At 41.6% G+C, this 56,922-nt stretch carries 65 protein-coding genes and 2 pseudogenes (1 of these 67 only partly in view); 11 read left to right on the forward strand and 56 right to left on the reverse strand.

Annotated features, from left to right (window positions below):
• Positions 1-206: 206 nt before the first annotated feature.
• The 5 genes from CI597_RS13225 to CI597_RS13245 form a co-directional block, all read right to left on the reverse strand.
• Entirely contained in the window at positions 207-1,004 is a 798-nt protein-coding gene (locus CI597_RS13225; protein ID WP_158221719.1) for a MurR/RpiR family transcriptional regulator, read from the reverse strand.
• A gap of 104 nt (positions 1,005-1,108) precedes the next feature.
• Positions 1,109-2,668, reverse strand: coding sequence for a PTS transporter subunit EIIC (locus CI597_RS13230; RefSeq protein ID WP_024727166.1), 1,560 nt, complete (start codon positions 2,666-2,668; stop codon positions 1,109-1,111).
• 11 nt (positions 2,669-2,679) lie between these two features.
• Positions 2,680-4,023: a 6-phospho-alpha-glucosidase gene (locus CI597_RS13235; RefSeq protein ID WP_095142961.1), complete on the reverse strand. Its 1,344-nt coding sequence runs from the start codon at positions 4,021-4,023 to the stop codon at positions 2,680-2,682.
• Between the two features lie 253 nt (positions 4,024-4,276).
• Positions 4,277-4,717, reverse strand: coding sequence for a cupin domain-containing protein (locus CI597_RS13240; protein ID WP_024727164.1), 441 nt, complete (start codon positions 4,715-4,717; stop codon positions 4,277-4,279).
• Positions 4,718-4,737: 20 nt separating this feature from the next.
• Positions 4,738-5,490 (reverse strand): carboxymuconolactone decarboxylase family protein, encoded by a 753-nt coding sequence (locus CI597_RS13245; RefSeq protein ID WP_095142962.1) that lies wholly within the window; start codon positions 5,488-5,490, stop codon positions 4,738-4,740.
• Between the two features lie 122 nt (positions 5,491-5,612).
• Here CI597_RS13245 and CI597_RS13250 point away from each other — a divergent pair, with 122 nt between their 5' ends.
• The gene (locus tag CI597_RS13250; protein ID WP_024727162.1) at positions 5,613-6,509 is read left to right on the forward strand and encodes a LysR family transcriptional regulator; all 897 of its coding nucleotides are present in this window, start codon (positions 5,613-5,615) and stop codon (positions 6,507-6,509) included.
• Between the two features lie 384 nt (positions 6,510-6,893).
• On the opposite strand, the gene CI597_RS13255 is transcribed toward CI597_RS13250, so the two are convergent.
• The 12 genes and pseudogenes from CI597_RS13255 to CI597_RS13315 all read right to left on the reverse strand — a co-directional run bounded on the left by CI597_RS13255 (position 6,894) and on the right by CI597_RS13315 (position 18,507).
• Entirely contained in the window at positions 6,894-7,259 is a 366-nt protein-coding gene (locus tag CI597_RS13255) for a hypothetical protein (protein ID WP_024727161.1), read from the reverse strand.
• A 9-nt stretch (positions 7,260-7,268) separates the two neighbouring features.
• Entirely contained in the window at positions 7,269-7,592 is a 324-nt protein-coding gene (locus CI597_RS13260; protein ID WP_095142963.1) for a hypothetical protein, read from the reverse strand.
• Between the two features lie 55 nt (positions 7,593-7,647).
• A pseudogene (locus tag CI597_RS13265) lies at positions 7,648-7,779 on the reverse strand (D-lactate dehydrogenase VanH-D); the annotation flags it as partial.
• A gap of 36 nt (positions 7,780-7,815) precedes the next feature.
• Positions 7,816-8,883, reverse strand: a complete 1,068-nt coding sequence (vanY-D, locus tag CI597_RS13270; protein WP_095142964.1) for a transpeptidase-like D-Ala-D-Ala carboxypeptidase VanY-D — start codon at positions 8,881-8,883, stop codon at positions 7,816-7,818.
• Positions 8,884-9,009: 126 nt separating this feature from the next.
• Entirely contained in the window at positions 9,010-10,155 is a 1,146-nt protein-coding gene (gene vanS / locus CI597_RS13275) for a vancomycin resistance histidine kinase VanS (RefSeq protein WP_095142965.1), read from the reverse strand.
• Complete coding sequence (gene vanR-D, locus CI597_RS13280; RefSeq protein WP_024727157.1) at positions 10,145-10,843, reverse strand: vancomycin resistance response regulator transcription factor VanR-D; 699 nt, start codon at positions 10,841-10,843, stop codon at positions 10,145-10,147. Before vanR-D ends, vanS begins: the two co-directional genes overlap by 11 nt.
• Before the next feature lie 97 nt (positions 10,844-10,940).
• The gene (locus CI597_RS13285; RefSeq protein ID WP_024727156.1) at positions 10,941-11,405 is read right to left on the reverse strand and encodes a VOC family protein; all 465 of its coding nucleotides are present in this window, start codon (positions 11,403-11,405) and stop codon (positions 10,941-10,943) included.
• A gap of 20 nt (positions 11,406-11,425) precedes the next feature.
• The gene (locus tag CI597_RS13290; protein WP_024727155.1) at positions 11,426-11,974 is read right to left on the reverse strand and encodes a DUF3795 domain-containing protein; all 549 of its coding nucleotides are present in this window, start codon (positions 11,972-11,974) and stop codon (positions 11,426-11,428) included.
• Positions 11,975-12,929: 955 nt separating this feature from the next.
• Positions 12,930-13,316, reverse strand: a complete 387-nt coding sequence (locus tag CI597_RS13300) for a BlaI/MecI/CopY family transcriptional regulator (protein WP_024727154.1) — start codon at positions 13,314-13,316, stop codon at positions 12,930-12,932.
• A 177-nt stretch (positions 13,317-13,493) separates the two neighbouring features.
• Positions 13,494-14,264, reverse strand: coding sequence for a Cof-type HAD-IIB family hydrolase (locus CI597_RS13305; protein ID WP_095142966.1), 771 nt, complete (start codon positions 14,262-14,264; stop codon positions 13,494-13,496).
• A gap of 82 nt (positions 14,265-14,346) precedes the next feature.
• Positions 14,347-16,758 (reverse strand): leucine--tRNA ligase, encoded by a 2,412-nt coding sequence (gene leuS / locus CI597_RS13310; RefSeq protein WP_024727152.1) that lies wholly within the window; start codon positions 16,756-16,758, stop codon positions 14,347-14,349.
• A gap of 171 nt (positions 16,759-16,929) precedes the next feature.
• Positions 16,930-18,507 carry a L,D-transpeptidase gene (locus tag CI597_RS13315; RefSeq protein WP_235824633.1) on the reverse strand — a complete coding sequence of 526 codons (1,578 nt, stop codon included), beginning with the start codon at positions 18,505-18,507 and terminating at the stop codon, positions 16,930-16,932.
• An 86-nt stretch (positions 18,508-18,593) separates the two neighbouring features.
• Here CI597_RS13315 and CI597_RS13320 point away from each other — a divergent pair, with 86 nt between their 5' ends.
• The gene (locus tag CI597_RS13320; protein ID WP_006566643.1) at positions 18,594-18,962 is read left to right on the forward strand and encodes a VOC family protein; all 369 of its coding nucleotides are present in this window, start codon (positions 18,594-18,596) and stop codon (positions 18,960-18,962) included.
• A gap of 82 nt (positions 18,963-19,044) precedes the next feature.
• Here the strand turns inward: CI597_RS13320 and CI597_RS13325 are convergent, their stop codons facing one another.
• The 9 genes from CI597_RS13325 to CI597_RS13355 form a co-directional block, all read right to left on the reverse strand.
• Positions 19,045-20,424, reverse strand: a complete 1,380-nt coding sequence (locus tag CI597_RS13325; protein ID WP_024727150.1) for an aminopeptidase — start codon at positions 20,422-20,424, stop codon at positions 19,045-19,047.
• A gap of 33 nt (positions 20,425-20,457) precedes the next feature.
• Entirely contained in the window at positions 20,458-20,808 is a 351-nt protein-coding gene (locus CI597_RS13330; protein ID WP_024727149.1) for an arsenate reductase family protein, read from the reverse strand.
• A 109-nt stretch (positions 20,809-20,917) separates the two neighbouring features.
• Positions 20,918-22,069, reverse strand: coding sequence for a D-alanyl-D-alanine carboxypeptidase family protein (locus CI597_RS13335; protein ID WP_024727148.1), 1,152 nt, complete (start codon positions 22,067-22,069; stop codon positions 20,918-20,920).
• A 506-nt stretch (positions 22,070-22,575) separates the two neighbouring features.
• Positions 22,576-22,731, reverse strand: coding sequence for a hypothetical protein (locus tag CI597_RS18685; protein ID WP_235824634.1), 156 nt, complete (start codon positions 22,729-22,731; stop codon positions 22,576-22,578).
• Between the two features lie 15 nt (positions 22,732-22,746).
• Positions 22,747-23,184, reverse strand: a complete 438-nt coding sequence (locus tag CI597_RS19045; protein WP_328514491.1) for a GGDEF domain-containing protein — start codon at positions 23,182-23,184, stop codon at positions 22,747-22,749.
• A 40-nt stretch (positions 23,185-23,224) separates the two neighbouring features.
• A complete protein-coding gene (locus CI597_RS19525; RefSeq protein WP_235824635.1) occupies positions 23,225-23,365 on the reverse strand; it encodes a hypothetical protein in 141 nt (46 codons plus the stop codon).
• Between the two features lie 122 nt (positions 23,366-23,487).
• Complete coding sequence (locus CI597_RS18700) at positions 23,488-23,763, reverse strand: hypothetical protein (RefSeq protein WP_024727146.1); 276 nt, start codon at positions 23,761-23,763, stop codon at positions 23,488-23,490.
• Between the two features lie 97 nt (positions 23,764-23,860).
• Positions 23,861-24,409, reverse strand: coding sequence for a tRNA (mnm(5)s(2)U34)-methyltransferase (locus CI597_RS13350; RefSeq protein WP_081723805.1), 549 nt, complete (start codon positions 24,407-24,409; stop codon positions 23,861-23,863).
• Positions 24,410-24,513: 104 nt separating this feature from the next.
• A complete protein-coding gene (locus CI597_RS13355; RefSeq protein ID WP_024727144.1) occupies positions 24,514-25,896 on the reverse strand; it encodes a L,D-transpeptidase family protein in 1,383 nt (460 codons plus the stop codon).
• Between the two features lie 154 nt (positions 25,897-26,050).
• Between CI597_RS13355 and CI597_RS13360 the strand changes: the two genes are divergently transcribed.
• From CI597_RS13360 to CI597_RS13370, 3 genes are all read left to right on the forward strand, one after another.
• Entirely contained in the window at positions 26,051-27,391 is a 1,341-nt protein-coding gene (locus CI597_RS13360) for a butyryl-CoA:acetate CoA-transferase (RefSeq protein ID WP_024727143.1), read from the forward strand.
• Positions 27,392-27,478: 87 nt separating this feature from the next.
• Positions 27,479-28,423 carry an L-lactate dehydrogenase gene (locus CI597_RS13365; protein WP_024727142.1) on the forward strand — a complete coding sequence of 315 codons (945 nt, stop codon included), beginning with the start codon at positions 27,479-27,481 and terminating at the stop codon, positions 28,421-28,423.
• Positions 28,424-28,561: 138 nt separating this feature from the next.
• The gene (locus CI597_RS13370) at positions 28,562-28,927 is read left to right on the forward strand and encodes a hypothetical protein (RefSeq protein ID WP_024727141.1); all 366 of its coding nucleotides are present in this window, start codon (positions 28,562-28,564) and stop codon (positions 28,925-28,927) included.
• A 185-nt stretch (positions 28,928-29,112) separates the two neighbouring features.
• Here CI597_RS13370 and CI597_RS19530 read toward each other — a convergent pair whose 3' ends face one another.
• The 5 genes and pseudogenes from CI597_RS19530 to CI597_RS13385 form a co-directional block, all read right to left on the reverse strand.
• A complete protein-coding gene (locus tag CI597_RS19530; RefSeq protein WP_235824636.1) occupies positions 29,113-29,256 on the reverse strand; it encodes a hypothetical protein in 144 nt (47 codons plus the stop codon).
• An 81-nt stretch (positions 29,257-29,337) separates the two neighbouring features.
• Complete coding sequence (locus tag CI597_RS19535; RefSeq protein ID WP_328514492.1) at positions 29,338-29,469, reverse strand: hypothetical protein; 132 nt, start codon at positions 29,467-29,469, stop codon at positions 29,338-29,340.
• A 101-nt stretch (positions 29,470-29,570) separates the two neighbouring features.
• Positions 29,571-30,275, reverse strand: coding sequence for a reverse transcriptase domain-containing protein (locus CI597_RS18965; protein WP_051405191.1), 705 nt, complete (start codon positions 30,273-30,275; stop codon positions 29,571-29,573).
• Positions 30,276-30,819: 544 nt separating this feature from the next.
• A complete protein-coding gene (locus CI597_RS13380) occupies positions 30,820-31,515 on the reverse strand; it encodes a M15 family metallopeptidase (RefSeq protein ID WP_024727140.1) in 696 nt (231 codons plus the stop codon).
• Between the two features lie 14 nt (positions 31,516-31,529).
• A pseudogene (locus CI597_RS13385) lies at positions 31,530-31,964 on the reverse strand (glycosyl hydrolase family 18 protein); the annotation flags it as partial.
• A gap of 127 nt (positions 31,965-32,091) precedes the next feature.
• Here CI597_RS13385 and CI597_RS13390 point away from each other — a divergent pair.
• Both CI597_RS13390 and CI597_RS13395 read left to right on the forward strand, forming a co-directional pair.
• Positions 32,092-32,343, forward strand: coding sequence for a DUF4160 domain-containing protein (locus tag CI597_RS13390; protein WP_024727138.1), 252 nt, complete (start codon positions 32,092-32,094; stop codon positions 32,341-32,343).
• A gap of 29 nt (positions 32,344-32,372) precedes the next feature.
• Positions 32,373-32,816 (forward strand): DUF2442 domain-containing protein, encoded by a 444-nt coding sequence (locus tag CI597_RS13395; RefSeq protein WP_024727137.1) that lies wholly within the window; start codon positions 32,373-32,375, stop codon positions 32,814-32,816.
• A 55-nt stretch (positions 32,817-32,871) separates the two neighbouring features.
• On the opposite strand, the gene CI597_RS18715 is transcribed toward CI597_RS13395, so the two are convergent.
• From CI597_RS18715 to CI597_RS18720, 6 genes are all read right to left on the reverse strand, one after another.
• On the reverse strand, positions 32,872-33,732 hold the full coding sequence (locus CI597_RS18715; RefSeq protein WP_024727136.1) for a hypothetical protein: 861 nt from the start codon (positions 33,730-33,732) through the stop codon (positions 32,872-32,874).
• A gap of 609 nt (positions 33,733-34,341) precedes the next feature.
• On the reverse strand, positions 34,342-34,932 hold the full coding sequence (locus tag CI597_RS13410; protein WP_024727134.1) for a ParA family protein: 591 nt from the start codon (positions 34,930-34,932) through the stop codon (positions 34,342-34,344).
• On the reverse strand, positions 34,893-35,630 hold the full coding sequence (locus tag CI597_RS13415; protein ID WP_024727133.1) for a DUF4373 domain-containing protein: 738 nt from the start codon (positions 35,628-35,630) through the stop codon (positions 34,893-34,895). Before CI597_RS13415 ends, CI597_RS13410 begins: the two co-directional genes overlap by 40 nt.
• On the reverse strand, positions 35,627-35,848 hold the full coding sequence (locus CI597_RS13420; RefSeq protein WP_024727132.1) for a hypothetical protein: 222 nt from the start codon (positions 35,846-35,848) through the stop codon (positions 35,627-35,629). Before CI597_RS13420 ends, CI597_RS13415 begins: the two co-directional genes overlap by 4 nt.
• 170 nt (positions 35,849-36,018) lie before the next feature.
• The gene (locus CI597_RS18175; protein WP_186992538.1) at positions 36,019-36,183 is read right to left on the reverse strand and encodes a hypothetical protein; all 165 of its coding nucleotides are present in this window, start codon (positions 36,181-36,183) and stop codon (positions 36,019-36,021) included.
• A gap of 106 nt (positions 36,184-36,289) precedes the next feature.
• Positions 36,290-36,433, reverse strand: a complete 144-nt coding sequence (locus tag CI597_RS18720; protein WP_158221721.1) for a hypothetical protein — start codon at positions 36,431-36,433, stop codon at positions 36,290-36,292.
• A gap of 127 nt (positions 36,434-36,560) precedes the next feature.
• Between CI597_RS18720 and CI597_RS18725 the strand changes: the two genes are divergently transcribed.
• From CI597_RS18725 to CI597_RS13435, 3 genes are all read left to right on the forward strand, one after another.
• Positions 36,561-36,941, forward strand: coding sequence for a helix-turn-helix domain-containing protein (locus CI597_RS18725; RefSeq protein WP_024727131.1), 381 nt, complete (start codon positions 36,561-36,563; stop codon positions 36,939-36,941).
• A gap of 593 nt (positions 36,942-37,534) precedes the next feature.
• A complete protein-coding gene (locus tag CI597_RS13430; protein WP_024727130.1) occupies positions 37,535-38,251 on the forward strand; it encodes a hypothetical protein in 717 nt (238 codons plus the stop codon).
• Positions 38,252-38,444: 193 nt separating this feature from the next.
• Positions 38,445-40,049 (forward strand): recombinase family protein, encoded by a 1,605-nt coding sequence (locus CI597_RS13435; protein ID WP_024727129.1) that lies wholly within the window; start codon positions 38,445-38,447, stop codon positions 40,047-40,049.
• A 39-nt stretch (positions 40,050-40,088) separates the two neighbouring features.
• Here the strand turns inward: CI597_RS13435 and CI597_RS13440 are convergent, their stop codons facing one another.
• From CI597_RS13440 to CI597_RS13480, 9 genes are all read right to left on the reverse strand, one after another.
• A complete protein-coding gene (locus tag CI597_RS13440) occupies positions 40,089-40,943 on the reverse strand; it encodes a LysM peptidoglycan-binding domain-containing protein (RefSeq protein WP_034549186.1) in 855 nt (284 codons plus the stop codon).
• A 3-nt stretch (positions 40,944-40,946) separates the two neighbouring features.
• Positions 40,947-41,384: a YjdF family protein gene (locus CI597_RS13445; RefSeq protein WP_024727128.1), complete on the reverse strand. Its 438-nt coding sequence runs from the start codon at positions 41,382-41,384 to the stop codon at positions 40,947-40,949.
• 356 nt (positions 41,385-41,740) lie between these two features.
• A complete protein-coding gene (locus CI597_RS13450) occupies positions 41,741-42,811 on the reverse strand; it encodes a tRNA-dihydrouridine synthase (protein ID WP_024727127.1) in 1,071 nt (356 codons plus the stop codon).
• Between the two features lie 32 nt (positions 42,812-42,843).
• On the reverse strand, positions 42,844-43,332 hold the full coding sequence (locus CI597_RS18730; protein WP_235824637.1) for a diguanylate cyclase domain-containing protein: 489 nt from the start codon (positions 43,330-43,332) through the stop codon (positions 42,844-42,846).
• A gap of 381 nt (positions 43,333-43,713) precedes the next feature.
• Entirely contained in the window at positions 43,714-44,370 is a 657-nt protein-coding gene (locus tag CI597_RS13460; RefSeq protein ID WP_235824638.1) for a M23 family metallopeptidase, read from the reverse strand.
• Between the two features lie 205 nt (positions 44,371-44,575).
• A complete protein-coding gene (locus tag CI597_RS19265) occupies positions 44,576-44,830 on the reverse strand; it encodes a hypothetical protein (RefSeq protein ID WP_024727125.1) in 255 nt (84 codons plus the stop codon).
• Positions 44,831-45,091: 261 nt separating this feature from the next.
• Entirely contained in the window at positions 45,092-45,856 is a 765-nt protein-coding gene (locus CI597_RS13470) for an arginase family protein (protein WP_024727124.1), read from the reverse strand.
• 10 nt (positions 45,857-45,866) lie between these two features.
• Positions 45,867-46,142 carry a hypothetical protein gene (locus CI597_RS13475; RefSeq protein WP_024727123.1) on the reverse strand — a complete coding sequence of 92 codons (276 nt, stop codon included), beginning with the start codon at positions 46,140-46,142 and terminating at the stop codon, positions 45,867-45,869.
• A gap of 178 nt (positions 46,143-46,320) precedes the next feature.
• Positions 46,321-46,716, reverse strand: a complete 396-nt coding sequence (locus CI597_RS13480) for a DUF3783 domain-containing protein (RefSeq protein ID WP_024727122.1) — start codon at positions 46,714-46,716, stop codon at positions 46,321-46,323.
• Positions 46,717-46,835: 119 nt separating this feature from the next.
• On the opposite strand from CI597_RS13480, the gene CI597_RS13485 reads away from it, so the two are divergent.
• Positions 46,836-47,156, forward strand: a complete 321-nt coding sequence (locus tag CI597_RS13485; protein ID WP_024727121.1) for a DUF1622 domain-containing protein — start codon at positions 46,836-46,838, stop codon at positions 47,154-47,156.
• Here CI597_RS13485 and CI597_RS13490 read toward each other — a convergent pair.
• The 10 genes from CI597_RS13490 to CI597_RS13540 all read right to left on the reverse strand — a co-directional run.
• Positions 47,153-48,331 (reverse strand): PLP-dependent aminotransferase family protein, encoded by a 1,179-nt coding sequence (locus CI597_RS13490; protein ID WP_024727120.1) that lies wholly within the window; start codon positions 48,329-48,331, stop codon positions 47,153-47,155. The genes CI597_RS13485 and CI597_RS13490 overlap by 4 nt on opposite strands.
• 131 nt (positions 48,332-48,462) lie before the next feature.
• Positions 48,463-49,479: a nucleoid-associated protein gene (locus CI597_RS13495; protein ID WP_034549182.1), complete on the reverse strand. Its 1,017-nt coding sequence runs from the start codon at positions 49,477-49,479 to the stop codon at positions 48,463-48,465.
• A 178-nt stretch (positions 49,480-49,657) separates the two neighbouring features.
• A complete protein-coding gene (locus CI597_RS13500; RefSeq protein WP_235824639.1) occupies positions 49,658-50,128 on the reverse strand; it encodes a hypothetical protein in 471 nt (156 codons plus the stop codon).
• A 361-nt stretch (positions 50,129-50,489) separates the two neighbouring features.
• Positions 50,490-51,527: an electron transfer flavoprotein subunit alpha/FixB family protein gene (locus tag CI597_RS13510; RefSeq protein ID WP_024727118.1), complete on the reverse strand. Its 1,038-nt coding sequence runs from the start codon at positions 51,525-51,527 to the stop codon at positions 50,490-50,492.
• Between the two features lie 26 nt (positions 51,528-51,553).
• Positions 51,554-52,336, reverse strand: coding sequence for an electron transfer flavoprotein subunit beta/FixA family protein (locus tag CI597_RS13515; RefSeq protein WP_006565763.1), 783 nt, complete (start codon positions 52,334-52,336; stop codon positions 51,554-51,556).
• Between the two features lie 15 nt (positions 52,337-52,351).
• Positions 52,352-53,503 (reverse strand): acyl-CoA dehydrogenase, encoded by a 1,152-nt coding sequence (locus CI597_RS13520; protein WP_024727117.1) that lies wholly within the window; start codon positions 53,501-53,503, stop codon positions 52,352-52,354.
• Positions 53,504-53,522: 19 nt separating this feature from the next.
• Positions 53,523-54,362: a 3-hydroxybutyryl-CoA dehydrogenase gene (locus CI597_RS13525; protein WP_024727116.1), complete on the reverse strand. Its 840-nt coding sequence runs from the start codon at positions 54,360-54,362 to the stop codon at positions 53,523-53,525.
• Between the two features lie 45 nt (positions 54,363-54,407).
• Positions 54,408-55,184 (reverse strand): enoyl-CoA hydratase-related protein, encoded by a 777-nt coding sequence (locus tag CI597_RS13530; protein ID WP_024727115.1) that lies wholly within the window; start codon positions 55,182-55,184, stop codon positions 54,408-54,410.
• Positions 55,185-55,209: 25 nt separating this feature from the next.
• Positions 55,210-56,391 carry an acetyl-CoA C-acetyltransferase gene (locus tag CI597_RS13535; RefSeq protein WP_024727114.1) on the reverse strand — a complete coding sequence of 394 codons (1,182 nt, stop codon included), beginning with the start codon at positions 56,389-56,391 and terminating at the stop codon, positions 55,210-55,212.
• A 364-nt stretch (positions 56,392-56,755) separates the two neighbouring features.
• Positions 56,756-56,922 carry the 3' portion of a DUF2000 domain-containing protein gene (locus CI597_RS13540; protein WP_081723803.1) on the reverse strand. The gene runs 94 nt beyond the window's last position, so the window shows 167 of its 261 coding nt (coding positions 95-261); its start codon lies beyond the right edge, outside the window — the gene reads right to left on this strand; the stop codon is at positions 56,756-56,758.

Here is a 56,922-nt window from a genome sequence, read left to right on the forward strand (position 1 = left end):
AAGGGAAAATTTCCGAATCGCAATTAGCTTCTTAGCTTTTTAAAACAATAATCTTTTTTGCGCTGCCATTAGACAGCTTATTAAAGTGCGCCTTTTATTGGCTGTCCTCTACTTTCTTTCACAGTATCCCCTCTCTTTGAAAAAGGGTAGTTATCTGTTTTTAGACAATCACCCATAAGAACATTGCTATTCTGTTATATTTAAGATTATAGATATACATAATAAATATATAATATATCTACAATGCTATTTAGTGCATGATCTTGAATAATTGATGTTTGAAACTCCTCCATTTTTAAAGTACTTACTAATAACCTAATTTCTCTAAAAGAATTCTTAATTTCATTTTGTGATGTAATCCAAATTATCTTTATATTCTTTTGTTTTAAAAGTTTATTTATTTGCTTTATATGTCGTGTTGTTCCAGAAAATGATACAATTATTGCAATATCATCCTCACTCATACTTTCTATTGCAAGTATCTGGCTTTTTAAAGTTGGAAAAGAATAAGCAGTCTTATTTAACCTTGTAAATTTTTCGCTGAAATTTTTAGCAACAATATTAGAAAAAGAGCTACCAAAGACATAAATCCCCTTAGCTTCTTCAATCCAATGAACAGCTTTAATCAGCTTCTTTTCATCAATAAGTTCTTTTGTTTCTACAAATGACTTATTAAGCGCCTTAAAATACCCATTCAATATAGAATTACTATTCCTATTTTCATTACCACTTTTAACACTTTTATTGCTTATTTCATCCTGAAGAAACTCATTATAAACAATAACATCCTCTTTTAACTCCTTAAAATTTGAATTATTAACCCTTTTACAAAACCTTGTTATTGTAGAAGGTGAGGTGTTACATGCTTTTGCAATATCAAATATAGTCATGTCAGGGATTATTTCATGGTTATGTAAAATATACTGTGCTATATAGCTATCTATAGAAGAATACTCCGTTATTTCTTCTACACATCTTTTTATGTTAGAAAAAAATGAATACATACTTTCCTCCATTTATCTTGACATAGGACCATTCTATAACTATTAAATATATATTATATTACAAAAATATAGGGTAGCATAAACTACCCTATATCTTTATGTAATTATTCAATACCTAAATATTCTCTCATTTCAGTTTTATAAACAGAAGCTTTATTACCATAAATAAATTGTACACCTTGAGCAACCTTAACTATTCCATTAGCAGATAATTCATTTTTGAAATACTCATCTTTTTCTATTACTGAGGTGTCTTTTAGTGTTAAACGTAATCTAGTAAAGCATGCTTCTACTTTTAAAATATTATCTTTGCCACCAACGGCTTCTACTATTTTAGGAATTAAATTTCCTGTATTACTTTCATTTACTGCATTTTCTTCTACATCTACAACTTCTCTTCCAGGGGTTTTTAAATTGAATTTAATAATTACAAATTTGAATACGTAATAGTAGATTACAAAATAAACTATTCCAAGTATAGGTAACCAATACCAGTTAGATCCCTTATCAGCATTTAATATTCCATTGAATATCCATGATAATAATGGTCCTCCAAAGGCTGATGGTCCTGCTACATTAAATTGAACTATATATGTTAATACATAAGCTATTCCTGACAATAAAGCATGAACTCCAAATAGCATAGGTGCTACGAAAAGGAAACTATACTCTAGTGGTTCAGTAATTCCCATAAGTGCACAAGGTATAACTGCCGCTATCATAAGAGAGGCTACTTTCTTTCTATTTTCCTTCTTTGCAGTCTTATATATTGCAAGTGCCGCACCAGTTAAACCAAACATAGCAAATAATACTTTACCATTCATTACATAACGACTTATATTAATGTCAAACATAGCACCAGGAGTATTTAATATTGCATTATATATATTTACAGCTCCCTCTACTGTTTGACCTCCAATTTCCATTGCACCACCAAGAGATGTGAAGAAGAATGGAAGATATATAAAGTGATGTAAACCAAAAGGTAATAACATACGCTCTGCAAATCCGTATACAAATGCTCCAAACACACCAGTTGAATTAATAAATCCAGAAGATAACTCTAAAGCATTTTGTATAGGAGGGAATATAAATGATAATCCAATACCTGCAAAGCTAGAAACTATAATTGTAATTGCAGGTATAAAACGTGTCCCATTAAAGATACCCAATACTGGAGGTAATTGTATCTTATAATATTTATTATGAAGATAACTTACTATAAGACCAATTATTATACCACCAAACACACCAGTATCTAAAGTAGTTACACCTAAAATTGCTTTTTGACCAGTAATTAAATTGCTTGTATCTATAACACCTCTGGCAATTAAGAAACTTCCCATTATTGTATTCATTGTCATATATCCTAAGAAACCTGATAATGCTGCTGTAGCTTTTTCAGACTTAGCATATCCATACGCAATACATATAGCAAAAATAATTGAAATATTATTATTTACAACGTTACCTGCATCCTTCATTAATTGGAATATAAGAGAAAAGAAACTATTCCCTAAAAAAGGTGCAACTTCAACTAAGCTAGCGTTTGTAAATGCACTACCAACACCAACAAGAATACCTGAAATAGGTAAAAGTAGAACAGGCGCCATTAGAACTTTACCTAGTTTTTGAAATGAGCTAAATATTTTTTTCTTATCCATGAAAATCCTCCTTATCTTTCGTTCTTTAATTTTAATGTTGGCCAATAATCACCGTTTGCATCAATTAAGTCATCTAAGATTTTTCTTGCAACTGTTGTAGATGGTACTGTTTTGTTTATAGCTATAGCTTGTAATGCTTTATCATAAGAATTTTCAAAATAAGCATCTACAGCTAATTTTTCTGAAGCTAATTGATTTTCCATCATTCCTTTGTGGAAGGTTGGTATTGCTGGAATTGACACTGGCTCTGGCCCCCATGAACGTATATATGCTGGTACTTCTACCATGGCATCTGCTGGCATATTAGGGATAGCTCCATTATTTTCTACAATTACTAAGAAACGTTCTCCCTTATTGTATGCAATAGATGAGGCTGCATCAACTATAAAGTCGCCAAATACTGTGAACTCTTGTAATGGACTCTTATAGTTTTCTGGTGACTCTAAATATTTCTTGTGTTCTGCAAACATTTCTTGTTCACGTTCTTCAATAACCATATCAGCTCTTGTACGATTTATATCCATTTTTGCTACCATCTCTGAAGAATATAAATAGTATTGAAGATAGCTGTTTGGTAAGAAGTCAGGATAATCCTTAACTATCTCTGCATATTGCTTCCATGTCTTTTGCCAATCCTTATCTTTATGATGCTTATCACTACAAGCTGTCATACCAGAAGTTAATATCATTTCTCTTAATTCTGGTAAACGGTCCTTCCCATCTTTATCATATAAAGCTGTAAACCACCCAAAGTGATTTAATCCAAAATAACATGGGTCTAATGATTGCCAGCTATCTAAGCCTAACATCTTAGAATAAGATAAAAGAATTGCTGTTGGCATATCGCATATATTTAATATTCTTTCATTATTGAACTCTCTTCTTGTAGCCTCTGCAACAACTGCTGCTGGGTTTGAATAATTTAAAATCCAACAATTTGGAGAATACTTTTTTGCCATTTTTATGATATGAATTATAGCTGGAATTGAACGCATTCCATAAGAAATTGATCCTCCAGGACCACAAGTTTCTTGTCCAACTACTCCATATTTTAATGGAATCTTTTCATCTGAACTTCTTAACTTTAATCCACCTTGACGAATTTGAGCAAATACAAAGTCTATATCTGTATAAGCCTCTTCTTCATTTGTTGTAACTACAACCTCAAGACCTGGATAAGTTTCATTAATGAATTGCTTCATGATATCATATACTAAATGTAATCTTTTTTCATCGATATCAAATAAAGCTAATTTTCTTAAAAGAAATTCATCCTTCTTTTGTAATAAACTTTGAATTATTCCTGGTGTGTGTGTGCTTCCTGCACCTACTATAACTACTGCATTTTTCTTCATATCCATACCTCTTTTCTGTAAATGTTTTCTTTGGGTGTCTATAATATATCACCTTACAGAAAAAAAATTTAAAAATTTCATTTTATGAAATTTTTTAGTATGAAAATGTAATAATCTGGTCAACAATATTATAAAATCCACTTATTAAAAGAGAAAGTACGCTGGGAAGAAGAAAAAAAGCGTAGAATCGTCGTGATTCTACGCTCTTCTGGCTGTTCTACTCATACTTTTTATTGTATAAAACTGTTTTTTGTCAAGATAATTCCCCATATTCTTCATCAGAAACCGGCTCGCGCCATTCATTCCTGCAGTCAGTTCCAGGCACCTCCAATGCTATGTGGCTGAACCACGAATCTTTCTTTGCGCCGTGCCAATGTTTCACTTCCGGCCTTATATTGATGACGGTTCCGGGTGTCAGGCTTACCGCATCCTTTCCTTCCTCCTGATACCACCCTTCACCGGCGGTACAGATCAGCATCTGTCCGCCGCCTGTCTCTGCGTGGTGGATATGCCAGTTATTGCGGCATCCCGGCTCGAATGTTACATTGGCTGTAAAGATTCCGCCCTTCTCCTGGGAGTTGTTCAGTACATTTAAAAAAGATGCTCCGCTGAAATACTGCGCAAATCCTTCGTTAGGCTCTCCCTGCCCAAATACATTGATTTCGTCAAATTCCTTTTTCTCTATCATCTTCATTGATATCAATCTCCTTTTTCCTATTTCTTTGCCGCTGCATTCACACAGCTTAATGCGTTCAAACTCCTTGGGTATCCAATATACGGCAGGCACTGAGAAATAATCCTGATTAAAAACTCCTTGCCATTGCCAATCCTCATATTGGCCGCCGCATGGCTGGTAAGCTGAGGCTCACATCCGCCCTGTGCTGCCAGAAAACAGAATGTGATCATCTCCCTTTGTTTGTAGTCAAGCCCGTTTCTCGTGTAATAATCCCCAAAGCAGTTTTCAGCCAGCCATTGATTGATGTGCCTGCTCTCCCGAGGACCGGACTGCCAGAAATCCTGCATTCCTTCTCCGAAGATCTCCACTTGTACCTGTGTTCCTGTCTCCCTGCGGTTCTCCACAGTGTTGCCTGCCTGTCCTTCCAGCGGAAGTGATACCCCTTTTTCTGTCAGCACTTCATTGGTAATCTTTAAAAATGGAAGGACTCTACCCATTCCTAAATAAGCTGCTGCCTGATATACAATTTCTTTCACTTCAACAGGTGTAACCCCTAAATCCATGGCCGCAGGCAGTAATTCTCTGAATGCTTCTTTTCCCTGACAGCCTAAAAGAGCTGCCAAAATTGCCATAAATCCGATCTTGTCATCAAGTTTCACCTGATTGACCACCTCATCAAATACAAAATGATTAAAACGCTCCATAAACTCCGGATCTGTTTCTATAAGCTCAGACTCGCATCCCTGAAATATTTTTTCCTTGTATTTTTTTGAAAATTCTGTCATTGCCATCATTCTCCCTCGCTTTCCCTATCCATCTTTCCTTCATTATATTTGCCATAAGCTTGACCTGGAATCTCCAGTACGTTACGATAGTATAAACTAAATGTTTATACTATGATTGGAGGTGCCCTATGTATAACAGTCTCTTAACAGCCTTTGTAACGGTGGCTGACTGCGGCAGTTTTACAAAAGCTGCAGAAATCCTGTACATTTCACCTACCGCTGTTATGAAACAGATCAATTCCCTGGAAAACCATCTGGACCTGAAGCTTACAAAACGGACACCCTCAGGGATTCGTCTGACGCCTGCCGGGGAGGTAATCTATAAAGATGCAAAGTTTTTATTCGATTTTTCCAAAAAATCAATTACGAATGCCAGACATGCTATGTCTTGTACAGACCGAACTTTCTATGTCGGAACATCACTTCTTAACCCGGCAAAACCCTTTATGAATTTGTGGTACCGCGTAAATAAAGATTTTCCTGGCTATAAACTGCATCTTGTTCCTTTTGACGATAACCATAAAGGGATTCTTTCAGAAATATCACAATTGGGAGAAAAATTTGATGTCCTGATCGGTGTCTGTGATTCTAAGACATGGCTAAACAAATGCAATATGTTTCCTCTCGGAAGATATAAAAAGATGTGTGCAGTCTCAAGGGAACACCGTCTTGCAGAGAAAAAACTGCTGAAAATTACGGATTTATACGGTGAAAAACTCATGATGGTAAAGCAGGGTGACTCCGATACCAATGATCATATCAGAGACGATCTCAAGAAACATCATCCCCAGATACAAATAGAAGACACCCCGCATTTTTATGATATGTCCGTGTTTAACCGGTGCGCCGAGACAGAAAATATACTGTTATCCCTGGAATGCTGGCAGGATGTTCATCCTGGGTTAGTGACAATTCCCGTAGAGTGGGAATACAGCATATCCTATGGGCTGTTGTATTCACTCAAACCTGCAGATTATGTGCTGCGGCTGGTTCGGATATTAGAACAGATGAATTTGTCATCGTAATCATAAACCCTCCAAAAGGGAACAATATAGGCGCTATAAAAATCAATTTGTAGGAACGTCTTTGCTTAATCCATGCCGTACTTTTTTCAACCTTTGGAAATCGATCAGCGAGAAGCATTTAGAATATCAGTTAAACATTGTTACATTTGAAGATGACCACAGAAATATACTTTCAACACTTGAACACTTAGGGAAGGATTTTGATTTTTTTGTAGGAACGTGCAGTTCAAGATCCTGGCTGTCGAAATGTAACTTTTATCCTCTGGGATATCACTATTTGAATGTGGCAGTTCCATACGGGCATCCTCTTGCCGGATATAAAACGATAGAACTTTCTAATGCCTACCCATGCTTCAACCTTTATAGATTATTCCGCATCTTCTATTATGCTAAATATCTTCTTTCAATTTTCATCCTCATTGATGCATAGTCCAAATGGAGCAATGCAGAGTAATCCTTATCTTCTAAAACAACACCATAGGCATATTTTTTGAACAACTCAATTTCCGTATGTTTTCGCTTGTTGACCATGTCTTGAAGATAAATTAGATATACTCCTCTTGGAAGGTATATGGCCAACTCTGGTTCCATGCTATTCATATCTGTATCAACTTTATCCGCATTTATTGATTTCCCTATAACTAATGACATCACTTTAGGGTATTTTGCCGCATTAAATTCTATCCTATTTTCCATAAAACAAATCCTTTCTTCAACACCCATTATTGCCTGTTCGTATCCAACACCCAAGGTTTCTACCTATACCTTTATCTCCATCCCATTCTTAAAAGTAAAATGGATATCTTCCTTGCTGAAGACTGTCACATAATCCACCAAACTGTACCAGATCCGTTCTCTGAATTCCGTAACCGTCCCGTCCTGCTGTTCCAGTTCTGTGAGGAACATCTCTATTTTTTCACGCCTTGCCAGTTTCTCAGTAATGGCAAGCGTGACGGCATCCATCTGCCCCTTCACCCTGTCGAAACGCTCCGACAGGCCATCATACCTTTTCTGGTATTCGCTTTGGTCGAGGGCAATGCGGGCGTTCTCGTCAATGCACTGCTGTATCATCCCCGCTATCACGTTCAGCTCTTCCTTCAGCCCCGCTTTCTCCCTTTCAAGCTTTCCCGTGGAAAAGGCGGCATCCGTCAGCTAATTTTGCGTTGTGCTCTGATACGACATCTTCTATGAGCGAAACTGTAATGCCATACTCAGATGAAAGTTTACGGAATATCTCTGCTTCGTCCGGCTCACATCCAAAAACCGTAATATGTGTTTTTTCTTCATTCGTTTCCTCCTTAAAATCTCACTGGGCTTTGATTTTATCCAAAATATCAACGCTGTCCTGAAATCTGCTTTCCTTCGTAGAGCCCATGACTACGCAGATATAGGTTTCTCCGTCAATCACTGCGGCAGAAACGACACAGGCGCCGCCAAGGCTGCTGGTTCCGGTTTTCAAGCCGATAACCTCCGGATGGTAATATGGACTATTCGGATCAAGAAGCTTATTGGAATTTTTATAAGTCACCTCTCTTCCGTTCGGCCATTTTTCATTTGATGTTTTGCTTGCCACAATTTCTGAAATAATGGAATTCTCCAAACATGCCTTTGCAATAATGGCAAGGTCATAGGCTGTGGTATACTGTCCCTCGGCGTCATACCCATCCGGGACCACAAAATTTGAGTCTGTGGCGCCAATCTCCCTGGCCTTCTCATTCACCTTATCCATGAATATTTTAATGGCCTGCTGATTGGTCAGGCTGTTATCATCTGCAATGGCCTTTCCGGTATTGACTGCAAGGGTATAGGCTGCATCATTGCCGGACGGAAGCATAAGGGCAATCAGTAGCTGCCTGACAGTCAATGTATCGCCCTGCATAAGCCATGCGGTTGACGAATCATTATGGATCATTTCAATCTCCGCACCTACCCTCATTTCATCCTCCGGGGAACAATGGTCAAGCACGGTCAACGCCGTAATCATTTTGGCTGTACTGGCCGGCGCAATCTTATCCGTGCCGTTTTTCTGATACAATACCGTATTGGTGTCTTTATTCACCAAAATGGCGTTTGCTGCTGTGATGTCTGCGGAAATCGTGCCAGCCTGATCTGATACGGCAGGCTCTGAAAATGGAAGAACCTTTTCGCTCTGGTCATCAGCCACCCGCGAAATGTCTTTGCCGGGTTTTGTGCTCTCTTCGACTGGAAGGGCAGGCTCTTTACCATCCTTAAGGAAATGTGCGACCCCAAAGATTACAGAGGCTATGAGTAAACAGAGCATGGCACACGCAGCCCTGTAAAAAAGCAATTTTCTTCTTTTCGCTTCTCTGCGGTTCCTTCCATCGTAATTTCTTCTGTTGTTTTGACGTTTCACGTTTCTCTTAGCTCCTTTCTGAAAGCAAAAAAAAATCGCTCCCCCTAGTATAAAAGCATACCAGAATGGAACGATTTATGTTTTCGTATTCTTTTATGGATAACACACGGTTTATCCTGGAATTTCTTACGATTTTTCTACGAGCGGCAATGTAACCTCAAAACAGGTGGTGCCGTTTTCACTGTGGGCAGTGATCTGCCCATGGTGCAGTTCCACAATCTCCCTTGCAATCGCAAGCCCCAGACCGGCTCCGCCGGTGCTTGAGCTCCGTGACACATCCAGGCGGTAAAACTGCTCAAAGCTCCTTTCTAATCTCTCTCCAGGAATCGTATCCCCCTCGTTCATGATTTTGATCAGCACATGGTTTTCTGTCTTCCTGGCCTTCACCTGAATGGTGGTATTCTCATAACAGTAGTTGACGGCATTTCTCATCACATTATCGAACACCCGCTGCAGCTTGTTGGCATCGCAGGACAACATCATGTCCGGCTGAACATCAAATTCACATCTCAGATTTTTCCCGGCCAGCATCGGCTTAAACTCATGCCCCAGCTGTTCCAGCATCATCGTCAGATTGATTTTGCTGTATACAAGCGTAATGTTTGAAAGATTAAAACGGGTAATTTCAAAAAACTCATTGATCAGCCCTTCCAAACGCTCCGCCTTATCCAGTGATATGGAAAGATATTTTTCCCTGAGTTCCTCGGAGATCTGCTTCTCATCCCTTAACAGGTTCAAATACCCTATGACCGATGCAAGCGGGGTCTTCAAATCATGGGCCAGGTACATGACAAGGTCGTTTTTCCGTTGCTCTGCAAGCTCGACATCCGTTTTCCGTTTCGTCAGGGTATGCCGTATGGAATTGATTTTCCTTTCGGTCGAAGCCAGTTCCGGAGGCAAGGCAATATCATTGGTATCTTCATGCACCAGGGTATCAATCCCCCGGTTGATCTCCTTAAAATACTTTGAAATGCTGTCCAGATAGTGGCGGAAAATGATAAAGAACACGCCCATGACGGCAATCAGGAAAAGCCATATCTCATACGCCTTGAAAGTTCTCAGGTAAACAGCCACCGCCTCATTCCGGTCATGATAAACAAAACACTCTAATATGGCTACCACCACATTTGCAAAATTATCTTTTAAGACGAACAGGTAAATAACCGCTATAATCAGAATGGAGCATGCCATGATCAGCAGTATTTTAACAAACAATCTGTTTTTAAAAAGCAAATAGTCATCTTCATGACTGATGTTATTTTTATTTTTCAATGGTATATCCCACTCCCCACACGGTTTTTATAAATTTCGGATTTCTTGACGGCTCCTTCATTTTCTCTCTGAGGCGCCCGATATGCGCCATCACGGTATTATTGCTATCAAAATACCGTTCTCCCCATACTGCCTCAAATAATTCCTCCGTAGAAACAACCATCCCCTGACGCTCGCACAGATACCAAAGGATGGAAAACTCCGTTGGCGTCAGCTGGATCTCCTTTCCAAACAGGATACATTTATGGCTGCTCTTGCTGATTGTCATCCCTCTGATATCGTATTCTGTGCGTTCAGCCTCCTGCTTTATGCGGGGCTGCTTGTACCGCATGTACTGCCTTAACTGCGCCTTTACTCTCGCAACCACTTCCAGCGGGTTAAATGGCTTCGTAATATAATCATCCGCAACGGACAGCCCCATGATTTTATCCCCGTCCTCGACTTTCGCTGTCAGCATGATAACAGGGAAGTAGGACTTCTCCCGGATTTTCTGGCAGATCTGAAAGCCGTCAACATCCGGAAGCATGATATCCAGTATGGCTAAATCCAATTCTACGGATTCAATGCACTTTAATGCATCCTTGCCATTATAGAATTTATAAACGGAATATCCATCATTTTTCAGATATACTTCAACTAAGTCGGCCAGCTCTTTTTCATCATCAACCACTAAGACTTTTTCATTCATATATTGCTCCTCACTGTTGGGCCAACTCAACTATCCTACAGACGGTGTTTGCGTTTTGATTGTCAGAATAGGAATTTGCTGATTTGTCCACTGTGTACTAACGATTCAGAAGTTTTGTTAAATCCCCAATAGAAGTATCCATCTTCACAGATATTTCTTCCATAGTCATACCAGAAGCGAGAAAACGCCTAATCACCATTTTCATATCCTCGCCAACCTCTATAAGATGTCCATCCAAGTCGTAGAAGCGGATTACACGCTGCCCCCAGCTATGCAGGGCGACTTCTCCCAGATATTCGATCTCCGGGTACTCCTTCAGCTTATTCAGGAAACCATCGAAATCCTGCTCCTCAAAGACGACTTCCGCATTATTGGATTTTTTCAGTACCTTTTCTTTTGGTATACTTACCAGCCAGTCAAAATCCTGCTGTAACGCCAGCCCACAGGTAAACGCGATGTTCCTTCCATAATCCTGATACACTTCTAATCCGAATAGGTCTTCATAGAACTTCCTTGCGGTCTTGATGTCAGCTACTGATATAACCACACATACATACTTCATTTAAATTCTCCTTTTCATCGTCACTTTTTCTTGCGCAACTTCAGGTCAATATCATTCTTTGCTGCCACAGCCTTCAGCAATCCTGCGGCAAGAGCGCTTTTTTCTTTGAGCGTCAGCGTTTCCAAATCGGATCTGTTTTCAATTTGCCGGAGTACCTCCTGCAGTTCCTGCAGTTCCAACAGGTTGACTGCCACACAGAACAGCGTCTTTTTCCTCCCGTCATTATAGTGGGCGAGGAGGATGTCCAGAATGCATGCCTTTTCTGCCTGCTCTGCGTTGTAGGCTTCCACTCCAATCTGCTGTGCCTTTTTCATATCGCGCTTTTGATTCCTTCCTGTGATGAAAACATCATAGTCTTCGATATGATCATATTTCGGACAAGGGTATTCACCGCACTGAAAGCAGTATTCAATCCCTCCATGTTCCATGCTACATCTTGCAATTTTACAAGACTGATTTCCCTCGCCGCCCCCGCAGCCAGGGCAGTGTTTACTCAAAAACATAGGGCAAAGCCCACAGTTCAAACCACAGAGAGCGAATAATTGATTTTGTCGATTAAATCCTTTCATGATACCTCCTAAACATCTTGTCCCCAGCCGTTCTTTTCGTAAGATTTTCTCACATTAAAATCATCTTCCAACACCTACAAGAAAATTCATTGACAGCGCATTTTTTGTAATTCCACAAATGGGCATTGATGGGGTTATTATATCATGATACTTCAATATAGTCATTTCTTTTCTGCTTTTGATAAATTACTTATCAGACTATGATTTATAAAGGATGCTAAAGCATTGCTTACGCAACAAGCCCTTGACAAACCATAATCTAATAAGTTTTAAGGTAATCAAGCAGAAATGAAATATTATACTGTTTCATGGCAAGAACAAAGTGGGCAAGCCCACTTCAACGCCCCAACCCCTCCCTCACTCTTTGAGGGGCTTGACAACTTTGCGTGCCAGATGCAATTTGCCGCAGGCAAATAATTTCCTTACGCATCTGTGCACAACCCGCGGAGCGTTTTTTTTCATAGGGAAGGTCGTAGAACTTTCCTATGAAATGAAAAAGAGATCCTGAACATTTACGCAGTATCTCTTAGCTTAGTAGCAATATTCTTTTATTTGGGAAACTCCATTTTCCTACCGTGAAACTGTTTTATTCGTCACCCCGATTTTTTCACCAGGTTCTGCCTGGGTAATTCCCCGTTCCTTACGAAGCAGAGCAATAAACACTCCGATTTTCTTCTGATCCAAGATCATCCCCTCCTTTTTATGCTCATTATAACAGGAGGAGATCATTTTGTATTCCCCACAGACAGCGAAACACCCTTTTGTCGTCTTTTAATCTCAACAAATCATTACAGGATGTCGATCACCATCTCAATGAACGGAATAATAATGCCAAGCAGAAAAAATATTAAAATAATTTTAGCAACGATGACTTTATTTTTATACCATGGCACTTAGCTGGTTGTCAGCATTAAATACTTTTATTTTATTCCTTTCCATAAACAAATAACCCCTTTCAGTCACTTAATTTGTTTATCAAATCTTTCAGTTCCTCAACTTGCCCTTGTGAAATCGTTTCTGTAAAGGCACATACCATATCTGATAAAGAATCATCGAACCAAAATTCTTTTATATTTTCTAACTGTTTCTTCTGATATGCTTTTTCTTCTATGAGAGAAATTACATAACTATAACGCCCTTTCCATTCCATGTGTATAAAACCTTTTTTTTCGAGTTTTGTTAGATAGGTTCTGACCGTGGCTCGACTGTATTCTTTTTCATAATCTTCCTTTAAACTTTGAATTATATCATAAACAGTTATAGCTTTCTCTGTTTTTTCTAATTTCCAAATGGATTTCATAATAATAGTTTCTACACCATATAGTATATCTTTATTTTCCAATGCTATCTTTCCTTTTCTGTTTATTGTTATAAATAGATTCTACTATAATTTCTATTTTTTTCAAGCCCTTAATTCTGTTCCTGAAAAATTTTTAAATATATAAAAATAAATTATACTAATATTCCCTTTTGATTTTACTCTCAAAATAACGATTCTATTCAAATGGTGAGGAATAAATTAAACCATCTTAAAATATTTGAATGCCTTTTCAATTCCGTCTTCATCCACATCATCTGTTATATAATCCGCACACACTTTGACATCTTCCTCAGCATTTCCCATCGCGACCCCGATTCCTGCATAGCGGAGCATGTCCATATCATTTTCACCATCTCCAAATGCCATGACTTCATTACGTCGAATCCCGCAAGCCTGTATGATCCGCTTGATTCCGGCCACTTTCCCCCCGCTTTTTGAAATGATATCGACCCCATATGGATTCCATCTGGTCATCTTGCAGTCCTCAAGTCCCGCAACGATTTTCTCTGCCGTTTTTTCCTCCGAATACAAAATAAATTGATAGATCGGTTCTCCGGAATAAGTGCCGATATCGGGAACTGCTGTATTAATCGCTGCTTGTGCTTTTTCCACCATCTCATCGATATAATTGATATACATTCTGTCTTTTTCAACCAGCATAAGCGGCACCTTCCGCGCCTCAAACATAGTAAGCATCTGCTCGACATTCCTCTCACTGATTGGCTCACCGTAAAGCAGTTCTTTCCTGCTGTCCAGGCAGAGCTGCCCGTTCAGTGTAATGAAGCCGTCAAACTGTATGTCAAAGGCTGGCAGATCTTTGATCTCCGACATGTGTCTGCCGGTCGCCGTAAATACACGAACTCCGTTCATTCTCAGGCAGTCTATGGATTTTCTGGCGCTTTTCGGAATTCCACCAGTTGTATTAGAAATCAATGTGCCATCAAGATCAAAAAAAACTGCTTTTATCATTTTCTGATTCTCCTTTTATCATCAAATTCAAAAATGGCGCAAGCAATGTCTCCACTTGCGCCATTTTTCTGGATTTACTTTTTTATTTCTGCACAATATTTACAATTCTTCCCGGAACATAAATCTCTTTTACAACGGTTCCGTTCAGCTTGTCACCCAATGCTTCTTTTGCCTTTGCAATGACCGCATCTTTTGCATCATCTGCTCCGATGGTAATAGTTGTTCTCGCTTTTCCGTTAATCTGCACTGCAATCTCAACCTCATCGTCTTTTAAATACGCTTCATCATAGGCCGGCCATTTCTGTGAAAATACACTGTCCTCATGTCCCAGCTCACTCCAGAGTTCCTCAGAAATATGAGGCGCGAAAGGTGCCAGCAGCACAATGAAAGTTTCCAGAGTCTTTTTGTCCACTCCGCCCTTTTTCGCCAGATCATTGAGTTTATTATTATACTCCATGAATCCGCTGACCACTGTATTCAGGCTGAATTTCTCAAGCCTGCTTGTCACATCATATACAAGACGATTGCGTACCTTGAGCAGATCCTTTGTCTCTTTAACATTCTTGTCCTTCTGGTCCAGAACCACGTTATAGAAACGGCTTAAGAAACGGCGCACACCGTCGATTCCTCTCTCATCCCACTCCGCATCCAGTTCAGGCGGTCCCACGAACAGTTCATACATTCTGAGGGAATCACATCCGTAATCTCTTACCAGATCATCCGGTGAGACTACATTTCCCTTGGACTTGCTCATCTTAATTCCGTTTTTACCTGTTATCATACCCTGGTTGAACAGCTTGTGGAACGGTTCATCAAAGTCCACTGCACCGATGTCATACAAGAACTTCGTGTAGAATCTGGAATACAACAGATGGAGCACGGCATGCTCTACACCGCCGATATACATATCAACCGGCAGGTATTTGTCCGCTTTTTCTTTGGAAACCAGTTCTTTACTGTTCTTGCTGTCGATATATCGCAGAAAATACCAGGATGATCCCGCCCACTGCGGCATAGTATTCGTCTCTCTCTTAGCCGGTTTTCCACAGACAGGACAGGTTGTGTTGACCCATTCATCAATGTCTGCAAGCGGAGATTCTCCTGTTCCCGTAGGCTCGTATTTTTCAACTTCCGGAAGTGTCAGCGGAAGTTCTTCTTCCGGCACCGGCACGGCACCGCAGTCCGGACAGTGAACGATCGGAATCGGTTCTCCCCAGTAGCGCTGGCGACTGAATACCCAGTCTCTGAGCTTATAGTTGGTAGTCTTTTTGCCCACTCCCATCTTCTCAATGATGGCCGGGGCTTCCTCTTTTAATACAGAAGATTCCATACCGTTCCAGTCACCGGAATTGATCATTGTTCCGGCTGCCTCTGTGTATGCCTCTGTCATATTTTCGATTTCTTTTCCATCTTTAGCAATGACCTGTACGATCGGAATATTAAATTTCGTGGCAAATTCAAAGTCACGGTCATCATGGGCAGGAACACACATGATAGCACCTGTTCCATAGTCTGCGAGGACATAGTCAGACAGCCAGATTGGAACCTTTTTACCATTGATCGGGTTGACTGCATAGCTTCCGGTAAACACACCGGTCTTTTCTTTATCCTGCAGGCGGTCTACGGAAGATTTCAAAGATGCCTGGTAGATATACTCCTCCACTGCTTCTCTGGTCTCATCAGTGGCAAGTTCCGCTGCCAGCTTGTGTTCCGGCGCCAATACCATGAAGGTTGCTCCGTGAAGTGTATCCGGCCTTGTCGTATAGACAGTGATCGCCTCATCGCTGTCTTCTATTTTAAAGTCAACCTCGGCGCCGTGGCTCTTTCCGATCCACTCTGCCTGCATTTTCTTGACTTTTTCCGGCCAATTCAGCTTATCCAAGTCACCCAGGAGGCGGTCTGCATATTCTGTGATCTTTAACATCCATTGTCTCAGATTTTTCTTCGTCACATCTGCACCGCAGCGCTCACATTTGCCGTTTACAACTTCTTCATTTGCAAGCCCTGTCTTACAGGAAGGGCACCAGTTGATCGGCATCTGTTTTTCATAGGCCAGTCCCTTTTTAAACATTTGAACAAAAATCCACTGGGTCCATTTGTAGAACTCAGGGTCTGTGGTGTTGACTTCCATATCCCAGTCATAGATGGCCGCGATCTCGCCGATCTGGCGTTTGATATTCTCTATATTCTTTGCTGTGGATTCTTTCGGATGCACGCCCATCTTGATCGCGTAGTTTTCCGCCGGCAGTCCAAAGGCATCCCATCCCATAGGGTGGATCACATAGTATCCATTGAGCATTTTGTAACGGCTCCACACATCGCTGATCACATAGCCTCTCCAGTGTCCCACATGAAGTCCGCTTCCTGACGGATACGGGAACATGTCCAGACAATAGTATTTCGGCTTTTTGCCGTCATTTTCGTTGACCGGCTGTTCCTCCCAGTGTTTCCTCCACTTCTGTTCGATTGCCTTATGATTATAAGGTACTGCCATAATTTTCATCCTCCTAAACTGTATCTCTTGTCTAAATACAATATATAAAATAAAGTAATATATACTTATTAACTTATTTATTTTATCATATACCCGTTTGATGTCAATATTTCTATATACAAAAGGCATCCGGCAAAGCCGGACACCTTTCATAGTTAAAAGCTATTTAGTTTATTCTACTGCTGTTGTCGTCTCAGAGGCAGGTATAGCTTTGGTATTTTTACCGTCTAACGGAATTTCGGTTTTTACAGAAATATTCACGATAACAGATACCGGCTTCTTATTTTTTGTACCAGTATAAGTAACTTTCACTCTGCAGTTTCCGTCTTTTGAGAAGTCTGTATAGGCTGTATCATCGTTTTGCCCAATATATTCAAACTTCAGATTTTTATCAGACGGTATCACCTTAGTACCATTGTCTGTAATGCTGATGGCCTTTATAATCTGTGCCTCTAATTCTTTCTTTGCCTGATCTACCGCATTTGGATCGGTCACTGTCATTGTAAATGCCGTCGGATTTGCTTTTATCTCAGCATTCTTATAACCTTTGACTGTAACTTTTACTGTCTTGGATGCCGCTCTGTAAGGCTTATTGCTGTTCTTCACCGTATACTTCACAGTGTAAGTTCCGGCCTTGTTAAACACGTAAGATTTGGCCTTAGAGTAAGACATGGACGTGGCCTTCTTCTCTCCCGGTTTTGTGATGGAGACTGTCATGGCAGAAGTTCTGCTCTTGCCGCTTCTCATCTTGGCCGTTGTCTTAAACACAGCATTCTTCGTATTAATCGTAACTGTTTTATTTGTCGCGTTGGAAATTACCGGTGCAAGAGTATCCACAACTTCTACCTTGATCGTCTTGCTTGCGCTCTTTCCAAGGGCAGATTTTACAGAATACTTAATCTTGTATGTACCTAAAGATTTTGTGCTGAATTTCGCTTTATAATACTTTTTCTTCTCTGCATTATACTTGGTGACTGAATACTTCACTTTCTTTGTAAGGCTTTTCTTTGTCACATTGTCTTTCGCCGTTACATGAGACTTCACGCTGTAAGATTTGCCGTACTCCACTGTTTTTTTCTTCTTGGAAGAAATCTTGATGGTCGGTTTTACCTTGCGGTACGGATTGTTCTTATCCGGATCGGTCGGGTCCCAGTACATACTTCTGGAAGTGGACACCTTGATGGGCTTTGGTTTTCCTAACGGTCCCGGATTCTTGCTGCTGTATATGGTAACCTTTGTTCCCAGTTTACAGTTATCATAGATCCACTTTGCGTCAGCAACACTTAAACGCACGCATCCGTGTGATGCGGTCTTTCCAAGCTTATTGAACTGAACGGTGGACTGGCTGGCCTTGCTGTGGCTGTAATACCACACAGAGTGGAATAAAATCCCTCCATGAATCCTTGTACAATACTGTCCATAGCTCGGTCCCATCAATGTCTGCCAGCGATATTTCGCCGGAGTATAAAAGGTTCCGGACGGTGTATTGGAGCCCCCGCAGGACACTAAAAACGCCTTGATCGGTTTATACTTTCCTTTGGTAAGCTTATATACAGTGGCTACATTTGCCTGCTTATTAACCTTAATCCAGTATTTTGTCTGTGCCGCGCTGACGGTCTTTGCCTTAGCCGGACCGATTCCTGTCCCGATAAGCAAAGACAACATCAGAAGGACTGCTGTCAACTTCTTTAACTTGCTGATTTGCTGCTTCATAACTTCCCCTTTCGTCTTTCCTAAATACTCTACCATTATATCCACTCTCTTTTACACTTGTAAATAGCAAAAAGTATGTTATTATAAATTTAAGAAAATCGTAAAATATCAAGGAGGACATTATGATTGCATTTAATCACTTTAACTTCAACGTTCTGGACTTGGACAAAAGCCTTGACTTCTATAAAAAAGCATTGGATCTTGAGCCTGTCCGTGAAAAAAACGCATCCGACGGGAGTTTTAAGCTCGTATTTCTGGGAGACCAGACTACAGGCTTCTCTCTGGAGCTCACATGGTTAAAGGACCGCACGGAACCATATAATCTGGGAGAACTCGAGTATCACCTGGCTCTGGAGACCGACGATATGGAAGCCCTTCACAAGCGTCATGAGGAGATGGGCTGTATCTGTTATGAAAATCCGGATATGGGTATTTACTTCATCAGTGATCCCGACGGCTACTGGATCGAGATCATACCGAGCAAAAAGTAATTTATTTTCAGAATCTAAAATAAAAGAGAATCCTGACAGTGATAAGGAAACTGTCAGGATTCTCTTTTTATCTACATGATGTTCAGCAGTTTCGCAGGAATACTTCGTATCCCTTTTCCACTTCGTAGAGATCGGATTTGCTTGTGATCTCCCATGGAGCGTGCATATTCAGCACTGCAACACCGCAGTCGATGACGTCCATAGCATAGGAAGCCGGAATATAAGCGATGGTTCCCCCGCCTCCTTCATCTACTTTTCCGAGTTCTGCAGTCTGGAATGCTACCTGATTATCATCAAACATTCTTCGGAGTTTCGCAACGAATTCAGGGTTGGCGTCGTTGGAACCGGATTTCCCCCTGGAGCCGGTATATTTATTCAAGACCAGTCCCTTTCCGAAGTAAGCCGCATTCTTCTTTTCCATGACCTGAGGATAATTCGGATCAAAAGCCGCACTCACATCAGAAGACAGCATATGAGAATTCTGAAGGATTCTGCGGAGTTTTAACTCACTGTATTCTCCTGTCAGGGCCATGATCTCGGCCAGTGTATTTTCAAAAAATCTGGAATGCATGCCGGTAGCGCCCACGCTTCCGATTTCTTCTTTGTCCACGAGGATACAGCAGGTAGTCCTCTGAGCATCCTCCACATTCAGCATAGCCACAAGGGATGTGTAGGCACAAACCCTGTCATCCTGCCCGTAAGACATGATCATGCTGCGGTCTAATCCGAAATCTCTGGCGGGCCCTGCCGGGACAACCTCGATCTCAGCAGACAGGAAATCTTCTTCCTCAATCCCGTATTCCTCTTTCAATATGCCAAGCATTTCTCTTTTTACGGCATCCTTCTCTTCACCTTTGGCCGGGCGGCTTCCGATCAGTACATTCAGATCTTCACCTTCGATCACGACCTTAGCCTTCTTTTCCAGCTGCTGTGCGGACAGATGGATCAAAAGATCGGTCACCCCTACCACAGGATCGGTTTCTTTCTCACCAATGCTGATCTCAATTGTAGTTCCGTCCTTTTTAATGACAACTCCGTGGAGAGCCAAAGGCAGCGTCACCCACTGATATTTCTTCACACCGCCGTAGTAATGGGTGTCCAGAAGCACCATTTCTGTGTCCTCATACAGTGGATTTTGTTTTAAATCCATCCTTGGGGAATCGATGTGCGCCCCCAAAATGTTCAACCCGTCTTCCATCGGCTTTTCCCCGATCTGGAATAGGACAATGGTTTTGTCCATCCACGTGCGGTAAACTTTATCACCCGGGTTCAGCTTCTTTTCCTCTGCTATAAAATGCTCTAAATCCTGATATCCTGCTCTCTGGGCCAGTTTTACTGATTCTTTCACACATTCCCTCTCTGTTTTTCCGCCGGTGAGGTACTCTTTATAATCAGACGCCAGAGATTCCAGTTTTTCTATCTCTTCTTCTGTATAAGAAAGCCATGTATTCTTTCGTTCCATTCGCAATATCCTTTCTGTCTGCAAAAATACTTTTTATTTGATAGTATTGCCCCATTGTTCCTCTTTAAATCCAATCAAGACAAAGTCATCCCCTATGACTAAAGGACGTTTTACCAGCATGCCGTCTGTCGCCAGAAGATCGATCTGTTCCTCCTCGCTCATTTCCGGGAGTCGGTCTTTCAGTCCCAGATCCCTGTATTTCATCCCGCTTGTATTAAAAAAACGCTTGACCGGAAGTCCGCTCACTGCAATCCATTCTTTTAATTCCTCTGCTTTTGGATTGTTTTCCACTATATGGCGGTCTTCATAGGAAATCTGATGCTCGTCCAGCCATTTTTTCGCTCTTTTACAGGTTGTACATTTCGGATATTCTATAAATAACATTGTCTTGTTCTCCTTTCCTTGGTTTATTCTCCGGTTATCTTATCATATTTCAGTTTAGAAAAAAAGGCAGTTGATCCAGAATCTCAACAACCTTTTCCTCTAATATTTTTTACAGGCAGAACTCATCCAGTGTTTTTCCGAGATACCACCAGTAATCCTTTTTGTCGATAGAATTTTTCGTAAAGACTTTTTCCTCCCGGATCACCTTGCCGTTCAGCACATATTCGATCTTCCCCACCTGTTCTTTCTTCTTTACAGGTGCATCTAAACTCTTCGGGATCTGGCATTTGATATCGACCTTTTCCCCTTTTTTCAGCAGAAGCGTCATACCTCCGCCTTTGGCCCCTATGGAGACTTTGTGCTCCATCCCTCCATTTACATACAAGTCCGTTAATTTGCTGTAGTCCGGAATAATCTTGTGATAGGAATAATTTTTGGCACCGTAGTCTATCAAAGTTCTGACATCCGACCATTTGTAAGTTTTATGGGGAGGCCATCCGCAGGCCAGCACGACCGCGATCATGGTCATGCCATTTTTCTTCACGGCTCCCACGTAGCAGTACCCGGCTTTAGAAGTAAATCCGGTCTTTCCGGAAACCGCACCGTCCATCATGGACAGCAGGGCGTTGTGGTTATTGCAATTAAAAGAACGCTGCCCGGATGCGTCATGAAAAGAATGGCTCCTGGCTCTGGTGATCTCCAAAAATTCTTTATTTTTGATGCACTGTTTCATGATCAGTGCAAGATCATATGCCGTAGTGGAATGAATCCCGTTTTTGTCGGTGCGGTCCAATCCGTTGGGCGTGACAAAGTGTGTCGACTTTGCCCCATAGGATCTGGCCTCTGCATTGAGCTTTTTTGCAAAGTTTTCAGTTGATCCCGCCGCGTGCTCCGCCAGGATCACCGCACAGTCATTGTAAGACTCAAGCATCAGTCCGTAAAGGAGGTCCTTAACTTTGTATTTTTCCCCGGCCCTTGCCCCCAGATGGACCTGTGGCTGGGCAGCGGCATTTTTAGAAACTGTCGCTTCCTCTTCCAGATTGCAATGTTTAATAATATACAGGCATGTTAAAATCTTTGTAGTGCTGGCATTCGGCATTCTGGCTTTTCCGGATTTATCAAATAAGACTCGTCCGCTGCCCGCATCCATCAAAATTGCAGATTTTGCATAGAGCTTTAACGTATCATCCGCCCGGACCGTGTGAAATCCGAGCTGCAGACACAAAAACAGAGACCATATTACACAGAAAATCTTCTTCATTCCATTTACTCTCCTTCAAGCCAGCTAAGATATTTCTCTCCGTTATCGGAAGGAGGCCTGTTAAGAGCCGACTGGGATAATGGAGAAAAACTCATACAATTAATACTATATGAAACGTCAGAACAAAATATACCCACAGGGCACACCGTATTTTATACCCTTCGGGTGGACGTGCTCCGCACGATAAGGTATACCCACAGGGCACACCGTAACTCATACCCTTCGGGTGGACGTGCTCCGCACGATAAGGTATACCCACAGGGCACACCGTAACTCATACCCTTCGGGTGGACGTGCTCCGCACGATAAGGTATACCCACAGGGCACACCGTAACTCATACCCTTCGGGTGGACGTGCTCCGCACGATAAGGTATACCCACAGGGCACACCGTAACTCATACCCTTCGGGTGGACGTGCTCCGCACGATAAGGTATACCCACAGGGCACACCGTAACTCATACCCTTCGGGTGGACGTGCTCCGCACGATAAGGTATAACATAGTCTCATGGTTTCCCGCAGACGACGCGATTCTTCCCTGCAGTCTTGCCCTTGTACATCTGTCTGTCGGCCAGGGCAATTATCTCCTCGGAAGGACTGACTCCGAAGGTCATAGTAATATGCAGATTTTTATCATCACAGCAAAAAACATGTCCGGCCACCGTATCACACAGCTCCTAAAGCTTTATGAGCACATCCTCCAGCGGTGTGTCCCGGAAAAGAAAAATAAACTCTGCTCCTCCCCACCGGCAGACATCCACGTCTCCTCCCAGAAAAGAACAGATAAGTTCTGCTGGTTCACTCAGAATCTTATCTCCGCAGAAATGTCCCCACGTGTCGTTTACAATCTTAAAATCATCGATATCGCGCAGTGCCAGCACTGCAAAGGCCGCCAGACAGTTTTCCACCTTTTTTAGGAAAGCATGCCGGCTCAGCAGTCCGGTGAGCTGGTCATAGTTTGCAAGCGTCGACAGGCTGCGGTTCTCATCCTGCAGTTCCTGCTGGCTGACAGCGGCAGAAAGCTGCGAAGAAACAGCTGCATATAAAATAATCGTAATAACCTCAGCGCAAGGAAAACGCAGTTCTAAAGTCCCGCCAAAAGATAAGGAACGTATTTATGTTTGAAGGGACAAAAATAAATCAGGGAGGTCATATTCATTGCCTCCCGCCCTTCTTCCAATATTTCTCCTCAAACTGATCCGCCGGGATCGGATTTGAAATATAAAATCCCTGTATACTGTCTGCACCCAGGGAACACACTGCTTCCAGTTCTCCCGGATGCTCGACTCCTTCCACACATACAGCAATCCCTACACTGTGGCATAGCTTTATGACCGCCCCGATAAAAGAATGATTAAATACATGATCCGGATATGAAGCAGCCAGCGTTTACATGTAGAGAATGCCTGCTCCAATATTCATTTTCCTGCCTCTATAATCAGCCCGCTGTTTTCAAGGAGCGGTATAAACTGAGCAGGACCTGCGGCTTCAGTATCAGGACAGGACCATCGGAGCAAGCCCGGGTACGATTCTTCCCGCAGTTCAAAATCCTGCAGCATATTATCGGAAATCAGAGCCATATCGGTTGTCATATCGATGATATAGATATAATCTTCTGTACTGCTCACAATCGCATCATAAAACGCCTGTCCGTCTATATGGAACGCACCGTTCTCTCCCGCAATTTTTTTCATAAAATCTTCCTCCATCTTTAAAATGCCGCAGAAATTAAAACCCGGTTTTAAACTTTCTTCCACTCATAAATTACAATGTGCCGGAGGAAAGAGCAAGCTAATCCAGTTTCAAAATAAGTACCGGAAGCGGAGGATGATTCTGTTTATTATAAAAGTCCTGTTTTATAACAATATATCTCCTGTCATCCAGCTGCTTTAAGTATTGAAGGACTTCTTCTTTCTCCGCAAACCCGGTATCTCCTCCACTATAAATACAAACACTGATAACTCCTCCCGATTTCAAAAGCTCAAGTCCCACTTTAATAGCCTGTATCGTACTTTTCGGCCTTGTAGCAATACTGTGATCCCCACCCGGAAGATAACCCAGATTAAACAAAATCGCCTGTACCGTACCTTTTTCTGCATACCGGTCCATATTTTCATGGCTGTCCAAAATAAACTTTGGATGGTATCCTTTTAATTTCAGCCGCTTCCTGGCATTGAACAGTGCTTCCTCCTGTATTTCAAATCCAATCACTCTGTCTGTGAGCCCGCACAAGTACTCAGTGTCACCTCCGTTTCCAACCGTTGCATCGATACATAAGTCTCCTTGTTTAATAAAGCGTCTCAGCTCTCCATGCACCCACTGTGTTATGCTGATCCTCATTTTCATTCCCTCCTGATCCGTGGACAAAAAGGTCGTAGACCTTTCCTATGAAATAACAAAAAGAGAGAGCCCGGACTATTTAAATCCTGCTCTCTCGGTTTAGTTTAGTAATAGCAGATAACCGGTGTTCCGGCATCGATCATATTGTAAAGGGTTGCAGCTGCATAAGGCGGCATATTGACACATCCGTGTGATCCCCCGGAAATATACTCACTTCCTCCGAAAGAAGACCTCCAGCTTGCATCGTGAAGTCCCACGTTGCCGTTGAACGGCATCCAGTAAGATACCGGTGAGTTATAACCCTGACCGCTCAATGTCGCATTGCGCTGTTTGTACAGTACAAATGCCACACATTCCGGTGTTTTTCTTCCCGCTTCCATCTTGCCTGTGACTACGGATGAAGAAAAGACAACCTTTTTCTTTTTAATGTAGAAAACTTCCTGCTGTCCCATATCGACCTCGATATAAGTATCGCCGATGTCTCCCTGATATCCGTCGTATACCTTTGCCTTTTGGCGCCAGTATGGCTCTCTTGTCTCTTGTGTGCCCTCTTTCAGCATTTTTTTGACTGCGGCTTCTTCCTTTTCACGGCTCATTCTCCAGCCGTAAGGACCTCCGAAAATCTTTTTGGTTCTTCCGTCGTGAGTCTTGACAGTGCGCATAGTCCCCATCGTGTTATATTTGTATGCAAACTTCATAACCCAGTTTTCCATCTTCTTCATGTCGATAGTAAAATCTGTGTCATTCTTGATCTTAAACCACTTGTGGTATACATCCTTATCAAGAACTACCGTCTGTTTCCCGAACTTATAAGTAATACTTCCCTTCAGAGAATCGTTCATCCTGTCTTTCAGAGAAATGATCTCTTTGCTCTTGCTAGTATACTTCGGGACATCATAGGCGCCTTCCTTGTCCAGATCCACGACAGCGACACCGCCTTCTACGGCACTCTTTATGAGTTTTTCCGTCTGTTCCTTCTTTAAGACCGTACCGATTTCTTCTTTTTGGATCTGATAAGCTCCGTCTTTGTAAACCGGTTTGGCATTTCGGATCTTGATGATATTTTTCTTTTTGAAGCAGTCAAGGTTTTTTAAGGCCTTTTGAAATGCTGCTTTGTCATAAGCAAACATATCGATATCGTTGTACTTCTCTCCCCCGAAAACACCTTTGATCCACAGAAAAGAACTCTGTCCGTCTTTGAGCTTCCTGATCTGGTCTTCACCGTCAAAGGAAACCTTGAGCACACTGCTCTTTAAAACTTCCTCTCTGCCTTTTCGCTCTTTTACGGTCAGCGAATAGCCGTCCGCCTTTTTTTTGAAAATGTCTGTAACTTCGTCAACTGTCTTGTTGGAAACATCGACACCATTGATCTTTGTCCCATATGTAAACTTCTTGCTGAAATACACTGCGATACAGCAGTAGATCACAAAAATAATCCCGACTGTGATCAGTGTGTAATGCTTCCAAGTAAATTTTTTATGTTCCATAAATGTCCTCCTAAACTCAGTATCTAATTATAGTACAAAACTTGTAAAAAGGCCACCCATAATTTAAATTATTTTACTTGTGTTTCTTTTATGCGGATGGTACAATGAAACGGTATGTTAATAAATTAACAGATAAAAGACAGGAGGATTACTTATGTCATTTAAGGAAGAATACCAAAAGAAACTTAAAACAGCCGATGAGGCCGTAAAAGTTGTGAAATCCGGCGATTGGCTGGAGTACGGCTGGTGCGTCACCACACCGGTTGCCCTTGACAAGGCTTTGGCAAAAAGAATGCCGGAATTGGAAAATATTAATATCCGGGGCGGAATCGTCATGTGGCCGCTGGAGATTACAAAGATCGACTCCCCTGCCGATCACTTTACATGGAATTCCTGGCACATGGGCGGACTGGAGAGAAAATGGATCAACGAAGGATTCGCATATTATGCACCAATCCGTTATTCTGAGCTTCCAGGATACTACCGCAATTACATCGATCACATAGATGTTGCGATGATGCAGGTTGCCCCGATGGATGAACACGGATTCTTCAACTTCGGGCCAAGCGCATCCCACCTGGCTGCAATGCTTGAAAAAGCCGACTGTGTCATCGTGGAGGTTAACGAAAATATGCCTCGCTGCTTAGGCGGATTTGAAGAGGGCGTACATATTTCCAAAGTTGATATGATCGTCGAAGGCGGAAATCCTGCGATTGCAGAACTGGGCGGAGGCGGAGCAGCCACTGATGTGGACAAAGCCGTTGCAAAACTCATTGTAGACCAGATCCCGAACGGCGCATGTCTCCAGCTTGGTATCGGCGGAATGCCGAATGCCGTAGGTTCCATGATCGCGGAATCCGACCTGAAAGACCTGGGTGTTCACACTGAAATGTATGTGGATGCGTTCGTAGACATTGCAAAAGCAGGAAAGATCACCGGTGCCAGAAAAAATATCGACCGCTACCGTCAAACCTATGCGTTTGCAGCAGGAACCAAAAAATTATATGACTACTTAGATAACAATCCGGAATGTATGAGTGCTCCTGTAAACTATACAAATGACATTGCAAGGGTTTCTTCCATTGACAATTTCATCTCTATCAATAACGCCGTGGATGTGGATCTGTACGGACAGATCAGTGCAGAATCTTCAGGAATCAAACAGATCAGCGGCGCCGGCGGACAGTTGGACTTCGTCATGGGAGCTTACTTATCAAACGGTGGAAAGAGCTTTGTATGTCTTTCTTCCACTTTCACAGACAAGGCCGGCCAGATGCATTCCCGTATTCTTCCTACCCTGCATAACGGGTCTATTGTAACAGATACCCGTGCCAATGCCCACTACATCGTCACTGAATACGGAATGGCAAACATGAAGGGACTCTCTGCATGGCAGCGCGCGGAAGCCCTGATCAATATCGCTCATCCAGACTTCAGAGACCAGCTGATCAAAGACGCAGAAAAAGCTCACATTTGGAGAAGATCCAACAAATAGATTTTGATACAGTTTCTCACTTTATCAAAATTCGATGAATATTTTATCCTCCTTTGTTAAACTACTTAATACAAAGGAGGATTTTTTATGATTAATAATAGAAAAACGGCCATCATTGGCTGCGGATTTGTCGGTGCGTCCACCGCATTCAGCCTGATGCACCAGGGACTGTTTTCCGAACTGGTCTTAATCGATGTAAACGAAGAAAAAGCCAAGGGTGAGGCGATGGATTTAAGCCATGGGCGCCCGTATGTAGATACATCCAAGATATATGCAGGCACCTATGATGATGTCGCGGACTGCGGGCTGATCATCATAACCGCCGGTGCAAATCAAAAGCCCGATGAAACCCGTCTCGACCTGGTACACAAAAATGTATCCATTTTTAAATCTATCATTCCGGAGATCACCAAACGAAACTCCGAGGGGATCTTATTGGTTGTTGCCAATCCGGTTGATATTCTTACTTATGTGACTTTAAAGCTTTCAGGATTTCCAAAAAACCGGGTCTTTGGCTCCGGAACCGTCTTGGATTCGGCACGTTTCCAATACCTGCTCAGCGAACACTTGGAAGTAGACAGCGGCAGCATTCAGGCATTTATCATCGGGGAGCATGGAGACAGTGAACTGGCTGTCTGGAGTGACACCAATGTCTCAGGGATCGGCATCAACGAATTTTGTGAAATGCGCGGGCATTTTGACCACGAGAAATCTATGAAGAGGATTTTTGACGATGTGAGAAACAGCGCCTATGAGATCATCGAGAAGAAAGGTGCTACCTATTACGGCGTCGCCATCGCAGTCAGCCATATTGCAGAGAGCATTATTCGAAATAAAAATTCGATCCTCCCGGTCTCCAGCCTGCTTAGCGGAGAATATGGCCTGTCTGACCTTTGTCTGAGCGTACCGACCATTGTCAACAAAAACGGTGCGGAACAGGTCATAGAAATTGATTTAAACAGTAAAGAATCCAATCTGCTGAATAAATCTGCAGGACAGTTAAAAGAGATCCTTTCATCCCTGGATTTATAGCAGGCTCCGTTTTGTATCTTTTGTATACGAAAAAGTACAGTGGAAATATTTACACATTATGAGATCTGTGCTATTGTATGATTCAAACAAAAATTTACTGATTTTTTATTAGATTCATACAAAAAGTGAGGGTTCCATATGAAAAGATATCTCTTAGCCGGTATTGTAGCTTTGGCGATTGCAGTTACTTTAAGCGGATGCGGTACAGCACACGTAAAACCGGAAGGACTCAGTGACAGCCAGTACAGGCTGGGCCTGAGAGCGATTGAGACGACAGATAAATATTTAAACGCTGAACTTTCAAAAGATCTGGCCAGCGAACAATTTAAAAATATCAAAAAGGCGTTTGAACAGTATACAAAAAGCAGAAAAACTGCTTTTTCACGGGTAGATTCCCGGATGGAACAACTGGAACACTGCCTGTCTGCAAAAAAAGTTTCAGACAAATCAGTGACCAAAGCCAGAAACCGTTTGGCAGAGATATTAAATCAAAATCTTTTATAAGTTCAATCGAGTAGGAGGCTAGTCATTAAGTGACTAGCCGACCTCTCAGTCGAGTAAGTAAGAGGAATTTCACCTCAAACTTCTCACGGAACCGTACGTGAAAGTCTCCTTTCATACGGCTCTTATCATTCAGCAGTACGAATATATCATACTCCAATGAGCAAATAGTTTTGGCTCTCGCTTTCTCAAAGTGCAGAGCCATTCTTCTGCCCTGCGTCTTCTCCCACGGAAGTTCTTATACATACACATGCCCATTTCACAAGTCTTCTTTCTATGCATAGCAGCGTATCTTTCATTGCGGATGGATTGTATTTCCCAAAATAATTCATCCAGCCACTTAGTATCGGATTCTATACATTGCTTTAAATGTGTATCCCAGAAAAATCAAACTCTGTAAGTTCTTCTTCCTTTCACCTGTCCTCGTCCTTACAATACACAATCCTTGTCTTGGTCGGATTCAGTTCCAGCTTACATTCTTCAAACCTTTGAGCCAGGCTCTGCTTGATACATATTGCCTCCTCTTTTGTACGGCAGTGGACTATTCTATCATCTGCATACCTCTCAAACGGGGCTTGCGGAAAATTTCATTTCATCCACATATCAAATACATAGTGCAAAAACATATTTGCAAGAACCGGACTTATTACTCCACCTTATGATTAGAAAGGCATAACGCTCCTTGCGGTGAACCCACTTTTGTTGGGAAGTATTTTCCGTCTTCTATTACTCCTGCTTTTAACCATTGCCGAAACAATTTCAGAACTCGTCTATCACTGATTCTTCTTTCGATAAGACTCATAAGTATTTCATGGTCGATGTTATCAAAATATCCTTTTATGTCTGCATCTACTACATACCAGCTCTTATATAAAGTCTTCTGTACCTTCTTCGTTGCCTGTATTGCGTCCCGTTTTGGTCTGAACCCATATGAGCATTCTAAAAAGTTTGCTTCAAAAACTGGTTCAACTACTATTTTGCATGCCTGTTGTACAATTCTATCTCTAATAACAGGTATACCCAATGGTCGCTGTTTACCATCTGGCTTTGATATATAAACTCTCTTAACTGGTTTTGGATAATAGATGCCTTTTACTAAATCTTCCTGGGTATCCAATAAGTATGATTCCACTCCATACTCTTCAATCATTTCAAAGGTCACACCATCTATTCCGGCACTTCCTTTGTTTTCTTTTACCTCTTTCCACGCCCGCCATAAAACATCCAGGCGAAAAATACGGTCATACAACGCATGAAATCTGCGTTGCTTATCCTTTTTGGCAGACAAGTATAGTTTGCATTGAAGTTGTCGTGATTTATCTATTGAGTGTTGTTGTCCCTTTTGAGGCATGCACTGTCCCTTACCTTCCTGTTTAACTTGACTAAAGTAGAGCCCCTTTTCCAAATACGTTTATCTTACCGCACCATCATAGATACTATGGGCTCCTCCGACTCCTCATAATGCGTCTTCTTGAATTTCGTGTGTTACTTATATCAAGAATTACATGTTTATGGTTCCATGACACTATGAGGTCTCTTCTGTTCCATCAACAACTATGTTAACATTCCGCTCCCTCTACACCGAAGGGTTCTTCAGCGCTGCTTCCAGTTTCTTCACGCCTTCCGTGGTCTTCGTCAGAAAGCCAGTGACTCGACACCCTCTTTTTCCCAAAAGGGCTAACGTAACGATGCTACAGGATTCACTTAATGTTACGGAGCTCACTGGTGATTACTCCGACCAGACTTTCACTGGCAAGCTGTTGACAGCTTGCAGAACACACGACTTTCACCCATTAGTAACGTGCGCAGCCAGGCGCACTCAGAAAAAACTCCGGTCATAGATTTTAACCGGAGTTTTTTTATTAAAGGTCATAAAATACAATGCGTCTTGGCGCTTATCGTTTCTCAAAATGCTGATAGTCTTTATATGTAATCCAGTCACCGCCCCACTGAAAACCGTGTTTCCTGAAAATCCGGTACACACGGTCATTTCTGTGGATCATATTATATTTATACTTGCCTCTGCACTTTTTTACATCTCTCTGCGCATAGATTTTTCCGTTTTCAGGTGTGATGGAATTTCTCTTTACAAAGGGGTTGACCCTCGGATTAATGTCAATCGCTTTGCCGTAAGCATGGTTGGACAGGTGACTGGTCCCTTCTACAATCCGGTAGTTAAAGGCGGAGGTGTTATTGGCTTCCATAGATTTTGTGTCATCGGCGCCGTAATCATCGACCAGACGGATACTCTCGATCGGGTACTGCATATCATAAAGCTCCTGAAAAATTTCCACCGTATCTTTGGCAATGGACTTATTCACAAGCAGCTGCCCACTCCTGATCTTCCCGTCATAACCGTAATATTTCACCTTCACATAGCGCAGGTCCTGAATTTTTATGTTCGGATTGGACCTGTAAGAAACCCCGCTGATTTTTTCTTTCACTGCCTTCGGGACCTTTTCGTAAGAAAAACCGCTGATGCTTTTATTGGAAAATGCCGGTTTGACGGGTTCCTTTTCTCTTATCTCCTGAACGGATGCACCCAGTCCAATCAATGCCGCCAGCATCATACTTACAATATGTTTCCCCATAAGATCCCTCCCGTCTACGGTCTGCCGTTTAGCTGAAATAAACTGTCTAACAGCAGCCAGTTGGCCCGAAACGGCCTCATCAGATTCCAGTATCCGACACCCGTAAAACCATATTCTTTTGCTGTCCGGACTTTTACATCGATACTCCGGACATCTTCAAACCATACTTCATGTTCTGTTCCATTTAACGTGTAGTTAAAAAATGGGCTCATAGCAGTCTCATCGAACCGGATCTGTACTCCGTTCTGATCTGCGATCTCCACTGCTTCCACATTTCCGATCGTCCTTGCCCTTGTGGTTCCTCTCTCGTAGGGGAGCGGCCAGTCATAGGCATAGTTCGGAATGCCCATATATATTTTCTCCGGCGGGATCTCTGTCACTGCGTAATCCAAAACCTGTTGGACTTTGTTGATCGGTGCAACTGCCATTGGCGGCCCGAACGTATATCCCCGTGCACGTCAATGGTAGTATTATATTCTTATTTTCTAATATTATAACACACATTTATGTCTACTTTTACTTGACATATGTCAAGTAGCGTAGTATACTATAACTTATAGAAAGGAAGTGAAATAAATGCCTGAAATAACAAGATTTTATGGAATCGTCATTAAGATTTTTTTCCGTGGCGAACATAATCCCCCACACATACATGCTGTATATGGTGAACATAATGGGGTATTTGAAATTTCCACAATGGAAATGATCGAAGGTGACCTGCCTAGGAAAGCGATTAAGTTAGTGCAGGAATGGGGAGAATCTTATAAAGACGATTTGCAAGAAATGTGGGATAGCAAACAATTAAAAAAACTTCCGCCGCTTGAATAGCGGTGGAAGCCAGATTGGAGGTGATTATAATGCTTTCCATAAAAGTAAAAGATGTAATTCCGTTAAGCGATATGAGGTTACTTGTATTCTTTGAAAACGATATGATAAAACTATTTGACGTGAAGCCCATCATGAAAGATTATCCAGAATTTGAAGCATTGAAAAATACAGATCTTTTTAACCTTGTAAAAGTTGAACCTGGCGGCTACGGAATTTCTTGGTCTCATGAACTTGACTGCTCTGAAGGTGAGTTGTGGGAAGACGGAGTTGAATTACCTATTACCCCTGAATTTTTTATAAACTTTGTTAAGTATGGCATTATAAATACAAAAGATGCCTGTGATCTTTTAGATTGCAGTCGTCAGAATATTGATGATCTATTAAAAAGAAAGAAAATAACTCCTGTAAAATCGTTCCAGCGTAATAAACTATTTTTAAAAAGCGATATTCTAAAAAGACATGATGTACTTTAATTATCTCATTAAATTTAAAGAGCAGCTCATCTGAGCTGCTCTTTAAATTCCTATTTTAATATCTCAAAGGGTAAAATCTAACGCTTTCGCTAGTTACGAAAGAACTTTGGATTATACATTCTATAACATCTCCACTTTTTACTGGAAATAAGCCAGAGGTTGCTTTAACATAAGTTGTTTGGTAACCAGTTCTATATGTGAATACACCAATATTATTTATTCTCAGGTCGATTTCCGGTTTTACTGACTTATTGCCACTTGACCCAATAAACTGAATAAATCCATCTTCTGTACACGTGTATGTTTTTGTACCAACTCCGTCGGATATAGCTATTTTAATTTTAGAGTAGTCTGGATAAGATTGCTTGTTTAATAAAGCCGAATTTAAAACTTCAAATTTTCTGTCAAGATTTACAATCGAATTTTTCAGACTATGAATCTCTCCTGTATGTACCTGATATTGCTCGATACTTACAAGACCCACAGAGTCCAGATCAACCTCAAACGGTGTCGTATTTGAAGTTTTGATTACAAAGTCCCATGTGATAGAAAATCCCGGCCCCTCTGTCGCAGAAGGTATATGCCTTGCCTCCGATGCCTGAGCAAGACAATACAAAATTTCGCCTTCCTCCGGATCTTCCGCGAAAAAACCAACCTGCCATAAGTCATAACTTTCTTTTAAACTTGTGTTCTCAAGCAGAACCGGAAGAATCGTTTTTTCACCTTCTGTCCTTGAGGGCTGAAGTGTAATATCATATCCACCTTCCGTGACATCCGTCTGCTGCCGAAGATCTACAATCGGGACCTTTTTGGAACCCGTCGTAACTCTGCTGATCTTTAAAGTCTGCCCTTGAATCAGTTTAGCCTGCAGAGCTGTCCCTTTGTCTGTTAAAACTGCGTTTTCCCAAATATTCATGATAATACCTCCTGATATAAACGGTTGTTTCACAGAAGCCATTCAAAAATCTATGGCTATGCTACTTTTTTATTTCTTCAGATCATGATCTCTATAAAGAATATAGCATGGTGCCCTGGGACAATGTGGGCAAGTTAATCTAGAGACAATTAAGTTTCTAAACATATATAATATGCAACTAAATTTAAGTGATATTACTTCTATACATATTAAATATCTATTTAGTCCAAATAGTGGTATTTGAACTTCCATCATAATACCTATACACAATATTAGTAGCATTTCAAACAACTGATCATAAATTTCCTCATCATTTTTCGATACAATGCAGAGAAGAAATTCATATTCTTCCAATCCTCTTTTTTCTGCATTAAAAATGGCTGCTAATCTCCTACGGTGCCCCACAATCACTTCATATTCTCCCATATCTTACTTTTTAACCAACAGCGGCTGAAGGATATCACCTGTAGATCTAAAGGATGCTGCAAGTTCCTCTATCCCTTTCGTTTCATAAAAGTTATCATCTGACGGATATAGCTTTTTATAGTGAATCATAACAATCTTTTGCGGACTTTGCGTTTTTTCGGCTCTGTATTCTTTAAAATATCATCAATCGTGAAGGCCATTATAGTTCACCTCCTGAAGCAGTTCTTCTACAAAATTTCTATAATCCTCTGCGGCTGTGGAACTGCGTGCACATTTTTCAAGTGGTTTTCTTTTATATGTACTCTCGTCCGCTTTCACAGTACGACGGATGACACTTCGAAAAATTGGATACCTGTTTAATGTCACAAGTTCCTCATATCCTCTGCGCCCTGAGACACTCTTTTGGAACTGTGTGATCAGTATCTTATATCGGATTTTTCCCGTTATTTTCTCTATCTCACTTATCTGATCATCCATGATTTCAATACCATTAATGGCATATTGGTCTAATTTTATCGGTATGATACATAAATCAGATGCAACCAATGCCGCAATAGTATAGTCTTCTAAAGACGGATGACCGTCTATGATGACAAAATCGTATTGTTCCTTTATTTTCTTTAATTGCTCTTCTAAAAGAAAACATACACATTCAGTTCGCACAAGCGTGTTATTCGCCTGAACTATATCCAAGTTTTTATATTTCGTCCTGCTTTTAAAGTTCTTCTCATTGATCAGATAAGAAAGATTTGTTGCCGTGGTCGTCTTCCCCACACCTCACAGAATTTGTCTAGTAACTCATCAAAATTTTGAATTTCTGATTCTTTTGTATTCGTAAAGAATCCTTTTTTATTCTTCTTGTCTTGACTGAGAAATTGAATGATCTTATTTCTGGTAGGATACCCGTAGTAGTCTGATGTTCTTGCGATGTAATAATCAATACATTCCTTGCCATAGGTTTTATAGAGATCTTCTACTTCTACTTTATCTTTAATTTCATTTCCTTTACTTTCTTCTACTTTCCTTTGTTCAGGAATGTCTACATTTTTACTGTTTTTGACTACATTTTTTCCGGTTAGGTGTACATTTTTATTCAAAATGGCGTAATTTAACAGAAGGTATTCTCTTCTCATTTCAACTTCTTTTCTTCGAACTGTCCCTTTTAAAAATCTAACTTGTATTCCAGCACTCGTCAGAATTTTATATTTGTGAAACAATTCTTTGTTAAAAATACCTCTTTTTATTGCTTCTTCAATTATTTCAGACAAAAGATTGGCACCCACTCCGATCCTTGAAGCAAACAGCAATCTAACATCATCATTCCAATCACAGTAATACCCGTCTCCCCCGTATATCCTTTGGAAGAGCTTTATAATTACTGCATATCCTTTTATCCCGTATGCAGCTTCCAAAAGCTGCATTTTATCATTCATTACACAGTCAAGACCAAAATCGTCAAGACTCTGTTTCATTTTTTACCTCCGGCCTCTGGCCTGAATTTATTAAACTTTTTTAATTCCTCCTTGCAAACATGGAGATTATTAATTACATCTGCATTTTGGCATTTACACTCAGGACAAACACAGTTTAGAGATACAGACCAATATTCATGACCGCAGTTAATACAAATATCGTCCCAAAATTGATCTGTAATTTTTGTAATGCCATCTGAATATGTATTACTCTCCATATAGTTACCTATCCTTGAACTTTAAGAATCTTTTCGTTATAATAAAACTGTAGTATTTGTTTTGCCCCTTTTTGGAATTGCAGTTCCGAAGGGCCTTTTTTATTTGTTAGATTCACTCTCTCTACCTCCTTTCCAACTTGTCCTCCCACAGCCGCTTAACGCAGCTGTGGTTAAATGGCTTTTCTTTTCCTGCTTTTCATTACAATATCAGCTGCCTCTTTCAAGATCAGTTGAATATCTTCTTCTGTTTTATTCCTGCAAAAATTATCTGCTATTTTTACCTTTGTTTCTCCAATAGAAAATTCTTTTACAACATGAGGTTCCTCATGATCCATCGCAATTCCCCCAATCTTTGATTAATTCATTTTATGAAGATATGTTTGTACTTCTTTCCTGCTCTCTGATTATTTCAAAGAGTATTTTATTAACTGACCAGTTTTTTTACCTCTTTAAGCCGGTTCTTTCTCTTTGTCCGTTGTTTCTCTCATTTTTCCATCTAAGAATAATTAACATTACTTCCTTAACATCCCTTGATACTCCTAGTAATAATTCAGCGGTTTCTTTTATCTCTGCTACTCTTTTCATAACATTCACCTCCTTGTGTTCTATACACACATTATCATTTTTGTGGTGGTATGCAATACTATTTTTGTTTTTTTGTGTTGTCACGCACAATTCTTCATGCTATAATGAAGCAAATGGAGGTGAGAAATTGAAAATTGGTGAAAGAATAAAATATGTGAGAGAGAGTTTAAATCTCTCTCAGTCAAAATTTGGTGAAACTATGGGTGTTAGTCGAGATGTAATATCCAATGTTGAGTTAGGAAGGGTTGAACCTAAAGAATATATCTTGCGCCTAATATGTAAAACATACCGTGCTAATTATTTATATTTAACTGAAGAATTTGGTGATCCATTCGTAGGTGTTCCAGAAATCATTATGGATGACGTGATTGAAGAATACAGACTAGATGCAACCGACAGAGCACTAATTGAAGAATATGTTAAATTAGATGAAGAAACACGACAATCGTTTAAACAATATTTGTTTCGTGTTTTAGAAAAGGCACAGAAGGAATCGGCAATAGTATAGGTGTCGAACAAACTACTATAAGCTATATGGAACGAGAGGGTTCTGTTGTGAAACCTTCCAATCTCCAATTGATTTGTGCAGTTCATCACATCAACTTTTTATAGCTTTTAAAAGGAATGGATAATCAGGGCCAATTATTTATAGAAAATTATGTTAAGCTCAATAAAGAAGCAAGGAATATAATAAAAAGTCTGCTCTCAGGTGCATTTGAAAAGGCACCGGCCGGATTAAACTCCGATGCCTTCTACAAAAATCTTATGAGCATATTCAAATACTAGTCTAACTTGCGCCGTATTCATTTTTGTAATTAATTTGAAGATGCCAATTATGTAATCATATTTTGTCATTTGTCTGTTTCTCCTTTGTTATTCATAGAATGTTTTTTATTGTAAATTAGTTTGAGGTCTTAAATACGATTAAGAACATTTATTTTGCAACCTGTTACCGAAAGCACCATAAAGGTTAAGGAGTAAACATGTTTATCCTACAGTAATTCATATCTCTTTTTTTGGTTTTTTATAAATTACCATAATTTACATGCTATAGTACACTTAAGAGGGACGTAACTTTAAAAAGCACTAAGGAGGTAGCACATGAAGGAAAAGAAAAAGGGCGGATGCCTAAAGACACTATTAATCATTTTTGGAGTCTTAATTGTAATCGGAGTAATTGCCAGTATATTTGGTAATGATGAAGATGATACGAAGCAAAATTCCAAAAGCAATAACAAAGTCACTACTGAAAAGATTACCGAATCCACTACTGAGAGAAAGGTTGAACTAGTAAACTTTTCAAAGACATTTTCTCCTGGATATTATACTGCGGGATATGACTTTCCATCTGGTACATATAATCTAAAAGCTACATTCGGGGGCGGAAATGTAATTTCAGAAGGTGCAGGACTAAATTTAATAATGGGCCTTAAATCTGATGATATGTATACAAAAACATATAACAATGCATCTTTCAGTGAAGGAGATATAGTACAAATAGCATCAACATTAAAGTTGAAGTTCAAAACGACAGAAAAGGTAGAAAAGAAAAAATTATTAAAATACGGACGAAAAGGTGAGAAAAAAACCTTATCTCCAGGGAAATATCTAGTAGGAAAAGATATTAAACAGGGAATTTATGATATAACTCTAGTAAATGGATCAGGAAATGTAATATCTGATGATGGAGTCTTAAATGAAATCATGGGTTCAGGAGATACAAGCATGTATGTTAAAAAATTTATGCATGCACCTTTACAAGATGGGACAACCGTTGAAATTGACGGTGTAACTGTCAAAATTTCACCAAGTAAATAGTTTGAAAAAAAGTCCGCCCGGCGGCAACCAGGCGGAAAAAGTTGATACTATTCATGTATGACGTTGAAAATGAATAATACCGTACTCGCAATACATATTATACCATTTCAAACGCCGTGCTTGCAATAGGCGTTCTTTTTGTACTCATTTTTATTACAATATAGATCATAAAATAAAATGGAGGTATAATATTATGCTGAAAACAGACGGAAAATACTGCATCTACTTGAGAAAATCCAGGGCTGATCGTGACACTCAATTATATAATCATAGTAAAGAAGATGTCTTGAAAAGACATCGTGAAATACTTCTCTCTACATCAAGGAATTTAGGTATTCATATCTCTAAAATTTTTGAAGAGGTTGTTTCCGGTGATACCATTGCAGCAAGGCCGGAAGTCCAAAAACTTCTTAGTGAGGTTGAAAATAATTTATGGGATGGCGTTCTTGTTGTAGAGGTAGAGCGTCTTGCTCGTGGCGATACAAAGGACCAGGGCACAATCGCAGACACTTTTAAATACTCTGATACACTAATTATCACCCCTCAGAAAATATATGATCCCAGCAGCGAATTTGACGAAGAGTATTTTGAGTTTGGTTTGTTCATGAGCCGCCGTGAGTACAAAACGATCAACCGCCGTCTAAATCGTGGACGAATAAAGTCCGTGAAGGAAGGGAAATGGATTGCGGCTGAAGCTCCTTACGGATACAGAAAAGTTAAAATTAAAGGTGATAAAGGATATACTATTGCATTTCTTGAGGGTGAAATTGACGTTGCCCGAATGATATTTAATTGGTTTCGTATTGGTGAGTTACAGGAAAACGGCACATACAAGACACTTAGTCCAGACAATATTGCTGTACGTCTTGATTCAATGGGGATTAATCCTCGCAAGGCGAAAAAATGGAGTAGGGCTACGATAAGAGATATCCTTACAAACCCAGCCTATGCTGGTATGGTTCGTTGGGGCTATAAAAAAGAAGAAAAAAGGATGGTTGGTGGTATTCTTTCAGTAGAAAGGAGACGGTCTAAAGATTTTCATTTGTATGATGGCATTCATCCAGCCATAATTACAAAAGAAGATCATTATGCTATTCTTAGGAAATTGACTGGCAATGCCCGATCTTCTTCAGTAAATAGCAACAATAAGCTGAAGAATCCTTTATCTGGATTAGTCTATTGTGATAACTGTGGTCATCTCACAACCAGGCTTGGACAAAACTCAAAAAACAAATATGAAACAATTAAGTGTCCAAATAGAAATTGCGATAATGTTTCTGCACCCTTGGTTTTAGTGGAAGAAAAGATATTAGCTTCATTAAGTGACTGGCTTTCTAAATATAAATTAGAATGTGACAATAAGGATTTTGCGGCGGAAGAATTACATCTAAAGCAAGCATTAATTAGTAATTTATACAAAGATAAAGAAAAAGTCAAAAGACAGTTAGATAAAACATACACTTTACTTGAACAGGAAGTATATACAATTGAGATCTTTGTGCAGCGAAATAAGGCATTGACAGATCAACTACAAGCTATAAACACCAATATTATTGACCTGGAATCTGCCTATAACGCAGAACTTAATACAAAATATGAGTATGAAGAATTGATTCCCAAAATGGAGAATATTATTGATATATATTTTAAAATTGAAGACATACAAACTAGAAATGAATTATTAAAATCTGTATTAGAAAAAGTTACATACAAAAAAACAGTACGGAACACGAAGGGTAACGCACTGAACGCAAACTTTGAAATTACAATTTTCCCGAAACTGCCTAAAAAGAAATAGGTTTTTTATTTTTACTTATTACCATAGACGTGATGATCCTTATGTATATCCCCATTCGTACGTCATCAAAAATACGGAATCTGCATTAGCACCCAAAAGTCCGTAGTCCATTCCTTCATATAACAGGCCTGCCTGTTCTGCAGAAATTTTAGGTGCTAAAGCGACAGACACCTTATATCCTAAGGGATTCATCCGCTCTCTTAAGTTACCTACGAATGCGGCATATCCCTCCCGGTCCTCCGGAAGGATGTATTCAAAATCCACATCCACTCCGGCATATTGCTTTTCCTGAACCGTCTGAACCAGATTCTCAATAAGAACCTGCTGCATCTGAAGATCTTCCGACACAGCCTTAACCAGCTGATTGTTAAAACTTCCGGTCTCTGCAAACGGCGTCAGCACAAGCATGGGATCAACCCCAAACTCCAATGTCTGTTCAATCAGAGGCTCTTCCATAGCCGGCGGTATGAGCGTTCCTTCGGTTGTAAAGCCATAAGAAAAGATCAGAAGTTCATTCAAATATAAGAGTACTTCTCTTAAAATCTCCGTGCTGATATATGGATAAGCATATCCCGTTACATTGAGGTTCCCCAGCTGCTCCTGCCGATAGCGGATCGTTAGCACATCTCCCGGCATCAGATTTGATTCATTCAGCAGATATGGATTTTTTCTGACAATCGAAGAAACCGAGGTGCCGTACTGCTGCGCAATAGATGTCAGCGTATCTCCTTCCTGTACCGTATGGACAACAGAGGGCTCCAGAATGAGCAGTGCCTGGCCGGGCACAACTCTCCCGGCATAAATCTGGTTGTCATAGATCAGCCGGCTACTTGAAATATGAAACTGCCCTGCAATAGAATTAATGGTATCCCCTTCATTTACTACATATATCATACTTCATTCCTTTTTTTGGTCTTTTTCTAAATATATGCACCCGTCAAAAAAGGAATTCCTGGGCTTATTCTTTTCATGCTGCTTCCGTTCTTCCCGCAGATCTTTTCTGCGCTCTTTCCTTACGGTTATTTGTTCTTCCCTCCGGGCAGCCAGCGCCTGCTGGGACTTGGTTCCCAGCCCTTCGTTCCTGTGCCTTCGAAGACTTCTCTGCATTCGTTTGGGATTCAGATTTTTTACCTCTTTGACCGAAACATCCACGGGAGGGCTGAAACGAAGTTCTCCATGATGCTCCATCAGAAATGCCAAGACCTCATAGTCTTTTGGTTCTGCCCCGAACGTAATTTTGGACACTTCCAACCCTCCGTCCAGAACACGTTCATAAATCCCGACCCAAAAGGGTCCGTCAAAATATACTGTCAGCCTGCTCTCGATTTTTTGCATAAAAAACACTCCTCGCTTTCGACAGCAAAGAACGGACAACCGAGGAGGCAGGTTACTGACAGATTTTATCTCTGCGCCCGGACTACCGGCCGGGACTGTGTTTTTATCTTTGCACGATTTAATTTTACATGTTTCATTTTAATCCATTCTCCAGTGGTTTTCAAGGCATGACTGTGTCGGTGGGCCTGCTTTTACCCCAGTCTCCGGCTTCTGATGTGTTTTTCTATCCGGGACAGACAGCGTCACACTCATCACCGATAAAAATCCGGACTTTATGGTTGAGAACATGATCCTTGTGGGTACAGAATAAAAAAGCTCCTTTCAGTGCCAATAAATTCACACTGAAAGGAGCTTTTTTATTCCCCTGTATTTCTCTTTCTGTTCAGCAGGACCCTTCCTGCACATTTTTCGGCATCGATCCTCCACTGACATTCTTTGCAGTGCAGGCATCTGCCGGTATTTCTTCCTTCTCTCGCATCTATGGCCCAGTTATAATTGACCAGTACACCCCTGCCGATATCCACCATATCCACACCGGTGCGCTCTAAAATGTCTTCTGCCATCCGGGCATCCGTTATGCTGTTGACCGCAAAAACAGGAACCGATACATGCTTTTTGATCTCCCCCGCGGCATGGATCACATCTTTATACGGAAAATCTTTTGGAGCCTCAGGCTTATCTTCCCCTGAAAATCCATAGGAAATATCCAAGAAATTAATTCCGTGCTTCTCCAGAATCTTTGCATGACGGATACCGTCTGCAAGAGCGGGTTCAAAGGCTCCCAGCCGGATTCCCACAACAAAATTTTCTGGTACTTCTTTTTTGATCCTCTCCAGAATCTCCAACGCAAACTTTTCCGGATGCCGTCCGTATTCGTCGGTTCTTTTGTTGACTCTCGAATTGAAAAATTCACACATCATATACCTGTGGCAGCCGTGCAGCTCCACCCCGTCATAACCGGCTTCATATGCTCTCACCGCAGCTTTAACAAACTGATCCTGCACCTTATGAATCTGTTCTTTCGTCATTTCATGGCCGATTCTTTTCTCTCCGTCTTTGTCCATCTCATAATCGCTCGGACACAGAAGATACTCACCGGAGCCGTTCACCCCTGCGTGATGGATCTGCAAAAATATCGGGCAGCCTTCTTCATGCACCGCACCGACGATCTCTTTCAGCCCGTCAATCTGTCTGTCCTCCCAGATGCCCAGCTGGTCCTTGGAGAGTTTTCCCTCCGGGTCAACACAGGTGGCTTCCTGAATGATCAGGCCGGCACCACCCCTGGCAATGGCTCTGTAATGTTCAATATTTTTGTGCACCACGCAGCCGTCTTCCTTCACCCAGTTATAGCATACCATCGGCGGCACACAGATACGATTCTTTATTTTTAAATGCTTTATGTAAAACGGCTCAAACAATCGTTTCATACGTTCCTCCTGTCATTTTCTGCATCTGATCCTCAGGCATTGATTTTGCATAATAGAAGCTCATCGCCCTTCTGCTGTCCGCATGTATTGTTAACCTGGTGGAAATCCCTCAGAGAGACGACGACAAGTATAAACTGCTTCTCGGGCAATTTTTTGATCATCAGCCCCAGCATATTGAAAAATTCCTTCCGGTTGGGCACATTGATCAGATAATCCATCGAAATCTGCTTATTCTGCAGGTGCAGATAAATTATAAGCAGGGCACAGGTTGCTGCAGATCCGGACAGAATTACATTTGGATACCTCTGCTGGACCAGAATAACCAGTACGGCCAGAATCGGAAAAGCCGCAAGTATATGGTATATATTTCTGTCAATCTTTCTCTTGTTCAGTACGGTGACCACAATGCTGATGGCACAGTACGCATAAAAGATCAAATAAGTGTAGACTATCCACGGCCTCCTTACATAACCCTGCCCAGGGCTGATATCAAACAGATTTCTGGTCAATGGGTTGATCATAACGAGCACACTGTACACTAGGGCAGGTATGATTCCAAAGCCTATGACCTTTCTCAGTTCCTTCCTCTCTGTATAGACGATAGATACGGTGTAAAGCCCCCATCAGCGGTGGCTGAATATAGTAAACCATTATTACAGGCCAGGTCATCCATATGGGAAACTCATCGACACGTTAAATCATGGCCGTAGACAGAATGTTGGTCAAAATTGATCCTGACGTAATCAGAAGACACCCCTGAAAAATATTATTTTTTAATGTGGTGAGATGGCTTACCTTTCTTGAATGTACCCACATGATCCCCTCATTTTTTGTCCCCTTATACATATCCTTATCTTACCATGACTTCTCTTGAAAGAAAATGATCATTTTACTCTTCCCACTCATAATACCTGCCTCAAAAAGCGATATGGATTTACACTGTATTCTCCATGCCCTGCATCCTTCCGATATATGCCGAGGTGCAGATGCACCGGGAACTTCCCCACTGTTCCCTCTTCCTTCCCATATCCTGAATCCCCCATATACCCGATCATATCTCCCGCATGAATCTTTGTTCCCTGTTTGATTCCGGGAGCATAACTGTAAAGGTGTGCATAATAAAAATAAATACCTTTCGGAGAACGGATGCCGACACGGTAGCCTCCCAGTTTCAGCCATCCGATCTGCTCTACGACTCCGTCAGACATACTGAGCACAGGTATTTCACCTCTCTTCTTCGATACCGTATCGGACATAATATCCGTGCCCTCGTGATGCCTGTCTCCGCCAAAATTCCTCGCCTCATTCCAAGAATCCGAATAGTTTACAAACGGTATATATTCATCCGGCACCGGAGGTCCCTTGATCTCCTCTTGTATCAGCGGATCCGGTCTTCCGCTTTTACATCCGGTACTTCGGTATTCCTGATATACCTTTTCTTCTTCGATGGCTTCGTTCCGCCTTAGAATCCTTTCCACAGTCAAACTCTCGGCTGTGACCAAAAGTCCCAGGAAAAACACCGTGCAAAGCAGCCAAAAACTCCTTTTTGTATTGTTCATCCGCTTCATCCCCTATTCTTTTCTGCACTATGTATATGCAAAAAAGAATAGAGTTACAACCTAAGGATTTCCCAGAAGGTATTCATACAGCATCTGTTCAAATGCTTTCACATCGATTGGTTTCGCAAAATGCCGGTCCATGCCCGCCCGCTTTGCATTTCCGGCCGTCTGTGTCTGCAGCTTGAATACTCTTCACAAGACTGTCTTAATCGTCCGGATGAATCAGATTCTTTTGCTTATGTTTTTTCAGCAAATCCTCATTGCAGTAGGATCCCAACGCAAATACCGTAGTCGGAACCCAATACATCTTTCCCTTATCTTTCATCTTAGTCAGCATTTGATCTGTATAGTCCGGAATCGTATGAAGGCCCGACAGATCTGCCACCTGTTCTTTCGCCTTCAGTTTCAGAAGGATATCGTGATTGACCATGAAAACATCAGCACCCTTCCCTGTTTCCATCCGCTTTTCCAGGGCTTCAAAGTATTCTGCCCCTTTCAGGCTCTCATATGATCTCCTCGATTACTTTGACATTTTCAGGCTCATATTTGTTCCGGAAAAACGTAATAAATAATAGTAACATCCTCAGAATCTGTTTCTTCATTCAAGAGCGTATTTTTGCCGCTGCACCCGCTCAGTGCCAATGTACAGATGAACACAGCACCTTGTCATCTTCCTTTTCTTCATTGCACCTATCCCCTTTTCTGTGTAAATAATGATTCTTTACGTCTGCGGATCATCGGAAAGGGGCAACAGCCCGTCCAAACATTCCAAAACTTCTTTGTTGACACGGTCACTTTGCATGATCTCTCTTCCGTCGGACAGCAGGCCGCCCTGATATTCACCGCAGATATCGGCCCCTAAGATTTTTCTTTCCTGTGATATCATTGTACATATCCTGCAGACCTGCCCGACGGTCATGCTGCCCTGGTCCCAGTTTGTGGACATCTCGCTCTGGCTCAGCACATCCTTGTCCAAAGACAGATAGACATCCGTCAGGATCTCTCTTTGAAGCCATGTCTTCCAGTCAAAATCCGGGGATATAGCTTCTTCCTCCGGCACTGCCGCCATGTGGTTTCTGTATCTCGGCTCCACCTCCCGCAGATATGCGGCCGAAGTACCGATCAGAATCACTTTTTTTAGATGTTCAATCTCGTCCATGGCCCTCCGCACCCAGCATCCGCAGGATAAAAGTTCAGGAAACAGCGGCTTCTGAAGATCAGTGTGGTAGTCAAACAGCACCAGCGTAAAATCCCTGCACATCTCTTTTTGCAGAAGAAAGGAGACATAATGGTAATTTCCGGAACCTAGAAAATAAATATGAGAGGGCTTTCCTGCCCTGATCCTTTCTCTGATCGTCTCCGCCGCAGTATCCTCACAGTATCCGTTGGTCCCCTGAACTTCTGTCAGGCCGATCCGCTGATAAGGGGCTGATTTATAAAACTCTTCCTTATCGTATAAATCGTCAAAGTCCAGGACCGTAATCATCTGCTGCACATCACTCACTCCTTTTCGGTCTGTTAAAGATAAATCTTAATGAATTCCTCCGGCGGGACCGGCCTGCCGTAATCCTCTCTCTCAGCAGTACGCCGGCTCCTGCGAACAAATGAGTAATCATGACGATCGACAGCAGATTCAGTATGGATAAGTTGAACAAATACTCTGCTCCCGCCGTATGCATCGCTTCAAACTTCTTTGCCGCCCTGACACTCAGCCGGAACAGCGCACAGGATAGCATCGTGATGCACATGGCCGTAGCATCTAAAATATTCAAAATCCGCCCTCCCAGGAAAGCGGTTATAAATTCCTGATAAGGCGGATATGGAAAACTCTTAAATAAAAGTACAAAGGAACCCAGAATTAAGCCCCTGCTTAACCGATAAAATCGCTGTCGATTTCCCAAGATCCCTATAATAATCCCTGATTTTCATTGCATAACTCCCCAGATTCGATCACTGCCCGGACATCTGTTCATGTTCTTCCCTGAGATTCTCATATAGAGTCATAGAGTCCCAAGTCTGGTTTGTATCCGTCAGAACGGCCTTTAAATTTATCTTTTTAAGCTTCTCTTTTCGGAAACTCAAAATCATCTCATCAATCTGACGGCCGGAGAAGCCTTTCATGACAAGCATCTCTTCTGTGAATCCGGGGCCGTCATAGCAGCTGTCTCCTGGTTCAATGCCGGGAACTCCTGCCAGTGCCCCGATTGGTTTCAGATAATCTTCTTTTTTTATATTTTTTATCCGTACACCCATGCGGATCAGGATAAACTTTATCTTTCTTGCCCGCTCAGAGCTGTCTAAATTATATAGCAATACAGCTGCACTGCCGTTTTTTGCTTGATTCATTTTTATTTCCTGCCTTTTTGTTATAGTAGTTTTATTATACCATATTTGAATGAAATCTTACAAACATGCAGACTATAAAATGAAGCTATTTTACAAAAACATAGAAAGCGTACAGCAATATGCCTGATCATCTTTTAACGGAAACCGTGATGCTCTGCATCCACCTCTTGGAACTTTTCGGGATCTTTGTCATCGTCTTTGGCTGTATCAAGGCTTTTCTCCAATATCTCCGGGCAGGATTTACCACGGAGGGAAGGGAGATCAAACTGGAATTGGCCAAAATGCTGGCTTTTGCCCTGGAGTTCAAACTGGGAGGCGAAATACTCAGGACCGTCATCACCAAAAACATGAACGAACTTTATATGCTGGGAGCCGTCATCCTTTTGAGATCTTTTCTGACTCTGGTGATCCACTATGAAATCAAGTTCGAGTCAGATTAATAACTCTCCATCAGCCTGCCGAGCCGCCGGATTCCCTCCCGGATCACTTCCGGCTCGGAATTCGTATAATTCAGGCGGAATGTGGGCACCGGCTTCTCATCGTTCACATAAAACGGATTGCCCGGTACGAAAGCGACCTTTTCTTTCATCGCACGATCAAATAATTCGAGGGATGACTCGCCTTCCGGAAGAGATCCCCATACAAACATGCCTCCTTTCGGCATGGTATAAGTGACAGTGTCCGGAAAGAAATCCTTCATTGCCTGGAGCATGACATCGCTCTGCTCTTTATAGAGGGCTTTGATTTTGCCGATGTGTTCGTTTAATTCATGGTTCATGAGATAATCATACACTGCATACTGGGCAAATATATTGCTGTGCAGATCGGCCGCCTGCTTTGCGGTCACGAGATGCTGCATCAGTTCTTTGTCTTTCGTGCAGATCCATCCAAGTCTCATTCCCGGTGTGATGATCTTTGAAATCGTCCCGAAGAGCACACTCTTTTTCAGGCCGAACGATCCGATATAAGGAAGCGCCTCTCCCTCAAACTTCAGCTGTCCGTACGGATCATCCTCGATCAAATAGGCAGAATAGCGGTTTAAAAGACTGCACAGTGCATTTCTTTTCTCCACAGAATATGTAAGTCCGGTTGGGTTTTGAAAGTTTGGAACCGTATACAAAAGTTTTACATTCCTCTCCTCCAGGATCTGCTCCAGCCTGTCCAGATCCATCCCATCATCCAAAAGAGGCACCGGGCAGAAATCCGGCTCAAATACGGTAAATGCCTGAATAGCTCCCAAATAGCCGGGTTCTTCGATCGCCAGCGCGTCACCGGGATTGATCAGTACCTTTCCCATCAGATCCAAAGCCTGCTGCGACCCTGTCGTGATCAATACATCGACCGCCTGTACATCCATCCCGTATTCGTCCCGGTATCTCTTTGCCACCCATTCCCTGAGCGGCCGGTAGCCTTCCGTACTGGAGTACTGGAAGACCTCATCACCATATTGGTCAATGACCCTTTCCATAGACTGTTTAAGATCTTCCTTTGGAAAGGAAACCGGATTAGGCAGTCCTCCTGCAAAGGAGATGATGTCATCCTGCTGGATCACTTTTAAAATTTCCCTGATAAAGGATGCGGGCGTGTTTAAGATTCTCTCTGAAAACTGTGTCATACTTTTGTACCTCTTCTTTCCGCGATGATGTAAGAAAAGCTCTAAACCGGACATCCTCCGGCCTAGAGCGTTCAAATAATGAATTTTGCTTATTATATTCCTTTCTCTTCTGTCTGTCAAGAAATCGCGGACTATTTTATCTTCACCTGTTCTATGTTCTTAATGATGATTGTGCTTCCTCCTCCCTGTTCTTCCAGGATCTCCACATTGTCTTTTGTGATATATTCTTCCATGGGGATCTTAATCTCGATCCCTGCGTCGGTCTCAAGAATCTGATATTCCAGCTTCTTCACGGTATTTTCTTTGGCCACCGTAAAGGTATCATACTGCAGGTCATATCTCTCGATGCGGTCATCAAACTCCTGTTTCTTCTCCGTGCTGTCTCCAAAGATCCTGTCGCCGATCTCGTTGACCCGAAACTCATTTTTTTCCGCGAATTCTTCTCTCAACTTACTCCTGGCATCCAGTCGGTTTCTAAGAGGTTCATTCTCGTACCGGTTATTGATGTCTGTGATCACCTTGTTTAAGATCTGGAACTTCTTTTTGGGAGCCATGTCCGCATGGCACTGAAGAAAGCGCTCCGAAATATAGTTTATCTTGTCGCCTGTCAGCATCTCAAACTTCTTTTCCACCAGCTGGACCTTATACTCCAGAAGATCCACGATCACGGCCTCTGTAAGCTTTGCCCCGTCCATAGGCATCACCCGCTGCTTTACAATGTCGTTGACTTCGTTTTCTTCCTCTTTATGTATGTAAGTCTCCTTATAATTCATTTTCAGAAGCGCCAGATGTACGACGCTGTAAAGCTGGAAACTGACCACGATCAGGTCTGCCGCCGGAATCGTCACACTGTCGCACATAATATCAAAAAGACTTTCCGACAGTACACGGCTGGCTTCCACAAAGCTTTCGTCCTCCTTTTCATCCATCGATTCCAAAAGGCTTAAAACCGGTGAAAGACTTCCGTCAAACTGGCATTTTTTTGTGTCATCGCTTTCCAGTATTTTAAAAATGTGTCCTCTGATAAACTCCATCAAGTCCGGACCCATATCCAGCAGGTCATTGGACAGGCCAAGGTATCCGTTATGGCTGTCCAGTATATGGATAATTCCTTTTCTGATGATAATATCGTCTCTCTGTATCTGCATGTTTATCCTACTTTCTAATAAATTTTCTTTAACTATTATACTAGAAAAAATCCGTCCGGACAACTCCGGACGGATCTCCATAACCCCTTCACCTTACATTTCTGCAAGAACATTTTTGACATATTCATAAGCTCTCGGGCAGTGGCTCTTTAAAGAAGCTCTGTTCATAGAATACTCTTTAAATACCTCTGTAAAAAACTCTTTGTTGTTTGATACTGCATATGCACGGTTGTCGCCGGCAAAATTGTTCTTTTCTGCCGTCTGCCCCTTTCAGCAAAGAAGAATTCGGATTCGTCTGGATGGTCATACCCACTCTGTTGAATTCGCTGATTACTTTGTCATCGACGATGCCCTTTAACTGACTGATATTTGCATTTCCTGCCTGCGCAAAATTTGTTGTTTTGATAACCTTTTTAATGATTGTTGTTGTTTTGACAGTTTTTTTCTTTGCTTTTTTTGTTGTGACCTTTTTACGTTTTACTATTTTCTTTAATTTATATATCTTTGTTTTAACTTTCTTGGATGTACTTGTTTTGACCGTTACTTTATTGCTGGCTGCTGCCACAGGTTCTGCTGCCGGAGCTGTGAACCCGATAACAAGCAAAACTGCCAATGCACTTACCAGAACTTTTTTGATTGCTTTCTTCATGATCATGTGCCTCCTCATTTCACAGACACAAGCCAGTGACCATCTTGATCTCTGGTACGAAAAAAGCAACCTGCTTATTTCTTACACATGAGCTTCTCTCATGCGGCAACCGGCTGTCATAAATATAGTCACTTTTCAGCCATCTTCTCCTGAGACATTTTTGCCTGCTTGCGCAGGTCTTTTAATTTTGCAGAAAACATTTTATGTTCCTCCTCTGTTTTGATGGTGAAAGTATAGCAATCAAAGTTTTTTCCAGCAAGCAACTATAGTTTACATCTGAGTATTTTATGCAACTTTCCGTAGCAAAAGAGGTCCTGCACGGATGCAGAACCTCTTTTATAAGTTTTATTGATGTTTATAATTATTTTACTACAGTCTTTAACTGTTCTGTCAGCATTGGAACGATCTTATTTAAATCTCCAACGATTCCATAGTCTGCTACATCGAAAATCGGTGCTGTGTCATCTTTGTTGATTGCAACGATAATGTCAGCCTCTTCCATACCTGCCACGTGCTGGATTGCTCCTGAGATACCAATTGCAAAGTATACATTTGGGCGTACAGTCTTACCAGTCTGTCCAACCTGGATATCTCTAGGCTTCCATCCTGCGTCTACTACCGCACGGGAACAGCTCACTTCTCCACCTAAAACTTCTGCTAAATCTTCTAAGATCTTGAAGTTTTCAGGGCTTCCGACTCCACGTCCGCCGGATACAAGGATGTTTGCATCCATGATATCCACAACGTCAGTCACAGATTTTACAACTTCCATGATCTCAACATATTTATTGTCCGGAGTAAATCCAGGATTGAATTCAATCACTTCCGCTTTTGCTCCTTCGATCTTGTCAATCGCCTGCATAACACCAGGACGTACTGTAGCCATCTGAGGACGGTTATCCGGGCATGCAATGGTAGCGATCGTATTTCCGCCGAACGCAGGACGTGTCATCAGTAACTGGTTATGTTTCTGCTCTTTTCCCGGAATTGCTACTAATGGGAAATCACCGATTTCAAGGACTGTACAGTCAGCAGTAAGACCAGTTGCAACTCTCGCAGACACACGAGGTCCTAAGTCTCTACCGATTGCTGTCGCACCAACTAACATGATTTCTGGTTTGTATTCATTGATCACAGATGCAAGTGCATGTGTATAAGGCTCTGTTCTGTATTCTTTCAGTTCAGGATCATCAACTACGATCACCTTGTCCGCACCGTAAGCTGCAAGTTCATCTGCAAGGTCTTTCACTTCAGATCCAATTAAAACAGCTGTAACATCTGTATCTAAATCTTTTGCAAGGTCTTTGGCTTTTCCAAGTAATTCAAAAGCGATGCCGCTTAATTCATTGTCCACCTGCTGTGCAAAGACATAAACTCCTTTATATTCTTCTAAACCCATTTTATTCACCACTTTTCCTTTTTAAATTAGATTACATGTTTTTCTTTCAATTTGTCCATGATATATGCTACGGATTCTTCCGGATCAAGGGTTACCTTTTCCCCTGCACCTTTACGAACCTTATCAGATGCTTTCGCAATCTTTGTAGGTGATCCGGCAAGTCCGATGTTTGCATCATCGACATCTTTTAAGTCTTTTCTTCCCCAAACAGTCACTTCTGCATCGTATGCATCAAAGATTCCGCCCGGTGTCATGTAACGCGGCTCGTTTAATTCAGAAAGTGCTGTGATCAGGCAAGGCATTTTTGCCTTTACAACATGATATCTGTCTTCATACTGACGTTCAACAACAACATTGTCTCCGTCGATTTTGATATCCTGAGCGTAAGAAATAACTGGAATATCCAGATGTTCTGAAATCTGAGGACCTACCTGTGCGGTATCTCCATCGATTGCCTGACGTCCTGTGATGATCAGGTCGTAGTCAAGATTTCTGATCGCACCTGCAAGCGTTGTAGAGGTAGCCCATGTATCTGCTCCTCCGAGAACTCTGTCTGTGACAAGGACTCCCTTGTCTGCTCCCATAGCCATAGCCTCACGTAAAACTTCATCTGCTTTCGGAAGTCCCATCGTAAGAACAGTAACTTCTGCATCATATTCATCTTTTAATTTTAATGCCGCTTCCAATCCAGCTTTATCATCTGGATTCATGATGGTCAGCATTGCACCTCTATCCAAAGTACCATCCGGGTTAAATTTAACTCCGCCCTTAGTATCTGGTACCTGTTTTACACATACAACGATTTTCACAGTAAAGTACCTCCCTTATTTTAACAGATTTCCAGAAATGACCATACGCTGAACTTCAGATGTTCCTTCGTAGATCTCTGTGATCTTAGCATCGCGCATCATACGTTCTACATCGTATTCTCTGATATATCCGTAACCACCGTGTAACTGAACAGCCTTTGTTGTCACTTCCATTGCCACTTCTGCTGCATATAACTTCGCCATAGCTGCTTCCACACTATATACTTTCTGTGTAGCTTTTGCCATTGCCGCTTTATAAACTAACAGTTTTGCAGCTTCCACCTTAGTCGCCATATCAGCTAACTGGAACTGTGTGTTCTGGAACTGTCCGATCGTACGTCCGAACTGTTTTCTTTCTTTTACATATTCGATGGTTGCTTCTAATGCACCTTCTGCCAGTCCAAGAGCCTGGGAAGCGATACCGATACGTCCGCCGTCAAGAGTATGCATTGCGATTCCGAATCCTTTGCCCTGTTTTCCTAATAAGTTTTCTTTTGGAATGCGGCAGTCTTCGAAGATCAGTTCATAAGTGGAAGATCCGCGGATACCCATTTTCTTTTCCTTTGTTCCAAAGGAGAATCCTGGAGTTCCCTTATCTACGATGAATGCAGAGATCTCTTTTAATTTTCTTCCGCGTTTTTCAATGATTCCTGTAACAGCGATCACGATGTAAACGTCTGCTTCTTTACCATTTGTGATGAAGCATTTAGAACCGTTTAATACCCACTCGTTACCGTCTAAGACAGCCTTAGTCTGCTGTCCCTGAGCGTCGGTACCAGCTCCCGGTTCAGTCAGGCCGAATGCACCTAATTTCTTACCGGATGCAAGATCAGGAAGGTATTTTTTCTTCTGTTCTTCTGTACCGTAAGTCTGGATTGGATCACAGCACAGAGATGTATGTGCAGATACGATAACGCCTGTGGTACCGCAGACTTTTGATAATTCTTCTACACACATAACGTATGTCAGAGGATCACAGCCCTGTCCGCCGTACTCTTTCGGAATCGGGATACCAAGAAAACCATTCTCAGCCATCTTCTGAACAGTTTCTTTTGGGAACTGTTCTGTTTCATCCACGTCCTGTGCAAGAGGCTTTACTTCATTTTCGGCGAACTCTTTGAACAGAGTTCTTGCCATTTCGTGTTTCTTACTTAATGCGAAATCCATTTCTTATTCCTCCATTTAATTATTTACTATAATCGTAGAATCCTTTGCCGGTCTTCTGGCCTAACATACCGCCGCGTACCATCTTTCTCAGCAATGGATGCGGACGATACTTGGTATCTCCAAACTCATTGTAAAGCACTTCCATGATAGCAAGGCAAACGTCTAATCCGATCAGGTCACCCAATGCTAACGGTCCCATCGGGTGGTTAGCTCCTAATTTCATGGCTGTATCAATACCTTCTACAGATGCTACTCCGTCTGCATAGATTCCGATTGCTTCGTTGATCATAGGGATGAGGATTCTGTTAACAACAAATCCAGCTGCTTCTTCTACCTGAACCGGTGTCTTTCCAATATCTTTAGAGATCTCGATAATTCTGTCAACCGTTTCCTGAGGAGTATTGATTCCTGCGATAACTTCAACAAGCTTCATAACCGGAGCCGGATTGAAGAAATGCATACCGATCATCGGACGGTCAAGTCCTGCTCCGATTTCAGTAATAGAAAGGGAAGATGTATTGGTAGCGAAGATTGCTTCCGGTTTGCAGATATCCTGTAATTCTTTGAAAGTCTGCTTTTTGATCTCCATGTTTTCAATCGCTGCTTCCACAACAAGGTCACAGTCAGTGCAGATGTCTTTCACACCAGTTGTGATTTTAGCTAAAATGGCGTCAGCTTTTTCCTGATCCATCTTACCTTTTGCTACTCTTTTTTCGAATCCTTTTGCGATTCTTGCTTTTCCGTTTGCTGCGAATTCTTCATTGATATCGCAAAGGTAAACTTCATAGCCTTCTGTCTGCGCAAATGCCTGAGCAATTCCGCTGCCCATTGTTCCAGCACCGATAACTCCAACTTTCATTATGATTCCTCCTGTATTTAAACTCTAATTGTTGCCTGACACTGATTATTTATTTTTGAATCCGTCGACTTTCGTCTTGTTTAAGAATGCTTCCATGCCTGCTCTCTGGTCTTCACTCTCGAAGCAGCTTCCGAATGCTTTTTCTTCCACGACAATGGCCTGATCCATGTCCACATCCAGTCCTTCATTGATGGCTTTCTTTGAAGCGCGGACTGCAATAGGAGCATTCTTAGCGATCTTCGCAGCCATCTTCTTTGCTGCATCCAAGAGATCTGCCTGCGGATATACAGCATTTACAAGTCCGATCCTGTATGCCTCATCTGCTTTGATATTGAAAGCAGTATAAATCATTTCTTTTGCTTTTCCAGCGCCTACAAGACGGGCAAGCCTCTGAGTTCCTCCAAATCCAGGAGTAATTCCAAGACCTACTTCCGGCTGGCCGAATACTGCGTTTTCAGCACAAAGGCGGATATCACAGCTCATGGAGATTTCACATCCTCCTCCCAGTGCAAATCCGTTCACTGCGGCGATGGTCGGAATAGGGAATGTCTCTAACTTGCGGAACACGTCATTTCCCTTCTTACCGAAGGCTTCTCCTTCTGCTTTTGTCAATGTACTCATCTCAGCGATGTCAGCTCCGGCCACAAAGGATTTATCTCCTGCTCCGGTAAGGATCAAGGCTCTTGTATTTTCCAGATCAACAGCATCCAGTGCTTCCTCAATCTCGCCGAGCACCTGGCTGTTTAATGCATTTAATGCTTTTGGACGGTTGATGGTGAGGATACCTACAAAACCTTCTGTTTCATATGTGATGAATTCCATGGATTCAATCTCCTTTCAAATTAAATTAGTCCATTTCAACGATGGTAGAGCATCCCATACCGCCGCCGATGCAAAGTGTTGCAAGACCTTTCTTAGCTCCCCTGTCTTTCATTGCATGAAGCAGAGTAACCAAGATACGGCATCCTGAAGCTCCAACCGGATGTCCGATGGCAATCGCTCCGCCGTTTACATTTAATTTGCTTAAGTCGAATCCTAAGTCTTTTCCTACTGCTACAGACTGAGCTGCAAATGCTTCATTTGCTTCGATCAGGTCGAAGTCATCAATGCTCATTCCTGTTCTTTCCATAACTTTTCTTGTAGAAGCAACTGGTCCGATACCCATGATCTTAGGATCTACACCGCCGAGTGCTCCGGCAACCCATGTAGCCATCGGGGTAACGCCTAATTCTTTTGCTTTTTCTTCACTCATAACTACAACTGCTGCTGCACCGTCATTGATTCCTGAAGAGTTAGCAGCTGTCACCATTCCGCCCTGTTTGAACGCTGGTCTTAATCCTGAGATTCCTTCTGCTGTTGTTCCCGGACGAGGACCTTCATCTTTGTTTACGATAATGGTTTCTTTTTTCTTTTTTACTTCTACCGGTACGATCTCTTCGTCGAATTTTCCGGCTTCCTGAGCTGCAACTGCCTTCTGCTGGCTCGCTGCTGCAAACTCATCTAATTCTTCACGGGTAAGTCCCCACTGGTCACAGATGTTCTCTGCTGTCATACCCATGTGGTAGTCATTAAATGCACACCATAATGCATCATTAACCATAGCATCTTTTAATACGCCGTTGTTCATACGGTATCCGAAACGTGCCTGATCTAATACATATGGAGCCATTGACATGTTCTCACATCCGCCTGCTACGACAACGTCAGCGTCACCGCTTCTGATCATGTCTGCAGCCATGTTTACCGCCTTCAGTCCGGAACCGCACACAACGTTGATCGTTGTTGCCGGAACTTCGATCGGAAGACCTGCCTTGATGGATGCCTGACGAGCAACATTCTGTCCTAAACCAGCCTGGATAACACATCCCATGTATACTTCATCTACCTGCTCTGGCTTAACATTCGCTCTGTTCAGCGCTTCTTTGATAACGATTGATCCTAAGTCAGCAGCCGGAGTTGTGCTCAATGCTCCGCCCATCTTACCTACTGCTGTTCGACAAGCACTTGCAATAACTACTTTTCTTGACATATCAATTCCTCCATAATAATTCTGTGTTATATAGTGTTTGGCAGTTTCCCGCCGATATGTTAATAGTATCACAATCACTTTTTCATTTCAATTACTAATTTTTTTCAGGCTTTAATCCAGGCTTCATATCATCTTAAAAACTGCGTATTTAAGCCATTTGTTTTAGTCTTTTGTATACAGTATAGATTGTACTTTTTTAAATACATCCATATGTTCGTTTTTTTATTTAGAAAAATTTCATATATTTTTAGACATTGTATCCCTTAAAATCAACATAAAATCGTCATAAAATTAACAATATACACTGTCTTCATGATGAAGGCTTATCATAAGCATCTGTGCCTGTCTCTTTTTCCTTCATTTTTTATCTTAAAAGAGGCAGGCTACCAGTTAATTTATTCACCATCTTTTTGGGTCCGCACAGGGCAATCCCGAGATAATCGAGCTGTTCCTCTGCCGTCTGTAACATTTTTTCAATAAACTCACTGTAAATCATACAGCCCTGAGCCAGATCAGAGAAGTCTGCCGCGA

Origin of the sequence: Anaerostipes hominis (ex Lee et al. 2021) (assembly GCF_002270485.1) — a bacterium.
Taxonomy (GTDB): Bacteria; Bacillota; Clostridia; order Lachnospirales; family Lachnospiraceae; genus Anaerostipes; species Anaerostipes hominis.

Excerpts from the sequence above, each read along its gene's own strand:
- CI597_RS13480 (WP_024727122.1), bottom strand. The coding sequence starts at position 46,716 with ATGAATCAAGCAAAAAACGGCAGTGCAGCTGTATTGCTATATAATTTA.
- CI597_RS19530 (WP_235824636.1), bottom strand. The coding sequence starts at position 29,256 with ATGAATTATTTTGGGAAATACAATCCATCCGCAATGAAAGATACGCTG.
- CI597_RS13325 (WP_024727150.1), bottom strand. The coding sequence starts at position 20,424 with ATGGAACGAAAGAATACATGGCTTTCTTATACAGAAGAAGAGATAGAA.
- CI597_RS18720 (WP_158221721.1), bottom strand. The coding sequence starts at position 36,433 with ATGAAAAGAGTAGCAGAGATAAAAGAAACCGCTGAATTATTACTAGGA.
- CI597_RS13415 (WP_024727133.1), bottom strand. The coding sequence starts at position 35,630 with ATGAAACAGAGTCTTGACGATTTTGGTCTTGACTGTGTAATGAATGAT.
- CI597_RS13370 (WP_024727141.1), top strand. The coding sequence starts at position 28,562 with ATGAAAAGATATCTCTTAGCCGGTATTGTAGCTTTGGCGATTGCAGTT.
- CI597_RS13350 (WP_081723805.1), bottom strand. The coding sequence starts at position 24,409 with ATGAGGATCAGCATAACACAGTGGGTGCATGGAGAGCTGAGACGCTTT.
- CI597_RS13440 (WP_034549186.1), bottom strand. The coding sequence starts at position 40,943 with ATGATATATGTAGTAAATGAAGGGGATACCATTAATTCTATTGCAGGG.
- CI597_RS13510 (WP_024727118.1), bottom strand. The coding sequence starts at position 51,527 with ATGGGTTTAGAAGAATATAAAGGAGTTTATGTCTTTGCACAGCAGGTG.
- CI597_RS13355 (WP_024727144.1), bottom strand. The coding sequence starts at position 25,896 with ATGGAACATAAAAAATTTACTTGGAAGCATTACACACTGATCACAGTC.
- CI597_RS13520 (WP_024727117.1), bottom strand. The coding sequence starts at position 53,503 with ATGGATTTCGCATTAAGTAAGAAACACGAAATGGCAAGAACTCTGTTC.
- CI597_RS13240 (WP_024727164.1), bottom strand. The coding sequence starts at position 4,717 with ATGAAGATGATAGAGAAAAAGGAATTTGACGAAATCAATGTATTTGGG.
- CI597_RS19265 (WP_024727125.1), bottom strand. The coding sequence starts at position 44,830 with ATGGAAACAGGGAAGGGTGCTGATGTTTTCATGGTCAATCACGATATC.
- CI597_RS13530 (WP_024727115.1), bottom strand. The coding sequence starts at position 55,184 with ATGGAATTCATCACATATGAAACAGAAGGTTTTGTAGGTATCCTCACC.
- CI597_RS18175 (WP_186992538.1), bottom strand. The coding sequence starts at position 36,183 with ATGGATCATGAGGAACCTCATGTTGTAAAAGAATTTTCTATTGGAGAA.
- CI597_RS18965 (WP_051405191.1), bottom strand. The coding sequence starts at position 30,275 with ATGCCTCAAAAGGGACAACAACACTCAATAGATAAATCACGACAACTT.
- CI597_RS13225 (WP_158221719.1), bottom strand. The coding sequence starts at position 1,004 with ATGTATTCATTTTTTTCTAACATAAAAAGATGTGTAGAAGAAATAACG.
- CI597_RS13285 (WP_024727156.1), bottom strand. The coding sequence starts at position 11,405 with ATGAAGTATGTATGTGTGGTTATATCAGTAGCTGACATCAAGACCGCA.
- CI597_RS13500 (WP_235824639.1), bottom strand. The coding sequence starts at position 50,128 with ATGAAGAAAGCAATCAAAAAAGTTCTGGTAAGTGCATTGGCAGTTTTG.
- CI597_RS13390 (WP_024727138.1), top strand. The coding sequence starts at position 32,092 with ATGCCTGAAATAACAAGATTTTATGGAATCGTCATTAAGATTTTTTTC.
- CI597_RS13485 (WP_024727121.1), top strand. The coding sequence starts at position 46,836 with ATGCCTGATCATCTTTTAACGGAAACCGTGATGCTCTGCATCCACCTC.
- CI597_RS13525 (WP_024727116.1), bottom strand. The coding sequence starts at position 54,362 with ATGAAAGTTGGAGTTATCGGTGCTGGAACAATGGGCAGCGGAATTGCT.
- CI597_RS13460 (WP_235824638.1), bottom strand. The coding sequence starts at position 44,370 with ATGAACAATACAAAAAGGAGTTTTTGGCTGCTTTGCACGGTGTTTTTC.
- CI597_RS13305 (WP_095142966.1), bottom strand. The coding sequence starts at position 14,264 with ATGATAAAAGCAGTTTTTTTTGATCTTGATGGCACATTGATTTCTAAT.
- CI597_RS13470 (WP_024727124.1), bottom strand. The coding sequence starts at position 45,856 with ATGATTACGGTCCTGGACTTTGACGATTTATACGATAAGGAAGAGTTT.
- CI597_RS13365 (WP_024727142.1), top strand. The coding sequence starts at position 27,479 with ATGATTAATAATAGAAAAACGGCCATCATTGGCTGCGGATTTGTCGGT.
- CI597_RS13490 (WP_024727120.1), bottom strand. The coding sequence starts at position 48,331 with ATGACACAGTTTTCAGAGAGAATCTTAAACACGCCCGCATCCTTTATC.
- CI597_RS13330 (WP_024727149.1), bottom strand. The coding sequence starts at position 20,808 with ATGTTATTTATAGAATATCCGAAATGTACAACCTGTAAAAGAGCGAAA.
- CI597_RS13435 (WP_024727129.1), top strand. The coding sequence starts at position 38,445 with ATGCTGAAAACAGACGGAAAATACTGCATCTACTTGAGAAAATCCAGG.
- vanR-D (WP_024727157.1), bottom strand. The coding sequence starts at position 10,843 with ATGAATGAAAAAGTCTTAGTGGTTGATGATGAAAAAGAGCTGGCCGAC.
- CI597_RS13335 (WP_024727148.1), bottom strand. The coding sequence starts at position 22,069 with ATGAAGAAGATTTTCTGTGTAATATGGTCTCTGTTTTTGTGTCTGCAG.
- CI597_RS13250 (WP_024727162.1), top strand. The coding sequence starts at position 5,613 with ATGTATAACAGTCTCTTAACAGCCTTTGTAACGGTGGCTGACTGCGGC.
- CI597_RS13495 (WP_034549182.1), bottom strand. The coding sequence starts at position 49,479 with ATGCAGATACAGAGAGACGATATTATCATCAGAAAAGGAATTATCCAT.
- CI597_RS18715 (WP_024727136.1), bottom strand. The coding sequence starts at position 33,732 with ATGAATATTTGGGAAAACGCAGTTTTAACAGACAAAGGGACAGCTCTG.
- CI597_RS13235 (WP_095142961.1), bottom strand. The coding sequence starts at position 4,023 with ATGAAGAAAAATGCAGTAGTTATAGTAGGTGCAGGAAGCACACACACA.
- leuS (WP_024727152.1), bottom strand. The coding sequence starts at position 16,758 with ATGGCAGTACCTTATAATCATAAGGCAATCGAACAGAAGTGGAGGAAA.
- CI597_RS13230 (WP_024727166.1), bottom strand. The coding sequence starts at position 2,668 with ATGGATAAGAAAAAAATATTTAGCTCATTTCAAAAACTAGGTAAAGTT.
- CI597_RS13430 (WP_024727130.1), top strand. The coding sequence starts at position 37,535 with ATGAAGGAAAAGAAAAAGGGCGGATGCCTAAAGACACTATTAATCATT.
- CI597_RS13290 (WP_024727155.1), bottom strand. The coding sequence starts at position 11,974 with ATGAAAGGATTTAATCGACAAAATCAATTATTCGCTCTCTGTGGTTTG.
- CI597_RS13245 (WP_095142962.1), bottom strand. The coding sequence starts at position 5,490 with ATGGCAATGACAGAATTTTCAAAAAAATACAAGGAAAAAATATTTCAG.
- CI597_RS13420 (WP_024727132.1), bottom strand. The coding sequence starts at position 35,848 with ATGGAGAGTAATACATATTCAGATGGCATTACAAAAATTACAGATCAA.
- CI597_RS13395 (WP_024727137.1), top strand. The coding sequence starts at position 32,373 with ATGCTTTCCATAAAAGTAAAAGATGTAATTCCGTTAAGCGATATGAGG.
- CI597_RS13320 (WP_006566643.1), top strand. The coding sequence starts at position 18,594 with ATGATTGCATTTAATCACTTTAACTTCAACGTTCTGGACTTGGACAAA.
- CI597_RS13360 (WP_024727143.1), top strand. The coding sequence starts at position 26,051 with ATGTCATTTAAGGAAGAATACCAAAAGAAACTTAAAACAGCCGATGAG.
- CI597_RS18700 (WP_024727146.1), bottom strand. The coding sequence starts at position 23,763 with ATGAAAAAAATTGCGGGAGAGAACGGTGCGTTCCATATAGACGGACAG.
- CI597_RS13380 (WP_024727140.1), bottom strand. The coding sequence starts at position 31,515 with ATGGGGAAACATATTGTAAGTATGATGCTGGCGGCATTGATTGGACTG.
- CI597_RS13450 (WP_024727127.1), bottom strand. The coding sequence starts at position 42,811 with ATGAAACGATTGTTTGAGCCGTTTTACATAAAGCATTTAAAAATAAAG.
- CI597_RS18730 (WP_235824637.1), bottom strand. The coding sequence starts at position 43,332 with ATGATCAACCCATTGACCAGAAATCTGTTTGATATCAGCCCTGGGCAG.
- CI597_RS13315 (WP_235824633.1), bottom strand. The coding sequence starts at position 18,507 with ATGGTAGAGTATTTAGGAAAGACGAAAGGGGAAGTTATGAAGCAGCAA.
- CI597_RS13445 (WP_024727128.1), bottom strand. The coding sequence starts at position 41,384 with ATGCAAAAAATCGAGAGCAGGCTGACAGTATATTTTGACGGACCCTTT.
- CI597_RS13535 (WP_024727114.1), bottom strand. The coding sequence starts at position 56,391 with ATGTCAAGAAAAGTAGTTATTGCAAGTGCTTGTCGAACAGCAGTAGGT.